The organism is Peribacillus aracenensis (assembly GCF_025175645.1).
Lineage (GTDB): Bacteria > Bacillota > Bacilli > Bacillales > DSM-1321 > Peribacillus > Peribacillus aracenensis.
In genome coordinates, this window is record NZ_JANZMJ010000002.1 from 230685 (window position 1) to 288355 (window position 57671).

61 protein-coding genes, 1 pseudogene and 2 riboswitches (2 of these 64 cut by a window edge) are annotated in these 57671 nt (G+C 41.1%); of the genes and pseudogenes, 31 read left to right on the forward strand and 31 right to left on the reverse strand.

The features are described 5' to 3' along the window. Nucleotides 1-11, forward strand: partial view of an SDR family NAD(P)-dependent oxidoreductase gene (locus tag N0M92_RS03755; protein WP_260284517.1) — the 3' end only. It extends 739 nt beyond the left edge of the window; the window shows 11 of its 750 coding nt (coding positions 740-750); the start codon falls outside the window, past its left edge; it ends in the stop codon at nt 9-11. 1 nt (nt 12) lies between these two features. Here N0M92_RS03755 and N0M92_RS03760 read toward each other — a convergent pair whose 3' ends face one another. Beyond that, a complete protein-coding gene (locus N0M92_RS03760; protein WP_260284518.1) occupies nt 13-243 on the reverse strand; it encodes a hypothetical protein in 231 nt (76 codons plus the stop codon). 63 nt (nt 244-306) lie between these two features. After that, the gene (locus N0M92_RS03765) at nt 307-1098 is read right to left on the reverse strand and encodes a TIGR00266 family protein (protein WP_076367363.1); all 792 of its coding nucleotides are present in this window, start codon (nt 1096-1098) and stop codon (nt 307-309) included. Nucleotides 1099-1290: 192 nt separating this feature from the next. Here N0M92_RS03765 and glpK point away from each other — a divergent pair, with 192 nt between their 5' ends. Both glpK and N0M92_RS03775 read left to right on the forward strand, forming a co-directional pair. Beyond that, nucleotides 1291-2781 carry a glycerol kinase GlpK gene (gene glpK / locus N0M92_RS03770; protein WP_260284519.1) on the forward strand — a complete coding sequence of 497 codons (1491 nt, stop codon included), beginning with the start codon at nt 1291-1293 and terminating at the stop codon, nt 2779-2781. A gap of 69 nt (nt 2782-2850) precedes the next feature. After that, nucleotides 2851-3318: a CBS domain-containing protein gene (locus tag N0M92_RS03775; protein ID WP_192203595.1), complete on the forward strand. Its 468-nt coding sequence runs from the start codon at nt 2851-2853 to the stop codon at nt 3316-3318. Between the two features lie 52 nt (nt 3319-3370). Here the strand turns inward: N0M92_RS03775 and N0M92_RS03780 are convergent, their stop codons facing one another. From N0M92_RS03780 to N0M92_RS03790, 3 genes are all read right to left on the reverse strand, one after another. Beyond that, complete coding sequence (locus tag N0M92_RS03780) at nt 3371-5485, reverse strand: peptidoglycan D,D-transpeptidase FtsI family protein (protein ID WP_260284520.1); 2115 nt, start codon at nt 5483-5485, stop codon at nt 3371-3373. A 360-nt stretch (nt 5486-5845) separates the two neighbouring features. After that, on the reverse strand, nt 5846-6199 hold the full coding sequence (locus N0M92_RS03785; RefSeq protein ID WP_260284521.1) for a hypothetical protein: 354 nt from the start codon (nt 6197-6199) through the stop codon (nt 5846-5848). Nucleotides 6200-6541: 342 nt separating this feature from the next. After that, nucleotides 6542-6709, reverse strand: a complete 168-nt coding sequence (locus N0M92_RS03790) for a hypothetical protein (protein ID WP_157831094.1) — start codon at nt 6707-6709, stop codon at nt 6542-6544. A gap of 509 nt (nt 6710-7218) precedes the next feature. Here N0M92_RS03790 and N0M92_RS03795 point away from each other — a divergent pair. From N0M92_RS03795 to N0M92_RS03805, 3 genes are all read left to right on the forward strand, one after another. Further along, nucleotides 7219-8970 (forward strand): ABC transporter ATP-binding protein, encoded by a 1752-nt coding sequence (locus N0M92_RS03795; RefSeq protein ID WP_260284522.1) that lies wholly within the window; start codon nt 7219-7221, stop codon nt 8968-8970. Beyond that, nucleotides 8967-10985 (forward strand): ABC transporter ATP-binding protein, encoded by a 2019-nt coding sequence (locus N0M92_RS03800; protein WP_260284523.1) that lies wholly within the window; start codon nt 8967-8969, stop codon nt 10983-10985. The genes N0M92_RS03795 and N0M92_RS03800 overlap by 4 nt, the downstream gene beginning before the upstream one ends. 132 nt (nt 10986-11117) lie before the next feature. After that, complete coding sequence (locus tag N0M92_RS03805) at nt 11118-11366, forward strand: type B 50S ribosomal protein L31 (RefSeq protein ID WP_061461980.1); 249 nt, start codon at nt 11118-11120, stop codon at nt 11364-11366. A 112-nt stretch (nt 11367-11478) separates the two neighbouring features. Here the strand turns inward: N0M92_RS03805 and metC are convergent, their stop codons facing one another. After that, nucleotides 11479-12660, reverse strand: a complete 1182-nt coding sequence (metC, locus tag N0M92_RS03810; protein WP_260284524.1) for a cystathionine beta-lyase — start codon at nt 12658-12660, stop codon at nt 11479-11481. Next, nucleotides 12657-13769 (reverse strand): methionine biosynthesis PLP-dependent protein, encoded by a 1113-nt coding sequence (locus tag N0M92_RS03815; protein WP_260284525.1) that lies wholly within the window; start codon nt 13767-13769, stop codon nt 12657-12659. The genes metC and N0M92_RS03815 overlap by 4 nt, the downstream gene beginning before the upstream one ends. Nucleotides 13770-13853: 84 nt before the next feature. Continuing rightward, nucleotides 13854-13967: riboswitch (SAM riboswitch) on the reverse strand. Nucleotides 13968-14293: 326 nt separating this feature from the next. Here N0M92_RS03815 and fumC point away from each other — a divergent pair. Further along, the gene (fumC, locus tag N0M92_RS03820; RefSeq protein ID WP_260284526.1) at nt 14294-15676 is read left to right on the forward strand and encodes a class II fumarate hydratase; all 1383 of its coding nucleotides are present in this window, start codon (nt 14294-14296) and stop codon (nt 15674-15676) included. A 108-nt stretch (nt 15677-15784) separates the two neighbouring features. Further along, nucleotides 15785-16027, forward strand: a complete 243-nt coding sequence (locus N0M92_RS03825; RefSeq protein WP_260284527.1) for a hypothetical protein — start codon at nt 15785-15787, stop codon at nt 16025-16027. 109 nt (nt 16028-16136) lie between these two features. On the opposite strand, the pseudogene N0M92_RS03830 reads toward N0M92_RS03825, so the two are convergent. The 3 genes and pseudogenes from N0M92_RS03830 to N0M92_RS03840 form a co-directional block, all read right to left on the reverse strand. Then, a pseudogene (locus N0M92_RS03830) lies at nt 16137-16439 on the reverse strand (IS5/IS1182 family transposase); the annotation flags it as partial. 191 nt (nt 16440-16630) lie between these two features. After that, a complete protein-coding gene (locus tag N0M92_RS03835; RefSeq protein WP_260284528.1) occupies nt 16631-17776 on the reverse strand; it encodes an ABC transporter ATP-binding protein in 1146 nt (381 codons plus the stop codon). Nucleotides 17777-17900: 124 nt separating this feature from the next. Then, nucleotides 17901-18788 (reverse strand): PucR family transcriptional regulator, encoded by an 888-nt coding sequence (locus N0M92_RS03840; RefSeq protein WP_260284598.1) that lies wholly within the window; start codon nt 18786-18788, stop codon nt 17901-17903. Nucleotides 18789-18968: 180 nt separating this feature from the next. Here N0M92_RS03840 and N0M92_RS03845 point away from each other — a divergent pair, with 180 nt between their 5' ends. Further along, on the forward strand, nt 18969-20006 hold the full coding sequence (locus N0M92_RS03845; protein WP_260284529.1) for an NAD-dependent epimerase/dehydratase family protein: 1038 nt from the start codon (nt 18969-18971) through the stop codon (nt 20004-20006). Nucleotides 20007-20235: 229 nt separating this feature from the next. On the opposite strand, the gene N0M92_RS03850 is transcribed toward N0M92_RS03845, so the two are convergent. Genes N0M92_RS03850 through N0M92_RS03860 form a run of 3 tightly spaced genes read right to left on the reverse strand, consistent with a single transcriptional unit; the run spans nt 20236 to nt 22784 of the window. Continuing rightward, nucleotides 20236-21057 carry a MetQ/NlpA family ABC transporter substrate-binding protein gene (locus tag N0M92_RS03850; RefSeq protein ID WP_260284530.1) on the reverse strand — a complete coding sequence of 274 codons (822 nt, stop codon included), beginning with the start codon at nt 21055-21057 and terminating at the stop codon, nt 20236-20238. 55 nt (nt 21058-21112) lie between these two features. Then, nucleotides 21113-21781 carry a methionine ABC transporter permease gene (locus N0M92_RS03855; RefSeq protein WP_260284531.1) on the reverse strand — a complete coding sequence of 223 codons (669 nt, stop codon included), beginning with the start codon at nt 21779-21781 and terminating at the stop codon, nt 21113-21115. Further along, the gene (locus N0M92_RS03860) at nt 21768-22784 is read right to left on the reverse strand and encodes a methionine ABC transporter ATP-binding protein (RefSeq protein WP_260284532.1); all 1017 of its coding nucleotides are present in this window, start codon (nt 22782-22784) and stop codon (nt 21768-21770) included. Before N0M92_RS03860 ends, N0M92_RS03855 begins: the two co-directional genes overlap by 14 nt. Before the next feature lie 68 nt (nt 22785-22852). Then, a riboswitch (SAM riboswitch) is annotated at nt 22853-22957 on the reverse strand. A 281-nt stretch (nt 22958-23238) separates the two neighbouring features. On the opposite strand from N0M92_RS03860, the gene N0M92_RS03865 reads away from it, so the two are divergent. Beyond that, complete coding sequence (locus tag N0M92_RS03865; protein WP_260284533.1) at nt 23239-24063, forward strand: MBL fold metallo-hydrolase; 825 nt, start codon at nt 23239-23241, stop codon at nt 24061-24063. 174 nt (nt 24064-24237) lie between these two features. Here N0M92_RS03865 and N0M92_RS03870 read toward each other — a convergent pair whose 3' ends face one another. From N0M92_RS03870 to N0M92_RS03895, 6 genes are all read right to left on the reverse strand, one after another. Beyond that, entirely contained in the window at nt 24238-24426 is a 189-nt protein-coding gene (locus tag N0M92_RS03870) for a hypothetical protein (protein WP_076367325.1), read from the reverse strand. 85 nt (nt 24427-24511) lie between these two features. Next, complete coding sequence (locus N0M92_RS03875; RefSeq protein ID WP_260284534.1) at nt 24512-24715, reverse strand: YheE family protein; 204 nt, start codon at nt 24713-24715, stop codon at nt 24512-24514. Between the two features lie 63 nt (nt 24716-24778). Next, entirely contained in the window at nt 24779-25975 is a 1197-nt protein-coding gene (locus N0M92_RS03880; RefSeq protein WP_260284535.1) for a YheC/YheD family endospore coat-associated protein, read from the reverse strand. Then, complete coding sequence (locus N0M92_RS03885; RefSeq protein ID WP_260284536.1) at nt 25972-27339, reverse strand: YheC/YheD family endospore coat-associated protein; 1368 nt, start codon at nt 27337-27339, stop codon at nt 25972-25974. Before N0M92_RS03885 ends, N0M92_RS03880 begins: the two co-directional genes overlap by 4 nt. A gap of 3 nt (nt 27340-27342) precedes the next feature. Further along, nucleotides 27343-28413, reverse strand: coding sequence for a YheC/YheD family endospore coat-associated protein (locus N0M92_RS03890; RefSeq protein WP_260284537.1), 1071 nt, complete (start codon nt 28411-28413; stop codon nt 27343-27345). Nucleotides 28414-28430: 17 nt separating this feature from the next. Beyond that, nucleotides 28431-29792, reverse strand: coding sequence for a YheC/YheD family endospore coat-associated protein (locus N0M92_RS03895; protein ID WP_260284538.1), 1362 nt, complete (start codon nt 29790-29792; stop codon nt 28431-28433). 342 nt (nt 29793-30134) lie between these two features. Here N0M92_RS03895 and N0M92_RS03905 point away from each other — a divergent pair, with 342 nt between their 5' ends. The 4 genes from N0M92_RS03905 to N0M92_RS03920 all read left to right on the forward strand — a co-directional run bounded on the left by N0M92_RS03905 (nt 30135) and on the right by N0M92_RS03920 (nt 32252). Continuing rightward, complete coding sequence (locus N0M92_RS03905) at nt 30135-30362, forward strand: hypothetical protein (protein ID WP_260284539.1); 228 nt, start codon at nt 30135-30137, stop codon at nt 30360-30362. Nucleotides 30363-30494: 132 nt separating this feature from the next. Beyond that, the gene (locus N0M92_RS03910) at nt 30495-30848 is read left to right on the forward strand and encodes a YlbF family regulator (RefSeq protein WP_260284540.1); all 354 of its coding nucleotides are present in this window, start codon (nt 30495-30497) and stop codon (nt 30846-30848) included. Nucleotides 30849-30997: 149 nt separating this feature from the next. Continuing rightward, nucleotides 30998-31864 (forward strand): Cof-type HAD-IIB family hydrolase, encoded by an 867-nt coding sequence (locus tag N0M92_RS03915; protein WP_260284541.1) that lies wholly within the window; start codon nt 30998-31000, stop codon nt 31862-31864. 115 nt (nt 31865-31979) lie between these two features. Beyond that, on the forward strand, nt 31980-32252 hold the full coding sequence (locus N0M92_RS03920; RefSeq protein WP_228467335.1) for a transcriptional regulator SplA domain-containing protein: 273 nt from the start codon (nt 31980-31982) through the stop codon (nt 32250-32252). On the opposite strand, the gene N0M92_RS03925 is transcribed toward N0M92_RS03920, so the two are convergent. Next, nucleotides 32185-32601, reverse strand: a complete 417-nt coding sequence (locus N0M92_RS03925; protein ID WP_260284542.1) for a hypothetical protein — start codon at nt 32599-32601, stop codon at nt 32185-32187. The two genes, N0M92_RS03920 and N0M92_RS03925, sit on opposite strands and share 68 nt — an antisense overlap. A gap of 104 nt (nt 32602-32705) precedes the next feature. Further along, complete coding sequence (locus N0M92_RS03930; protein WP_260284543.1) at nt 32706-33155, reverse strand: DinB family protein; 450 nt, start codon at nt 33153-33155, stop codon at nt 32706-32708. Between the two features lie 347 nt (nt 33156-33502). On the opposite strand from N0M92_RS03930, the gene N0M92_RS03935 reads away from it, so the two are divergent. Together N0M92_RS03935 and N0M92_RS03940 are read left to right on the forward strand one after the other, a co-directional pair. After that, nucleotides 33503-33901 carry a hypothetical protein gene (locus N0M92_RS03935; RefSeq protein WP_260284544.1) on the forward strand — a complete coding sequence of 133 codons (399 nt, stop codon included), beginning with the start codon at nt 33503-33505 and terminating at the stop codon, nt 33899-33901. A gap of 126 nt (nt 33902-34027) precedes the next feature. Further along, on the forward strand, nt 34028-34522 hold the full coding sequence (locus tag N0M92_RS03940) for an HIT family protein (RefSeq protein WP_260284545.1): 495 nt from the start codon (nt 34028-34030) through the stop codon (nt 34520-34522). Nucleotides 34523-34588: 66 nt separating this feature from the next. Here the strand turns inward: N0M92_RS03940 and N0M92_RS03945 are convergent, their stop codons facing one another. Beyond that, entirely contained in the window at nt 34589-35455 is an 867-nt protein-coding gene (locus tag N0M92_RS03945) for a dimethylarginine dimethylaminohydrolase family protein (RefSeq protein ID WP_260284600.1), read from the reverse strand. 384 nt (nt 35456-35839) lie between these two features. Between N0M92_RS03945 and N0M92_RS03950 the strand changes: the two genes are divergently transcribed. Together N0M92_RS03950 and N0M92_RS03955 are read left to right on the forward strand one after the other, a co-directional pair. Further along, nucleotides 35840-37456 carry a long-chain fatty acid--CoA ligase gene (locus N0M92_RS03950; protein ID WP_260284546.1) on the forward strand — a complete coding sequence of 539 codons (1617 nt, stop codon included), beginning with the start codon at nt 35840-35842 and terminating at the stop codon, nt 37454-37456. A 93-nt stretch (nt 37457-37549) separates the two neighbouring features. Continuing rightward, nucleotides 37550-38347 carry an enoyl-CoA hydratase gene (locus N0M92_RS03955; RefSeq protein ID WP_260284547.1) on the forward strand — a complete coding sequence of 266 codons (798 nt, stop codon included), beginning with the start codon at nt 37550-37552 and terminating at the stop codon, nt 38345-38347. A gap of 337 nt (nt 38348-38684) precedes the next feature. On the opposite strand, the gene N0M92_RS03960 is transcribed toward N0M92_RS03955, so the two are convergent. After that, entirely contained in the window at nt 38685-38873 is a 189-nt protein-coding gene (locus N0M92_RS03960) for a YhzD family protein (RefSeq protein WP_260284548.1), read from the reverse strand. A gap of 333 nt (nt 38874-39206) precedes the next feature. Here N0M92_RS03960 and cysK point away from each other — a divergent pair, with 333 nt between their 5' ends. The 8 genes from cysK to N0M92_RS04000 all read left to right on the forward strand — a co-directional run bounded on the left by cysK (nt 39207) and on the right by N0M92_RS04000 (nt 48245). Next, entirely contained in the window at nt 39207-40130 is a 924-nt protein-coding gene (cysK, locus tag N0M92_RS03965; protein WP_089364653.1) for a cysteine synthase A, read from the forward strand. 178 nt (nt 40131-40308) lie between these two features. After that, complete coding sequence (locus N0M92_RS03970) at nt 40309-41520, forward strand: metallophosphoesterase family protein (protein WP_260284549.1); 1212 nt, start codon at nt 40309-40311, stop codon at nt 41518-41520. 21 nt (nt 41521-41541) lie between these two features. Beyond that, nucleotides 41542-44571: an ATP-binding protein gene (locus tag N0M92_RS03975; protein WP_260284551.1), complete on the forward strand. Its 3030-nt coding sequence runs from the start codon at nt 41542-41544 to the stop codon at nt 44569-44571. Nucleotides 44572-44602: 31 nt separating this feature from the next. Beyond that, on the forward strand, nt 44603-45010 hold the full coding sequence (locus tag N0M92_RS03980; protein WP_260284552.1) for a hypothetical protein: 408 nt from the start codon (nt 44603-44605) through the stop codon (nt 45008-45010). A 320-nt stretch (nt 45011-45330) separates the two neighbouring features. Then, nucleotides 45331-46155 carry an ABC transporter ATP-binding protein gene (locus tag N0M92_RS03985; protein ID WP_260284553.1) on the forward strand — a complete coding sequence of 275 codons (825 nt, stop codon included), beginning with the start codon at nt 45331-45333 and terminating at the stop codon, nt 46153-46155. After that, nucleotides 46148-46846, forward strand: a complete 699-nt coding sequence (locus tag N0M92_RS03990; RefSeq protein ID WP_260284555.1) for a (2Fe-2S)-binding protein — start codon at nt 46148-46150, stop codon at nt 46844-46846. Before N0M92_RS03985 ends, N0M92_RS03990 begins: the two co-directional genes overlap by 8 nt. A gap of 178 nt (nt 46847-47024) precedes the next feature. Beyond that, on the forward strand, nt 47025-47963 hold the full coding sequence (yhaM, locus tag N0M92_RS03995; protein ID WP_260284557.1) for a 3'-5' exoribonuclease YhaM: 939 nt from the start codon (nt 47025-47027) through the stop codon (nt 47961-47963). A gap of 99 nt (nt 47964-48062) precedes the next feature. After that, nucleotides 48063-48245, forward strand: coding sequence for a sporulation YhaL family protein (locus N0M92_RS04000; RefSeq protein ID WP_370662518.1), 183 nt, complete (start codon nt 48063-48065; stop codon nt 48243-48245). 56 nt (nt 48246-48301) lie between these two features. Here the strand turns inward: N0M92_RS04000 and N0M92_RS04005 are convergent, their stop codons facing one another. After that, nucleotides 48302-49168 carry a peptidylprolyl isomerase gene (locus N0M92_RS04005; protein ID WP_192203636.1) on the reverse strand — a complete coding sequence of 289 codons (867 nt, stop codon included), beginning with the start codon at nt 49166-49168 and terminating at the stop codon, nt 48302-48304. A 198-nt stretch (nt 49169-49366) separates the two neighbouring features. Here N0M92_RS04005 and N0M92_RS04010 point away from each other — a divergent pair, with 198 nt between their 5' ends. Both N0M92_RS04010 and N0M92_RS04015 read left to right on the forward strand, forming a co-directional pair. Further along, nucleotides 49367-49450 carry a YjcZ family sporulation protein gene (locus N0M92_RS04010; RefSeq protein WP_141242671.1) on the forward strand — a complete coding sequence of 28 codons (84 nt, stop codon included), beginning with the start codon at nt 49367-49369 and terminating at the stop codon, nt 49448-49450. A gap of 184 nt (nt 49451-49634) precedes the next feature. Then, nucleotides 49635-49718, forward strand: coding sequence for a YjcZ family sporulation protein (locus tag N0M92_RS04015; RefSeq protein ID WP_034314699.1), 84 nt, complete (start codon nt 49635-49637; stop codon nt 49716-49718). 111 nt (nt 49719-49829) lie between these two features. Here the strand turns inward: N0M92_RS04015 and N0M92_RS04020 are convergent, their stop codons facing one another. Together N0M92_RS04020 and N0M92_RS29405 are read right to left on the reverse strand one after the other, a co-directional pair. Next, entirely contained in the window at nt 49830-50012 is a 183-nt protein-coding gene (locus N0M92_RS04020) for a hypothetical protein (protein ID WP_034314696.1), read from the reverse strand. Nucleotides 50013-50120: 108 nt separating this feature from the next. Continuing rightward, entirely contained in the window at nt 50121-50705 is a 585-nt protein-coding gene (locus N0M92_RS29405) for a DUF3267 domain-containing protein (RefSeq protein ID WP_353618248.1), read from the reverse strand. 189 nt (nt 50706-50894) lie between these two features. Between N0M92_RS29405 and N0M92_RS04025 the strand changes: the two genes are divergently transcribed. Beyond that, the gene (locus N0M92_RS04025) at nt 50895-51221 is read left to right on the forward strand and encodes a YhaI family protein (RefSeq protein ID WP_260284559.1); all 327 of its coding nucleotides are present in this window, start codon (nt 50895-50897) and stop codon (nt 51219-51221) included. A 2-nt stretch (nt 51222-51223) separates the two neighbouring features. On the opposite strand, the gene N0M92_RS04030 is transcribed toward N0M92_RS04025, so the two are convergent. The 5 genes from N0M92_RS04030 to N0M92_RS04050 form a co-directional block, all read right to left on the reverse strand. After that, entirely contained in the window at nt 51224-51802 is a 579-nt protein-coding gene (locus N0M92_RS04030) for an HTH-type transcriptional regulator Hpr (RefSeq protein ID WP_034314691.1), read from the reverse strand. Nucleotides 51803-51991: 189 nt separating this feature from the next. Then, nucleotides 51992-52354 (reverse strand): YtxH domain-containing protein, encoded by a 363-nt coding sequence (locus N0M92_RS04035; protein ID WP_260284560.1) that lies wholly within the window; start codon nt 52352-52354, stop codon nt 51992-51994. 596 nt (nt 52355-52950) lie between these two features. Continuing rightward, nucleotides 52951-53469 carry a tryptophan transporter gene (locus tag N0M92_RS04040; protein ID WP_076367276.1) on the reverse strand — a complete coding sequence of 173 codons (519 nt, stop codon included), beginning with the start codon at nt 53467-53469 and terminating at the stop codon, nt 52951-52953. Between the two features lie 126 nt (nt 53470-53595). Next, complete coding sequence (serC, locus tag N0M92_RS04045) at nt 53596-54699, reverse strand: 3-phosphoserine/phosphohydroxythreonine transaminase (protein ID WP_260284561.1); 1104 nt, start codon at nt 54697-54699, stop codon at nt 53596-53598. Between the two features lie 269 nt (nt 54700-54968). After that, entirely contained in the window at nt 54969-55391 is a 423-nt protein-coding gene (locus tag N0M92_RS04050; RefSeq protein WP_260284562.1) for an HIT family protein, read from the reverse strand. Nucleotides 55392-56049: 658 nt separating this feature from the next. Between N0M92_RS04050 and N0M92_RS04055 the strand changes: the two genes are divergently transcribed. After that, nucleotides 56050-56793 carry an ABC transporter ATP-binding protein gene (locus N0M92_RS04055; RefSeq protein WP_260284563.1) on the forward strand — a complete coding sequence of 248 codons (744 nt, stop codon included), beginning with the start codon at nt 56050-56052 and terminating at the stop codon, nt 56791-56793. Beyond that, nucleotides 56786-57671, forward strand: partial view of an ABC transporter permease gene (locus N0M92_RS04060; RefSeq protein ID WP_260284564.1) — the 5' portion only. It continues 323 nt past the right edge of the window; 886 of the gene's 1209 nt are visible here — the first part of the coding sequence; its start codon is at nt 56786-56788; the stop codon falls past the right edge of the window. Before N0M92_RS04055 ends, N0M92_RS04060 begins: the two co-directional genes overlap by 8 nt.

Here is a 57671-nt window from a genome sequence, read left to right on the forward strand (position 1 = left end):
ACGAGGAGTAACTCATTTTTTCCGATAGAGATATTGCAGTTCAGTTCCGAGCTCACGGTTGAGCAGCTGTTCCATTTCTTCAAGCTCCTTTATGCCGATAGGGGCATCGGCAGCTGTCCAGTGAACAGTATAAACAAAATAGTAATCTCTTATTTTTCGGAAAATAACAGGCGAATTCGGGAATTCATCAAAAATTGCCCTGATATTATAGCGTCTCATGTAGGACCACTTAACAAGCTGCATGTAGCTACCCATCCTTTTCAAAAGAGATCAATGACTGCCAGGGTGGCAGCCATTGGTCGGTTCTTATTTATCGTTGAATAAATTGAATAAGCCTCTAGCTACGCTGCCTTCTTCGGATGATCCCCCATTTTGCGGCGCTGCAGCAAATACACGGCTGGCAAGCCGGCTGAATGGCAATGATTGCACCCACACGGTTCCGGGCCCTTTTAATGTTGCAAAGAATAAACCTTCGCCTCCGAATAAAGCGGTTTTCACGCCTTTTACAGTTTCAATATTATAATCTACCCCGCTAGTCATTGCCACTAAACATCCTGTATCGACGCGTAAAATCTCTCCTGCTGCCAATTCCTTTTTATGGATCGTGCCGCCGGCATGAACGAAGGTCATCCCATCTCCTTCAAGTTTTTGCATGATGAAGCCTTCACCGCCAAAGAAGCCTGCCCCTATTTTTCTCTGAAACTCAATTCCGACCGAAACGCCTTTTGCTGCCGCCAGGAAAGCGTCTTTTTGACATATGATTTTCCCGCCTAGCTCGCTTAAATCCATCGGGATGATTTTACCTGGATAAGGCGAGGCGAATGATACGTGTTTTTTATCTCGTCCTTCATTCGTAAAAGCCGTCATGAAAAGACTCTCACCAGTAAGGAGCCGTTTCCCGGCACCGAATAGCTTACCCATCATTCCGCTGTCACCATTTGAAGACCCATCGCCAAAGATGGTTTCCATCTTGATTCGATCTTCCATCATCATTAAACTTCCAGCTTCGGCAATCACCGTTTCCTGAGGGTCCAATTCCACTTCAACAAACTGCATGTCATCACCATATATTTTAAAATCTATTTCATGGTTATTCATTTTCCATTCCTCCTATCCGCCTTATTTTCATTGTAAAAGATAAACTCTTAACCTGCCAATATTTTTCAGCTTCCCGCCGTGATTTATATATTTTTTGTTTTCAAGGGTATATCTAGTAAAATGAAGAAAGAAAAAACAGCATGACACTTAAGTTGAAATGAAACGTAATCTTAAGTGTGGGGGGAGACAACCATGGAGACTTACATATTATCATTGGACCAGGGAACGACAAGTTCGCGGGCCATTTTATTTAATAAAAGCGGGGAAGTCTTGCATATTGCGCAAAAGGAATTCACACAATATTTCCCGAATCCTGGATGGGTGGAGCATAACGCCAATGAAATTTGGGGTTCCATCCTATCGGTAATCGCTTCCTGTCTATCGGAAATGAATGTAAAACCGGAACAGATCGCTGGAATTGGCATAACGAATCAACGGGAGACGACCGTGGTATGGGATAAGGAAACAGGTCAGCCGATCCATCATGCCATCGTCTGGCAATCCCGGCAGACAAGTGAAATTTGCACTCAATTGAAGGATGAGGGTCTCGATGACTTATTTTTGCAGAAAACCGGTTTGTTGATTGATGCTTATTTTTCCGGTACGAAGGTGAAATGGATTCTCGATCATGTAGATGGGGCACGGGAAAAGGCAGAAAACGGAGACTTATTGTTTGGTACGATCGATACGTGGCTCATATGGAAACTTTCGGGTGGTAAGGCACATATAACCGATTATTCGAATGCTTCAAGGACGCTGATGTATAACATTCATGACCTGAAGTGGGATGAAGAGCTGTTGGCAATCCTGCAAGTGCCGCAATCGATGCTCCCGGATGTTCGCTCTTCATCAGAGATATACGGGAAAACAGCGCCACACCATTTCTTTGGACACGAAATCCCGATTGCCGGAGCAGCTGGAGATCAACAGGCAGCTTTGTTCGGTCAAGAATGCTTCGAAAAAGGAATGGCCAAGAATACGTATGGCACCGGATGCTTTATGCTGATGAATACAGGAGAAAAGGCAGTGAAATCAGAGCATGGCCTGTTGACCACGATTGCATGGGGGCTGAATGGAAAAGTCGAATATGCCTTGGAAGGCAGTATTTTTGTCGCAGGTTCGGCCATACAATGGTTAAGGGATGGGCTGAAATTCTTGCATGATCCGAAAGACAGTGAAAAATATGCTTTGCGGGTCACTTCAGCGGATGGAGTTTATGTAGTTCCCGCATTTGTTGGATTAGGCACCCCATATTGGGATAGTGATGTCAGGGGAGCTATATTCGGACTGACAAGGGGGACAGCGAAGGAGCATTTCGTCCGGGCAACATTGGAAGCGTTGGCCTATCAGACAAAAGATGTCCTTAGCGCCATGGAAGTCGATTCAGGGATTAACCTAAAGTCATTGAGGGTCGATGGAGGGGTTGTCAAAAACAACTTCTTGATGGAATTTCAAAGCGGTCTCCTGAATGTCCCTGTCGAAAGACCGGTAATTAGTGAAACGACAGCGTTAGGAGCGGCATATTTGGCTGGACTCGCTGTCGGGTATTGGGAAAATCAGGAAGAGATATCAAAGCTATGGGCAGTCGATAAGAAATTCGAACCAGGGATGGAAGAACAGGAAAGAAAGGATTTATATAATGGCTGGAAAAAGGCAGTTCAGGCGGCAACGGTTTTTAAATAGAGTAAGTAAGGGTATTATTAGAGGAGAGAGATGAATACAGAACGTACAAACATAAAAAGGGGTGGTAATATGTTAGTCAAGGATTTCATGATAAGGGAAGTCTATGTAGCCCGTCCTGATTTTACATTAAAGGAAATTCTGCGAATCTTAATCGAAAATAAAGTGGGCGGGGTACCGGTCGTGGATGAACATGATAAGCTCTTGGGAATGGTGACGGACGGGGATATCCTTCGTTATTTGACACCTGCTGAGGAAGCCATCATGGGCTATTTCACCTATATTACGGTTCTTCCCGGTGAAGAATTGGATGAAAAGGTTACATCCAAAATGAATGATAAAGTTGCACGAATCATTAAAAATAAAAGGATTACTAAGCTATCCCCCGAAGATCCGTTAGATGAATTGATAAAGGTCCTTTCCAAGCATCATTTCAAGAAAATCCCTGTCGTGGACAAAAATGATAAAGTCGTCGGCATCATCAGCAGGGGAGATGCACTAAGGGCCCTATATAAGGAATTCGTACAAAATCTTGAATAAGGGATTAAAAAAAAGGCCCGCTCGTAATCGCGCGGGCCTTTTTTTGTAATTATCATTGAGTGCTTTCTAATGCTTTATCTGCATCAGATTCACCTTTTGCTCTTTTTTCCTTCAATTTAAAGTAGGCGTCCATTACGTCCCGCCCGATCCGTTTGTTAATATCATCAGAGGGCTTGCCTTGATACACCCATGGCACGACGACAGAGAATGCCACTTCCGGATTATTGTGAGGTGCATAACCTACAAGTGTCAGATTGATAGTCGGGACTGGCTCGCTATATTGATTCCTCCGCGGTCCGTCGTAAAAGGCCTCGGCAGTCCCCGTTTTTGCTGCCGCATGGTAGGATTTCCCGCCAAAATATTTATATGCTGTCCCGCCTGGCTCCTGGGCGACCTGCCTGAATCCTTCCTGGACACGCTGCATCCAAACGTCTTTCCCGCCTAAATCGTTTAACACTTTGGGACTCATTGTTTTAAAGACGCTGCCCAATTCATTGTGTTCGTTGGATGGATTCCTGATTTCCCTGACCATATGTGGCTCAAGCCTTTTTCCGCCATTTGCAATCGTCGAAACATACTGTGCCAATTGCATTGGTGTATATGTATCATACTGCCCAATCGATAAATCCAGCAGCAATCCATCTGTAGACATGTCGACGCCTTTAAATCCGACTGATTCATTAGGCAGGTCGATGCCGGTACGGACACCCAAGCCGAATTGGGCATAATGATTCCGCATGATTGAATAAGCTTCCCGGTTGATTCCTAACGGCCGGTTAGGGATATAATGACCGCCGGCTATTTTGATTGCCGTCATGAACATATAGACATTCGACGATTTCTTTAACGCGGAGACATCGGTTACATAACCTAAATCACTATAAGATCCTTTGGGATTAGCCCCTGCTAATTGGAGTTTTCTGTCAAAAAAAGCCGACCCTGGTGCGATGGCTCCTGTCTGAAAGCCTGTGTAGACAGTGGCTCCTTTAACAGATGACCCCATCGTATAGGAGGTCGTAATGTTTCCAAGGGCAAAATCGTTCATTTCGGTCAATCCGGTTTTACTGTTGCGGCCGTATTGCCTGCCGGCCATCGTAAGCACCTCGCCTGTATTCGGGTCCATTAAAACGACGAAGGCCCGATCCAATAAGTAGGTATTTCCCCTAGCCTTAGTTTTGCGCAATTCGCTCTCGATGATTTTTTCAACCTGTTGCTGCAGCTCCATATCAATTGTCAGGACCAAGTCTTTTCCGCTTTGCCCTTCAGTCAGGGTATTCGTATTGATGACTTCCCCTTTGCTCAGCACATTTTCAATCCGCGTCTTTTGACCGCGCAGGACATCTTCATATTGCTTTTCGATATAACTTTTTCCGACCCGGTCATTCCTGGTATAGTCTCGTGCCAGATAATAGTCGATATTTTCACTGGGAATGCCTTCTTCGGAAGAAGAGACCTTGCCAAGAACCGAGCGGAGGGTCTCGTCATACTTATAGGTCCTTTCCCAATCCGTCGTTACATCCACGCCTGGCATTTCATCCAAATGTTCGCTGACCCTGGCGAATTCCTTAGTGGTGACATCTTTATTCTTCACGATTGACGGTGCGAGTGCATAGCCGCTATTGAATTCCCGGAAGATGGCGATCACTTCCAATTCATCCTTGGTGAATTCCTTGATATTCTCTTCGGTCACCCGTTCCATTTGAAGTTTGTATAAATCTTTTTGCTCCAATTTCTTTTCGATTACTTTCTTCTTCTCGGCCTTGGTGATCAAGGCATCGGCTTCTTTCGGATGTTTTAAAATCCAAAAATCCTTTTTATCCGGCAGGGTCACCTTTTTGGTATCTTTTTCTATCAAGGTGGCAAGGACCTCTGCCGTCTTCACCATATCTGCCGTTTTCGTATTCGGGTATTTCGTATAAGTGATGGCATTACGCGGCTCATTATCAACGACCGGATTCAAGTTGCGGTCATACATCTTGCCACGGGGAACGGGGGTATTGGCCACATCATTTTCCGTACGGTCCACTTCCCGAAGGTAATCATCCCCATACACGATTTGGACGATGCCAAGCCGGATTATTAAGCTTGAAAATAAAATGAATATTAAAAAGAACATGAAGTTCAGCCGGAAAGGAATTGGGGTTTTTTTCTTTTTTTCTTTGGCCATCAGTAACATTCCTTTCTAGTAAAAGTAAAAAATAAGAAAATTCCTATCTCCAATGATATATAAAATTAACTTATTTTTCTATGCTTTATCCGTAAAATTATCTATATTTCCAAAAGAATGTTTTGAAGCTATATAATTCCTAGTAATCTTATAATTAGGAAAATTGCTATAAAGGCAATGAGTCCGAAGTTGTTTTAATAGATAAAGAGAGGGCGAAGCGGCACAGCGACAATCATGGGGGGAGATCCATAAATGAGTCGCTTCTGTGAAAAAGGGGAGCTCACAAAGTAAATGAATGAACAATGAATGACTTTAATCTTTGGAATCCATTCACAACGACTTAAGTACCATGAGTAAGCATTAATTTGCTTCATATTTCCTAACGGGAGCTTGACTCGTGACGCTGATAATCTCTTTGAAATATCCGCATAGCTCAAGCCATTTTTCAGGGTAAATATAGTTGAATCGTTCGATCGTTTCTAGGGAGTGAAGCACCAGGCAATCGATTTGACCCGTGTTTTTACTTTGTAAATTGAATAGGAGCTCATGCGGGATTGTGTAATAAGGGTGAATTTGATACGGATTGAGTATGACCGGGGAAATATTCTTCCCTTCCATATACTTGTCCGTCACGATCTTTTGGATTGCAAAGCTTTCATCCGTATGTAAATCCCCGATTTTGTAATGTGGATTCAATAGTACAATGCCTCTCATTTGCTTCACCCATCCTTTTTGATAACCATTCTTGCCAAATGGGGGATGGGATATTCAAAGTAAGAGGCTTGATGCTAGAAAATGGCTTTCATTCCGTTAAGTGAGATGATTGACATTTTTCGCTTTTGACTCATCAAAAGGCTGGTAGAGCTCTTTGTGTAAAAGGGATTTTAGCGTGTCATATCTTTTGGCATCGATGATGGGTTTTGTTTTGACAGGTTGTTTGCCCATCAGCTTCTGCAAATATCGGGAGAGCATGCAATCACCACGAATGTTTTTCGACCATTATATGCAGAGCCGTCAAGAAAGGGGCGTTGCATTTGCAACGCCCCCAAGGTGATGTCACCTTTTCTTCTTCTTTTCCAGGTACAATAAAATATAATAGACTATCCAGAAAAGAAACACAGGAATGAAGGATAAAAATCTATATTGGACCGGTACGGCAAATAAGATGAAAATGGATGATAATAAAAAGGGAACCGCCAGGAGTATATATTTTCTCCATTGCATATGCTGAACCTCCTTAGGTTACGTCATTCTTATAAGAATAAAGGATTATCCAGCAATAATCTAGAAAAGTCGCAATTGACAAAAATATGCAAACGTAGTAATCTTTAAATATAAGTTAAAAATTACCATTGATAATGAAAAAGGAGGCGAACGTCATGACTAAATCAGTTAAGCACAGTGATGTCATAATCGAATATCATACGTCCGCCTGCCCTGGGACCTTGTCTTTCTAGACAAGGGATCCGACGTGTTCATTGATCATTTTATAGCGCAGGTTGTGGAATTTTCGCGGCCTGCGCTTTTATATGTGTTATAACGCATCTAAAAAAGCTTCCGCTAATTGGCGGAGGCTTTTTGACATTTGGAATACAGGTGCATTAGCATCCTTTCCATATAAAAGATAGGAGGAATTTTAAAATGAGACGAAAGACATTGGAAATTTTATTGCATCCGGGAGATCCAGAAAGCGGTTAGCGAGTGAAAGGTTTGACCAAAAGGGAGGGGAATCCATGTTTGCGATTTTTAAAAAGCTGTCCTGGTTCTTTAAAGAACAGTGGAAGCGTTACACCTTGGCGATTTTATTTCTATGTCTAGTGAATATCTTGGAGGTCATCCCGCCAAAACTTGTCGGGAATGCCATCGATGATATGAACAATGGCAGCATGACACAGGAAGGGGTCATGAAATACGTTATTTATTTGCTCGTGGTACTGATCGGCAGTTACCTATTTGGTTACTTATGGAGTTTTCTGTTATTCGGCGGCGGAAACTTGGTCGAACGAAAGCTAAGGTCCGGATTCATGGGCCATTTGCTGAAAATGACGCCGAGTTTTTATGAAAAAAACCGCACAGGGGATTTAATGGCAAGGGCAACCAATGATTTAAAGGCAATATCCCTCACAGCTGGTTTCGGGATATTGACGCTCGTTGACGCGGTGCTGTTCACCATTACAGTAGTGGTCATGATGGGAGCCACGATCAGCTGGCAGTTGACGATTGCGGCGGTGCTGCCGCTTCCGATCATGGCAGTGATGATGCAAATTTACGTGAAGAAAATTTACAAACGTTTTACGGATGCACAAGCAGCCTTTGGTACTTTAAATGACAAGGTCCTGGAATCCATTTCAGGTGTCCGTGTTATCCGGGCCTATGTCCAGGAACGGGAAGATGAAAAGCGATTTGATGAAATGACAGAGGATGTATATCGTAAAAACCTAGCCGTGGCAAGAATCGACGCCCTCTTTGATCCGACAATCAGCATTATCATCGGCATCAGTTATTTAATCGGGTTGGGCTACGGGGCTTATCTTGTGTTTCAGCAGGCCATAACACTTGGCGGACTTGTTTCGTTCAATGTGTATCTAGGCATGTTAATCTGGCCGATGATAGCGGTGGGTGAACTGATCAATGTCATGCAAAGGGGAAATGCTTCGCTAGATCGTGTTCAGGATACCCTTTCATATGAAGCGGACGTGAAAGATTCATTGGGTCTGAAGAGTATTCAAAAACCTGGAAATATCCAATTCAATTCAGTGCATTTTACATACCCTTCTTCAACGGTTGTGAATCTATCCAATATTTCCGTTCAGCTTGAGCGTGGTCAAACATTGGGGATAGTGGGGAAAACGGGAAGTGGAAAAACGACATTCGTGAAGCAATTGCTGCGGGAATATCCTTTAGGAACAGGTGAAATCGCTTTTGCTGGCATGCCGTTGGAGCAATTGAACCTTGAAGATATTCGTAAGTGGATCGGGTACGTTCCACAGGACCATTTTTTATTCTCGAAATCTGTTAGGGAAAACATCTTGTTCGGTAAAATGGATGCAACGGAAGAGGAACTGGATGATGCTATCCGGCTTGCGGATTTTGAGAAGGACTTAATGATGCTGCCCAACCGTCTTGAGACACTCGTCGGTGAGAAGGGTGTCGCCCTATCTGGAGGGCAAAAGCAGAGGATCTCGATTGCCAGGGCACTGATCAAAAATCCAGAAATCCTTATATTGGATGATTCCTTATCCGCTGTAGATGCAAAAACGGAAACGACAATCATCGAAAATATCCAAAATGAACGTGCAGGGAAAACGACGATCATCACAACCCATCGCTTATCAGCCGTTCAGCACGCGGACAGAATTATCGTGTTGGACAGCGGAGAGATCATCGAAGAGGGGACTCATGCGGATTTACTGCAGAGGGATGGCTGGTATAGAGAACAATATGAACGACAGCAGGTTGACGAAGGGACGGGGGTGAAGTCATGAAGGTCGTAAAGAGACTTTTTAATTATGCTGCCCTTTATAAAAAATTGATCATTGGCGCCCTGATCATGCTGGCACTTTCGGTAGCGGCAGATTTAACGGGTCCTTTCGTTGCCAAGAGAATCATCGATTCACATATACTTGGCATTGAATCTACCTGGTATGAAGCGAGTAAAGGAAAAGATGCTGTCAAGTATGATGGAAATTGGTATAAACGGGCTGATTACTTTGCAAAAGGTGAGAAGAAAGGCAGGGAAGTCCATGTTCTGCAGGTGGGCAATCAATTTGTCTTCGTAAATGAAGCTGTCCCTATCGAGGGGCGCAGAACCTTGGAGAACCAATCGTTGATCATCAAGAAAGATGGGAAAGAGCAACATGCGCAAGCTGTGAAATTGACGAGTCAGGAAGTTATGCGGTTTTACCAACCGGAAATCCCGCGGATCATTAAGCTTGTGGCTTTTTATTTTAGTCTTGTCATCCTTTCCTCCATTTTTCAATATGGCCAAAGTTTTTATTTACAGAAAGCGGCGAACCGAATCATACAGAAGATGCGAAATGATATTTTCACTCATATTTCCCGTCTGCCGATACGTTATTTCGATAATATGCCAGCGGGTAAAGTTGTAGCCAGGGTCACAAATGATACGGAAGCGATTCGGGAATTATATGTAACCGTGCTCGCCAACTTCTTCTCGAGTACGATTAATATCTTCGGGGTACTGATTGCTTTGTATATTCTGGATCCACGAGTTGGTACCATTGGACTTTTACTTATTCCGATCATCGTTATCTGGACGATGGTATACCGCAAATTCGCCTCGAAATATAATCACATCATTCGGGAACGGGTCAGCGATATTAATGGGATGATCAATGAATCCATTTCTGGAATGAGCATCATCCAGGCATTTGGACGTGAAAAGGAGACAAAGCAATCTTTTGAAAATCTGAACCGGGAGCATTATTCCTATCAAAATAAAATGCTCCATTTGAATTCGTTGACGGGTGGAAACTTGATCGGGGTCATTAAGGTTTTGGCGCTAATGGCATTTGTCTGGTATTTCGGCGGGATTTCCCTTACAGCGAGTTCAGCCATTTCTTTAGGGATGATGTATGCAATTGTTGATTTGATCAGCCGCCTGCTTCATCCGCTTCACGGAATCGTCAATCAGTTCGCTAACCTTGAACAGGCACTTGTTGCAGGGGAGCGGGCATTCAGTTTATTGGATGAGCAGGGATTGGCAGTCAGTGATGAAAACATGTCCAGATACAAAGGAAATGTGCAATTCGAAAATGTTTCTTTTGGTTATAAAGATAATGAATATGTGTTAAGGGATATTTCCTTCTCCGCTAAACAAGGGGAAACGGTCGCTTTAGTTGGCCATACTGGGTCAGGAAAAAGTTCCATAATGAATTTATTGTTCCGTTTTTATGACAGTAGTGAAGGTCAAATCAAAATCGATGGCACGAATATATTGGATATCCCCCATCAGACACTTAGGGAGCATATGGGAATCGTCCTTCAGGATCCCTATTTGTTCACTGGCACCATCGCTTCTAATATCAGTCTGAATCATAAAGGCATCACAAGGGAAATGGTTGAAAAATCATTAAGAGATGTAGGGGGGGACAAAGTGCTGAAGCATCTTCCTTTAGGGTTGGATGAACCTGTGATCGAAAAAGGGGGAACATTGTCTTCCGGACAGCGGCAGCTAATCTCCTTTGCACGTGCTCTTGCATTCAATCCGGCGATATTGATTTTGGATGAAGCGACAGCAAGCATCGATACTGAAACCGAGGCAATTATCCAGGAGGGAATGGAAGTGCTGAAAAAAGGGAGAACGACCTTCATCATTGCCCATAGACTATCCACGATAAAAAATGCCGACCAAATTCTTGTACTGGATAAAGGGCGGATTGCTGAGCAAGGTACACATGAAGAATTAATGGAGTTAAAAGGGAAGTATTATCAAATGTATGAACTGCAGGCTGGTCCGCATAAAGGCATGGCTGGCTGAACACAGAATAAGGATGGATAATCAAGACCAAACTATAATGAGGGTGTCGTAATCGGCATCCTCAAGCAAAAATGTTGATAATAGTAATCATTACGTTTAAGATATACCTATACAGATGATGAGGTGATTATAGTGAAACAAGAAATTCATCCAGATTATCGACAAGTGGTATTCATGGATACCAACAGTGGGTATAAATTTTTGACGGGCTCCACGAAAACGTCAAATGAAACGATCGAGTGGGAAGACGGCCAAACGTATCCATTATTAAAAGTGGAAATCAGTTCAGATACGCACCCTTTTTATACCGGAAAGCAGAAGTTTGCTGAAAAAGGCGGACGGGTGGATCGCTTCCTGGATAAATATAATATGAAGAAATGAGAGTCAGGCCATCGGGAAATCGATGGTCTTTTTTTATGACTGGGTTTGGAAAAGAGTTAATAATGTTGCTAAGGAAAAGGGTGCCCATAATCATGAGGCACCCATCCTGAAATCATTTTGCAGCAATTGCTTCCCCTTTGGCAATATTAACGAGGGCTGCATCGAAGTCCTTTATTAAATCGTCCGGATTTTCAAGTCCGACAGAGAGGCGGAGCAAGCTGTTCGTGATGCCTCGCTTTTCCCTTTCATCATCAGGCATGGCAGCATGGGACATTTTGGCTGGGTAAGATAATATAGATTCGACCGCTCCAAGGCTTACGGCAAAAACAGGGAGCTCGACAGTGTTCACGAAAGAACGGAAGACTTCCTCACTTTCCAATTCAAATGATAGGACCGCCCCCGCTCCAAGTGACTGGCCTTTCTGGATGGTGTGCTGTGGATGATCGGGAAGGCCGGGATAATACACTTTTTTCACCAATGGCTGTTCCTTTAAGTAGGCTGCAATCTTTTCTGCCCCTTTTTGTGAATGTTCCATTCTAACTGATAAGGTTTTCAAACCTCTCATTACAAGCCAGGCATCCTGGACACCAAGGACCGCTCCAAAGGAGTTTTGGAGCGAACCGAGTCTTGCGGCCAATTCCGGATCTTTCACTACCGCAAGCCCAGCTACCACATCACTATGTCCGGATAAAAACTTCGTCGCGCTATGAAGGACAACATCAGCGCCCAGTTTCAACGGTTTTTGCAATGCCGGGGTCAAGAATGTGTTATCAACAAAACTTAAGGCACCAGCTTTTTTGGCGATATCACATACGGCTTGAATATCGGTCACTTTAAGTAACGGATTTGAAGGCGTTTCGATATATATGGCCCTGGTATTTGGCTGAACGGCGGCTTTGACGCTTTCAAGGTCCGTCATGTCAACGAAGGTATGCTCAATATTGAAACGAGTCAATACGCTTGTGACCATCCTGAATGTTCCGCCGTACACATCTTCGGAAATGACGATATGATCCCCGGCAGACAATAGCAGGAAGGCTGTTGAAATGGCAGCCATACCTGATGAAAAAGCAAAGCCGTGAGTGCCTTCCTCAAGTTCGGCAATGATGTCTTCAAGTGCTTCGCGAGTCGGGTTCCCGCTTCTGCTGTAATCATATTTGCCAAATTGATCGATATCGGATTGATGGAAAGTCGATGCATGCTGAATGGGGACGCTCACACCGCCCGTTGCCGGATCGAATTTATGCTGATTATGAAGTAATTTCGTTTCAAAGCTAAAATCATGACCTGTCATCGTAGCGCCTCCCTTTTCACATGTGCGAATGCTTGCTGCAAGTCCTGAATCAAATCATCGCTATCCTCGATGCCAACGGAGAAGCGGAGCAGGCGATTACAAACTCCATTTGCCGTTCTGACTTCAAGCGGTATATCGGCATGCGTTTGTGTGGCAGGATAGGTGATAAAGCTTTCAACCCCTCCAAGGCTTTCTGCAAAGGAAATTAATGAGAGCGATTGTAAAAAGGGGTTGACCGCCGATTCATCAATGATACGGAATGAAATCATGCCGCCTTTCCCGGGATACAATACGTCCGTGACACAATCATGTTCCGACAAGTAATCTACAAGTATTTTGGCATTCTTTTCATGACGCTCCATCCGCAATGCCAAGGTTTTCATTCCACGCATCAACAGCCAAGAATCAAAGGGGCTCAAGACAGCTCCGGTACCATTATGATGGAAGGCAAGTGCATCACATAATTCAGCGCCGCTAGCAACGATCAGTCCGGCGAGCACATCATTATGACCACCGAGATACTTGGTGGCACTGTGAATCACGATATCCGCTCCAAGCAGGATGGGTTGTTGAATAAGAGGCGTGTAAAAAGTATTATCAACGATCAATAGTAAATTATATTGTTTGGCCAATGCGGCAACAGCGCTAATGTCCGTTTGCTGCATAAGAGGGTTAGTGGGAGTTTCGATGAAGATGGCTTTCGTGTGAGGAGTGATGGCTTTTTCTATATCCTCCAAACAACAAGTGTTTACATAGTCACACTGCAACCCCCATTTTTTAAAACCTTGTTCTAACAGACGATATGTACCGCCATAAAGATCCTCGCTGACAATCCAGGCATCACCTGATTTAAAAAGGGCAAGGATAGTGGAAATGGCGGCCATTCCTGAACTGCAGGCATAACCTTGGTCACCTTTTTCCAGATCGGCGATGGAACGCTCCAATAATTGGCGTGTAGGATTACCTGTCCTTGTGTAGTCGAATCCCGTCGATTGGCCAATTCCTTCATGGCGAAAAGCTGTTGAAAAGTATACTGGCGGATTGACTGTTCCTGTCGCCGTTTCGCTGCGGTTTCCTAATTGAGCAAGATATGTTTCAGTTTTGTACATGGTTTTCACTGCTCCTTTGAGTTATATAAAATAAAAAAAAGTCTTCTTTAAGAAGAAGACTTTGATTATAAGGACGAGTCATTCTTCTTATCTTCCAAGTTCACAAACTTGTGGAATTAGCACCTTTTCATTGGTTTGAAACAAATGAAGGTTGCTGAGGTGTCATCGGGCCATTCCCTCTACCTCTCTCGATAAGAGTTTAGATTATTCAATTTCTTTTGAATTTACTATATATACAAAATACTGTCAAGGACATTTTGGGATGGATAATGCTTGGATGTTCATGACCAGGTTAATTGGTGCCTAGTGCGTCAACACTTTATGTATCTAAAAAAAGAATATCCGAATCTTCATATAAACACGAAGGGTCATGGAATTTTCGGCAAAAGTGAAAGGTCAGCGGATATTTTTGCTTTAAAATAATAAAGTTTGTACAATGTATGGAGAGGAAGAATAATACGACATTATTCATTTCATATGCAAATTGGTCTTCAATGAATAGTGCAAACATAGGAGGAGAACACATGGAATACAGAATCGAACGAGATACGATGGGTGAAGTGAAAGTTCCTGCTGATAAATATTGGGGAGCACAAACCGAGAGAAGTCGTAACAATTTCAAAATCGGTAACGAAAAAATGCCGATTGAATTAGTTCGTGCATTTGCATACGTTAAACAAGCTGCGGCAAAGGTGAACTATGATCTTGGTGATCTTTCGGAAGTTAAAAAGAATGCCATCGTCAAGATTTGCGGCGAAATCCTTGAAGGAACGCTAGATGAACATTTCCCGCTTGTAGTTTGGCAAACGGGAAGCGGTACGCAAAGTAACATGAACGTGAATGAAGTGGTCGCAAACAAAGGAAATGAATGGTTAAAAGAAAATGGTGAATCGGAAACCCTTCATCCGAATGATGATGTTAACAAGGCACAGAGCTCCAATGATACTTTCCCGACAGCCATGCATATTGCTGCCTTTATGGAAGTCGCTGAAAAATTGGTTCCTGCCATTAAAGCTCTTCGTGATACATTCGATACAAAGGAAAAAGAATTTTGGGATGTCGTGAAAATTGGCCGGACACATCTTCAAGATGCTACACCATTAACATTGGGACAAGAGATTTCCGGTTGGAAAGCGATGCTTGACAAAGATCTAGCGATGATTGAAGAAAGCAGCCAAAAATTATTGAACCTTGCACTAGGAGGAACGGCTGTAGGAACCGGAATCAATACAAAAAAAGAATTCCCGGGACTTTCCGCCAAACAAATTGCAGCTGATACTGGATATCCTTTTGTCACATCTGATAATAAGTTCCATGCATTGACAAGCCATAACGAAATCGTCTACGCACACGGTGCTTTAAAAGCATTGGCAGCGGATTTAATGAAAATTGCGAACGATGTCAGATGGCTGGCAAGTGGTCCAAGAAGCGGAATCGGTGAAATAGCCATTCCGGAAAACGAGCCAGGCAGCTCCATCATGCCAGGTAAAGTCAATCCAACACAAAGTGAAGCGCTTACCATGATTGCAACACAAATCGTGGGTAACGATGCTACAATTGGCTTTGCAGCAAGCCAAGGTAATTTTGAGTTGAATGTATTCAAGCCTGTCATCATCTATAACTTCCTGCAAACGGTAAAATTATTGACGGAAGGCATTCATTCATTCAACGATAATTGTGCGGTGGGCATCACTGCAAATGAAGATAAAATCAAAGAAAATGTAGAACGTTCCCTTATGTTGGTAACAGCATTGAACCCCCATATCGGTTATGAAAAAGCAGCCAAAATCGCCAAAACTGCATTCAAGGACAACTCAACATTGAAAGAAGCTGCGTTGAAATTGGAGTTCCTGACGGAAGGTGAATTCAATGCATGGGTCGATCCTGCTAACATGGTTAATAAATAATTGAATGGATGTGCCCTCCCTTGGTATTAGGGAGGGTGTTTCCATGGGTTAAAATAATGGAATGAACAAATACTGAGATCATAGGTATCGTGAACAGGAGGAAAAACAATGTCTTTATGCCCGCTTTGCAACGGTCTAAGAAAAATTCATGTGAATTGCCCGAAATGCGGCAGTGAACTTGATGACAAAGGGAAATTCATGGACTACGCTGATGATTACAGTGCTTATATGGATATCGACATACTTAAAGAAAACGACGGATACCCTAAATCCCTTCAAAAAGGCCAATGCCCGCATCTCATGAAATGCTCTGAATGCGGACATGATGAAGTGGTATTGGTCCAGGAATGAATCTACCCCTTTTATTTGAATAAACGTAAAAAGACCCATAATGAACGGGTCTCAGTTTGTAGACAAAAGGGGTTCGATTCAAAAAAATTCGACCCCTTTTGAAATTCCATTTATAGCCTAAGTGATCAGACAGGTCTGTATCTTTAAAGCGACGTTCATAATTTTTCCCAAATGTTGAGAAACGAGCACTTTATCATGGATACCAATGCCTAAGAATCAACGGAAAGCCATATTTGTTCAACTTTTTCAATTGCATGAAAGTCAGTATGACTAATATGACTGGATCAATACTTGGGCGTCCTATTTCTGAATACATATCCTTCACCAAATCATAAATGAAAGTGAAGTCAAAGGGAGCCTCAATTTTACGAACCAAATGGTTCGCGGGCACCAGTTGATCTAAAGTAGTCATTTCAAGTTGATCATAAAGGGTTCATCCAAAGTTAATTGGAACAGAAGCTGCGAGACTCCTGCGGGAAAAGCGAGTGCCTGGAGTGGGAATTAAGGTTCAAGTTGCATAAACCCCTAAAAAAACTGTAGACAAACTCGATTTTCATCGTTTGTCTACAGTCTGAGACCCACTACGAATGGGTCTTTTTACGTTTAATTGGCAGATAACTTCATGCTTTCCTGCATCTGTTCATCTTCTTCCACTAAAATGCGATGTTCAGTCCCTTTGTCAAAAAAGTGTGCTTTATTCATATCGAGGGCAAGTTCGATATTTTCGCCTGCCTGGATCATATTCTTGGCATCGACGCGTGCGACGAAGTGCTGTCCCTCTAATGTGGAGTAGAGCATGATCTCCGCGCCCATCAGTTCGGCTACATCAATTTGGGTTGTGAATGCAGTGTTAGGGGACTTCGTGAAGTAAGCACCTTCATTATGGAAATCCTCCGGACGGATGCCAAGGATTATATCTTTTCCGACATATCCTTGATCACGCAGCATTTTCATCTTCAATTCAGGTATTTCAAGTGTTTGTTCGCCTATTTTAATAGTGCCTTCTTTTAAGGTTCCCGTAAAGAAGTTCATGGCAGGCGATCCGATAAAGCCGCCGACGAAAACGTTTATCGGTTTCTCATAAACGTCCTTTGGTGCACCGACCTGTTGGATGATACCATCCTTCATTACAACAAGACGTGTCGCCATCGTCATTGCCTCTGTTTGGTCATGCGTGACATATATCGTTGTGGTGTCGAGCCGTTTATGTAGTTTAGCGATTTCCGCACGCATTTGAACCCGTAGCTTTGCGTCGAGATTGGATAATGGCTCATCCATCAAGAAAACTTTTGCGTCCCTTACAATGGCCCGGCCAAGTGCGACACGCTGGCGCTGACCACCTGAAAGGGCTTTAGGTTTCCTGTTTAGCAGCTCTTCAAGTCCGAGAATCCTTGCCGCTTCATTGACTCTTTGCTTGATTTCCGCTTTTGGCGTTTTCCTGAGTTTTAATCCGAATGCCATATTATCATATACGGACATATGAGGATATAAGGCATAGTTCTGGAAAACCATCGCAATATCACGATCTTTAGGGGGGACATCATTGACTCGCTTGCCGTCTATATATAAATCCCCTTCGGAAATGTCTTCAAGTCCGGCAATCATCCTTAATGTCGTCGATTTGCCGCAACCCGAAGGTCCCACAAAAACTATGAATTCCTTATCGGCAACACGAAGGTTGAAGTCTTTAACAGCCGTCACCTTTTTATCATAAATCTTGAATATATGATCCAACACTAGCTCTGCCATGAATAATCCCCCTTTTAAACTCCTGATTACTTGTACCAATTAACTATAGTCTAAGCTATCGGATTTGAAAAAAGTATGGGCACATTGCACAAAAAAGGGTGATATTACCTGTTTGCATTGAAAATTAATCATTCAGTAAAAGTATCAAGTATGCAGTAAGGGCATGACGGAAGTTTCTAATATCGAGACCAGTTCTTTCAGAGAATTTATCGATTCGGTATTGTAAGCTGTTCCGATGTATATAAAGCTGTTTGGAGGCATAGGTGGCATTTGAATTACATTCGATATACGTTTTAATCGTTTTGATCAGTTCTGTATCCTGCTTGGTCTTGCCAAGAATCTCATTGATAAACCACTTTGCATCCTTAAAGGATGGATCCTTTATTAATGAGTGAGGGATGATGTCTGCCAAATCAGCCACCTTTAGGCCCGGCAGATGCATCTGTGCCAAATCAAAACACTTTTTCTCCTGAGTCCAGTGCTGATGAAGGTCTTGGTTTATAGGGTGAAAGCGCCCGGTGAACATACGGGTCTTTACATAAAAGTCACTTTCAAGCGTGGAAGAAATGGCGATTAATTGTTTAGTTGATAAAGGTTCTTCTTCGTCCGTTTCAATTAAGACTCCTGCCGTTTCACTTTCCCAGACAATAGCTGCGTCAGATGGAACGAAAGCTAGGAAGGCTTCTTCAAAATCAGAGTTGGAAAAATCAGCATGAGTCAGCTTGAAATGAAGAAATCGAACATTCTCCCAGCTCGTTAAAGGCAATGGTGCATTCGGTTCGGATAAAAAAGTTTTCCATGATGAGTCTGGATGTACATTGAGGTTATTCGGGTTTATAGAAGGAGCAAAAAGCAGTTCCAATAAACGGATTTCTTCGTCTGTGATATCTGAACGGGGAATGCCAAGTAAACTTCTTGAGTCTTCGAACCAAACAAAGTCAGAAATTTCATCAGCATCCATTTTGTTGGTAAGGGCATTAGGGAATTTTTGTTTAAGATTTTCAAGCATCATTTCCACCTTCTTTCTCCCTTTCCCTATCATTATAGCGAAAAAGAATAAAGTTCAAAAGAACAGGATATTGCTAGTTTTTCCGAGAAGGGATAATCAAAGAAAAGTTGCAAGTTTTATTAATGTTAGGAAAGGGTATTGCGTATGCTTTATGGAATATCGTTAAAAAGAGGAGGGAATCTTATGAACATATTATTATTGGGCGGTACACGGTTTTTAGGCAGGTATTTAGCAAGAGCTGCGATAGAGAAAGGGCATGAAGTCACACTTTTTAATCGTGGAAGCGATCCTTATGTCTTTCCCGAAATAGAACAGTTAAAAGGGGACCGCGACGGGGATCTGGAAATGTTGAAAGGGAGACAATGGGATGCAGTCATTGATACATCAGGATTTATCCCTCGAACTGTATCTAAATCTTGCAGATTGCTTCATCAAGTTAAACATTATACATATATCTCAAGCATCTCAGTTTATAGTGATCCAACCGAGCCAGGAATTGATGAAAATGGAGAGGTTCATACACTAAATGATGATAAAGCGGAAGAGATCACCCGCGGAACTGCTGGACCGATATACGGTGAATATTATGGACCGTTAAAATCATTAAGCGAAAAAGCAGCTGAAAAAGAACTGCCGGGGAAAGTTTTGTCCATTCGTGCGGGTCAAATAGTAGGTCCATATGATTACACTGACCGATTGCCGTACTGGCTTAAAAGAATAGCGGAAGGGGGAGAAATTTTGTCTCCTGGACGCCCTGGACGTCCAATCCAAGTCATCGATGCAAGGGACTTGGCTCAATGGATCATCCAAATGATAGAAAAAGGTATGACGGGTACATATAATGCCGTTGGACCGGATTACACACTAACTATGGGGCAATTACTTGAAGGCTGCAAACAGGTAACAGGAAGTAATGCTGACTTTACATGGGTATCTGAAAAGTTTTTGGATGACAATAAAGTGGAGCCATGGGGAGAGATGCCTTTATGGATACCAGAAGAATTCCCTTTTCCGGGAGCTAAGGAACCTCTGAATGGGTTTTTGGCTGTCGATAACAATAAAGCCATCAATAATGGACTAACATTCCGTCCCCTATCAGAAACCCTTGAAGAAATATGGAATTGGGAAAAGGGCCGTCAGGAATCTGTTGTTAGAAAAGCGGGTATCCACAGACAACATGAAAGTGATCTCCTTGGATTATGGAAACAGACAATAGGCTGAAACCTTCTTTTATTTTATTCAAGTACTGAAGGCACATTAAGTGTGCTTGGTGAAAAGGATGATGTAAACAAACAATGTGAAGGAATTAAAAAAACGATGGGGTAAAAACCCCATCGTTTTTTAGTACATGGATCTGCTTGCATGGTTCGTGAGGATTTCAAGGTTTTCCATGGCGGCCCTTAATGAAAGGCCTGCTCCCAATAAGGGGAAGCAGGCCTCGATTATTTGATCAATTCATCCAGTCTGGTTTTCCGAATCCGGCAAATTTGTCATCGATGACTTTTTCGAACTGGTCGGATTCCACTACTGATTTAATATCCTTTGCAAATTGGGAGTCTACATCTTTTGTATTCACTGTAACAACGTTTCGATACATATCCGGCATTTTTTCTAAAACAAGGGCATCCTGGAGGTCCATTTTCGCTGCAAGAGCGAAGTTGCCAGGGACCGCTGATAGGTCAACACTGTCTGTTGCCCGGGGCAATTGAGCGGATTCCAATGGTTTGAGTTGGATGTTTTTTGGATTTTTCGTTACATTCTTTTCAGATATTTTTAAGGGGTCGACATCTGGATCGACTTCAATCAACCCTTCATCCACCAGCACTTTAAGTGCACGTGCGAGGTTAACCGGATCATTGGGCACTGCAAGGGATGTACCATCTTTAATTTCCTTTAATGATTTATACTTGTTCGAATATATGCCCATTGGTGCTGTTGGAACTATGATAAGGTCGGAAAGCTTTAAATCATTTTCTTTAGCGAAGTTATCCATGTACACCTTATGCTGGAAAAGGTTGGCATCGATCGAATGGTTGCCAAGGGACTTATTCGGCTGGATATAGTCGGTGAATTCGACGATCTCTACATTGTAACCGAGATCTTCCAGACCTGGTTTGATGGCCTCTTTAACCATATCGGCATAGGGCCCGGTAGTCGCCCCGATCTTCAATTCTTTTTTGTCTTCAGTTTTTGGGGATGCATCATCACTCCCGCATGCTGCCAAGCCAAGGGCAAGTGCACAGACTGATAATAACGAAGCTATTTTCTTCATTTGAAATTCCTCCTGTTTAATGAAAGTATTGAATCATTGAAAAAATGACTGATCCCTATCGTTTGTTAACTATGTATGAGGCCTTGTCACCAACCATTTGAATGATTTGCACAAGGCAGATCAGCACGACGATCGTCGTGATCATGACTGTGTTGTCATAACGGTAATAACCGTACCGGATGGCCAGGTCGCCAATTCCGCCCCCGCCGATTGTCCCTGCCATCGCTGAGTAACCGATAAGCGAAATGGTCGTTAATGTCAGTCCTTGAATGATACCCGGTTTTGCCTCTGGAAGAAGTACATCCTTAATGATCATCCATGGAGTGGCTCCTACGGCAATTGCAGCTTCAATCACTCCTCTGTCTATTTCACGTAATGCCGTTTCAACGATTCTTGAAAAAAAAGGTATTGCGGACACCGACAGGGATACAGAAGCAGCTCTCGGTCCTATCGTCGATCCAGTTAGAAGATCCGTTAAAGGAAGGAGGGCGACCAAGAGAATGATGAAAGGGATTGAACGGACAATATTGACTGCGAATCCTAGAGATCGATTCACGATACTATTTTCAAAAAATAAATTCCTTGTTGTCGTAAACAGCAATACTCCAAGCGGTAGACCGATCAACAGGGCTACTGCAAGGGAAACACCGACCATATAAATCGTTTCAAGAAAGGCTTTATTAAGATCAGGTAAAATATTGACGATGGAATCAAGTAGTGACATGTTTTAGCACCTCCACAGAACTGGAACGATTTTTTATATATTGCAATGCCGAATGAACTTGAGCGGCATCGCCTATTAACTCGATGATTAAAATGCCTAAAGGGACATCCTGGATATACTCAATTTTACCGTGTAAAATATTCCCCTTTACTGAATGGGATTGGAGAGCATCCGAAAGGATCGACTCACCAGCGGTTTGCCCTTCGAATTGAATTTTAATGATCGTACCTTTACTTTCTTCAATCAAGTGCGGAGGGAGTGCGAAATCCAGAACACTGCTAATGAATTGCTTCGTTAACTCCTGCTTAGGCTGTGAAAATATTTCATAAACGGGACCTTCTTCAATTACACGGCCATCCTGCATGACGGCGACACGGTGGCATAGTTCTTTGACCACTTCCATTTCATGTGTAATCAACACGATGGTGATGCCAAGCTTACTGCTTATCTTTTTCAATAATTGTAAAATCGCTTTTGTAGTTGTTGGATCAAGTGCTGAAGTTGCTTCATCACATAATAGGACAGTGGGGTCATTTGCTAAGGCACGGGCTATGCCTACCCGTTGCTTCTGTCCACCGCTAAGCTGCGCAGGATAGACATCTTTCTTATCGCTGAGCCCTACGATTTCCAACAATTCCAATACACGTAACCTGATGGCATCCTTCGATCGATGCGCGGCCTTTAAGGCGAAAGCGACATTTTCATAAACGGTTTTTGAACTGACCAGTGAAAAATGTTGGAATATCATTCCGATTTTTTGCCGTTGTTTACGAAGCTCTTTACTTGATAAAGAGGTTAAATCAATGCCGTCAATGATGATATTTCCACCTGTCGGACGTTCAAGCAAATTCAAGCAGCGGAGTAATGAGCTTTTTCCAGCTCCACTGTAGCCGACAATTCCATACACTTCGCCAGTTTGAATGGTTAAAGATACGTTATCCACTCCGATAACTCGGTTTTTCTTCGAGACGTATTCCTTTCGGACTGAACGGATTTCAATCATGAGCTTTCCCCCTTAAACATTAAAAAACTGCCCCTATCATTCAGAAAGAGGCAGCGAAATTATATCTCGTCTTATCTTTCAGAATGCAATCATTCTGCAGGAAGTGGCACCGTTCCCTAAGGGCGGTTGCCGGACATCACAGGGCCTGATCCCTCCGTCACTCTTGATAAGTAAATTATTATTTTAGAATATTTCAAGTTTTTCAATATAATCTATATTATTTGTAAAATTCGACAATGTCAATCGTTTCTGAAATTTTCGGGGTGATTTTTTCTTATTAAAGTTTAGTAAGGTCCGTTAAAAAGGGCTATCATGCTATAATCCAGCATTTATGTCCAGGTTAATTATTCCAAAATTTCCTTGTCAAAAGGGTAAAGTGGTAATACATTTATTATAGTAAAGTTAAAAAAAGGAAGATGAAACTATATTTGTGTAATGATGGGGAGGCAACGGAATGTTAGAGATTAACACGATAAATGATGTGGTTTGTGTGAACGGGACTCCTGGCGGGAACAAATCGGGGATGAGTGTTTATGTCTTTTTAACGGATGGTCTATTGATAGATACTGGCGCACAGATTTTATTGGAAGAGCTCATTCCATTCTATGAGTCCGCTGACTTCGACTCAGTGGCCCTGACTCACTATCATGAAGACCATACCGGGTGTGCTGCATGGATACAGGAAAATAAAAAGGTCCCGCTTTTCATTCACCCGATGTCGGTTGAGGTTTGTGCAAAGGATGCCGTATATCCTGAATATCGTGAAATTTTCTGGGGAAAGAGAGACGCCTTTAAAGCTGAGCCGGTAGGGAAGGCCATTCATTCCCGCACCCAAACGTGGGAGCCGATTTTTACCCCTGGTCATGCAAAGGACCATATGGTGTATTTGAATCACAGTAATGGCATGCTCTTTTCAGGTGACCTTTTCGTAACACCAAAAACAAAGCTTGTCTTACGGGAAGAGTCTGTCCCGGTCATCATCGATTCCATTAAAAGATTACTTCAATATGACTTCGGGGAAGTGTTTTGCTGCCATGCTGGGCATGTCCCTGATGGGAAGGTCATGTTTCGGAAAAAGCTCGATTATTTGGAAAACCTACAAGGTGAAATTTTACGCTTGCATTCTCAAGGGCTGACCGTTCATGAAATCCAGCAGGCCGTTTTACCGAATCGCTATCCCCTTATCGAGATTTCTGGGCATGAATGGGATTCAGAGCATATCATTACATCGATATTAAACGAAAATATTTTAAGTGCGAGGGAGAATGGAACTATTTGAATGCTATTTCAGGCTGATGTTTTCTATTTGTCACTCAAACAACTTCCATCCAGGATGTTGTTTTACTTGATAACTTAAAAAAAGACGGACTTTTTATAGGGGGAATGCAGTGCAAGCGGGAGATGAACGGGATAAGTAAAAAAGGGGAGCCCTCTATAAGAGGGCCCACATAAATTATTTATTTTCGTTGGGATCTGTTTCATCATAAAAATCATGTGCTTCTTCGATGTTCTGAAGGTTAGCGACTTCATACACATTTCCGCCCGCCATTCCTTCATTGATGATACGGTCGATATCCAGGTAAACGGAGTCTTTGCCATCATATTCGGTATCCTTCAAAAATGTCATTTTTTCTTTATCCAAAATTAATCCCTCCTAGCCTTTTCTTTAGTTTAGGCAAAGGAGTTTTTTTTATTCTGTTTAAGGATTTCATGAGTGTAAAGAGGGTTCATTCATATACATGGAAGATCATTAAATCATGTACCATGCTTTTGAGTTTGGTTTCATCTGTTTCGGAAGGCGGGTTAGCTGTCCACTCGATGGATCCATCTTTATGATACAAGGCTTGGACTGCCTTCTTGTTGAAATAAAAGGAAATTTTCCATCCCGGAAGATCTTTATGCAATGGTGCCCATTGAAAGTGAGTGATCATATGTATTACCTCCATTTATACAGTTTCTCATTTAATTATAATGGAAAACGGCAGCTGGAGGTGTTATTTTATTGTCAGGTTAGGAAAAGTTAATTCAATGAAAAGATTTTTTAAATGCAAAAGCCTGTTTGTTTCAATTTCCACTTCATCGAATTGCATGGGCTTTGAGTTCACTTCATATATGAAGAGCGAGCCCGATTCGTCTTCCCCTATATCAATGGAAAACTCTCCGAGAAACCCGATTTTTTTCGATAGAATCTCTCCACATTTTTGGGCGATATTCGCTAATTTTTGATTCAGGCTTCTTGATTGCAGGTCCTGATAAGGAAAAAGCTTACCCCCTCGGGGAGTGTGGGTGGTGATTTCCTGAGTTTGTGACATCCTTACCGCTTTGCCGGTCACTTTATAAAAACCTTTTTCATAATGGACGAGAATCCGGTAATCATAACGATGTCCAAAAAGTTTTTTTGGTCTGATCGCCTGTTGAGCAAGATAGCTCCTTTTTAATAAATCCCTTTTTTTTGTTTCCCAGAATGATGCGAAATCCGGGAAGGACTCACTATGCTTCAGGCTATTGAACAATAGTGTATCATCATCATTTTTGATTATGGTATAAATGCCCTTCCCTTGGCTTCCTTTGCAGGGTTTAAGGTATATATGCCTGTAGGTCTCCAGGAATGAATAAAGGCAATCGCTGTTTCGTAAGACCGTTGTGGGCGGAAGGTGTTTTGTGAGGAATCCATCTTCATTTAATGCTTCGAACATTACATATTTATCTATAAAACAGGGGTTGAATAGATTCATTCGGGAATCTTTAAAGTGTGTAATAAGATGTTGAAATTCCTCTGACGCCTCATAGCTCCTCGAAGGGATACGGTTATAGACGATGTCAGGGAAGGGTACTTTACATTCGATCCACTTGTTTGAAATGGAGGAAAAAACATACCCTCTCAACGAATCGGGATGAAGGGCATTTCCTGTGAATACATACGCCAATATTCCATGTTTTAATAAATATAAAGATAGGTCCCGAAAAAGGGTCAGGTTTCCACCCAAACCTGATTCCTTTTTGGGATTGGAAACAGTTAAAATTCCGACGGCGAGCATCCGGTTACCGGGATATATCGTGATTGGAATCAGGGGTTGATTCGAATGGTCCTTTTTATAGCTGATTTCCTCTTTGGCAGAGCCCGCGAAAAGTTCAGCATTCTCATGATTGTGGTACCAATTTTCAGTGGGGCTATCGTAAAAAATGTTCATCGCGGTACACTGATTGATTTCGTAATCGTCTGTTCCGTAAGATAAATGGCATAATCAAGGCTTAGCTTTCTGGTCAGCAATTCGAAATCCTTGAGTTTTGGATGGGCGAATATGGAACGTCCAGGTTTGGAATTGGCTTCAAACATCCAAACCTGCCCTTTTTTATCCAATCCAAAATCAAATCCTATTTCTGCAATGATGCCGTCCAAGTTCTTTTCAATACTGTCACTTAAAATCAGCGCGGCTTCCGATAGCTTTCGTTCGACTTCTTTCGCCTCATCGTCATCTCCAAACAGTTCGGCAACCGTTTTGATGACACCCCCGCTTTTAATATGGGTAGTGACGCTGCCGGCACCGGCGATTTTTGCGGCAATCGCGGTTACCTGCCATTTTCCATTACTGTCCTTGTTCGTATGGACCCGGAAATCCACTGGACGTTTTTCAGATCGAATTAATGGGATGCCCTGCTGTACAATAAGGTTCTCAAGCGGTCGGTCGTGAAAAATATGTTTAACGATGGATTCCAATGTAGGGAATTTTTGCAGTTTATTTTCTTTTGCTTCATTTGTATAGCGACAATAGTAAACATCCTCATGCTTATCATAAAGAATTTGGTGAATCCCTAGACCGAGGCTGCCGTGAATGGGTTTTATATAAACTTGCCGGTAATGGGAAAGAAGGGTTTCCACCACGGACATGGATTGAAATGGATATGTTTCCGGCAAATAAGGCAATGCCCGCTCATCTGCGCATAGCCTTTCATTTACATCCCATTTATTGAAAAATCCAGGATTATACCATGGTATTGTATATTTTTTTTGGAATTTCCGCTTCACTTCTTTAGGTCCATCGCGGTTTTCCGTCAACCGATTTGGGAGACGGTCATAGATGACATTAGGGAAAGGAAATTCATTTATGTGCCAGTGATCGTTAGCAAACACATAGCCTTTGATTGTCTCCTCATCCCAATTGATTACATTCTCTCCAAAAACAAAGGGGATACATCCGGTGGTCCTGCTAAGCGAAAGGAGTTTTGCGAAAAATTCCGATCTCTCCCCTAATGGTTTGTTTGAAACACCAGTGAACCCTGAGGAAAATATTCCGACAAGCGGTCCGATATGGATGCTCTTGCCGTAAATGAATAAATGAAGGGGAATATCGGTATGATCGAATAGTAGGGATTCCGCAAGGCTTTCCGATAGGACGATTGACTGATTGACGGCTGGGTTTTGTTTGACGATGGCAGGACATGAATGCCGTCCGAAATAAATTAATTCAATCTCTGCCAAATCTCCAAGCTCTGAAGGATAGTAGAGAACATTGCCAGGGATAGAGGCAATTTCGGCAGGATAAGTCTTTCTCACTTTCTATTCACCTGCTTTCTGAAGATGTTCGGCTAAATACTGGCTATATTGAAACGGTGCGCGATGGATATCCTTCATGGTCTCCGGCTGTAGTGCCTGAATGATTTTCCTTCCGGGCTTAGAGTTTATGTCCATGATCCATAATTGGCCTTTTTTATCGATGCCTAAATCAATCCCCAATTCGAATAATCTTTCAAAGACAACTTCGGTTTCTACGGGCAGGGTGCGAAGGATATGCTGAATCTTTTGTTCGACAGCAATCGAAATCGTTTCCGGGTTTCTTTTGTTGAAAGTCTCTAATGAAATGGCTTCCCCGCCTGTGGCAAGATTCGAAGTAATTCCGTCTTTTTGTCCCGTACGAATTCCGCGGCCCCGTTCCATCCATTGATTCTTCTCGTTTTTTTGAAGGAAAATCCGTAAATCGAATGGCTCATTATTTTGGTTGCAAAGTTCTAAATATGGCTGGCAAAGGTAACGGTATCGATTTAATAAATGCTGCAGCCATTTGTTAAGCTGAGATTTGGAGGAGAATGGGCGGTCATATTTGGTGCCCTTTTTCGTCATGGATACCAAAGTGCCGCCTTCGGTTTTTGTTAGGAGATAAATTCCTGTACCGCCTGCACCAAATTCAGGCTTGATGATGATTTTATCCAGGCGTTCCAAATGACCGGTAATATCTTCAGGTGTCGCCACTTGTACGGTCTCTGGAAAAAATGCCTGCAGGTGTGGATGGTTTTTTAGGATTTGGTACACTTCCCACTTACCAGGAAGGCCCAGCCCTAAGAAATTCGAGTTATCTTTTAACCAATTGATTTTGTGTCGGGTTTCCGTTGACTCACGGACTAATCCGTGAAAACAGCGATCATATACAAAATCAGGTAAATCAAAAGATGTGGCGATCCAATTTTCATTCTCGGCATCAAAACGCTCGCCACGCACTTTTTTTAGATCCATATCAATATTTTCAGGTGAGAATTTACAAACTTTCATATTAAATGATTTAGCGGTTTTGGCTATTTCGGTGAAGTAGTTGTTTTCATGTGTATCCGACGCGGCCATTAATCCTATTAACACGAGCTAGCAACTCCTTTTTATGGATGGTTTTCGCGATTAAGGGCAAGCATGAAATCTATGATGGATTTTACTGATGGACGAAAGGTTTCATAGCTGCCTTGAAATTTTTTCGAAGGTTTTGAGTTCACTTCGATGATCCATGGATGTGTATCTGTATCCAGTGCTAAATCGATCCCTAGCTCACCGAATGAATCGTCATGGTTTTCGACCAAGGCCTGGGCAGTATTTTTAGCCAGTCGTAGGAGCTTTTGATATATGCGGCTGGCATCCTGAAGGTCAAATGCTTCCTTTAGAAAGTCCGGCCCATTTTTCATCAATCCGCCTTGTGCAAGATTGGAAACGATTGTACCAGGGTCCCCAATCCGGGCAACCATTGATGAAACTTTCCATTCAAGCTGATCGTTCCGGTGAAGAAGTATGCGGAAATCAACTTTTCTCTGATCGATTTCGAAAAGGGAAATCCCTTTTTGAAGAATGAAGGATCGTCTTCTGGAAAATCTTTTTAACGTTTCATACAACTTTTCATCCGTATCAGCAAAATGTACATTCTGGAGATGTCCGGATTGCTCGATTTTCCATTTTTCAGCTACTTGCGTTAATCTGCAAATATTCTTGCCTTGGCTGCCTGCTGAAGGTTTAAAGTAGATTACCGGATGCCTTTCTATAAAAGACAAGAAAGTTTCCTTTTCGTTAAAAAGGATCGTCTCTGGCAAATTTGGCAACAGCTCATCTTCTAAGATTAGCAGCTCATGTACATGATGTTTGGAGAGGAACCTTCCATTGAACATCGGTATCGACCGTTCCTCCAGTTCAGTTTTAAACAGCTTGAAAGAATGCGATTCCTCAAGTTTACGTGAGTGTATCCGGTTATAAAATACATCAGGAATGGGGAGGGGAAAGGTTTGCCAGCCATTTTGCCCAGGCAGGTAGCCTTCCACAACTCCATCTTGAAGAGACTGCAGTTTTACTAAATAGAAGGGGATGCCCTGCTGATTACAATATGATTTCATTTCCTGATAAAATTTTTCCATCTCGCCGAATGTTCCGTCTTGCAACGGGGTCTGGTTCATGAGTGAAGCGAAGAATGGGCCTATTTTTATTGACCTTCCTTCCTCATCGTATGAGACGGAGATTGGATCGGAAAAAACGGGTAAGGATAAAATTTGATTCATATCATATGAAAGTTTCAATGTAGGCTGGGATGACGGGAATGGCTGGACAAGTACCGGGACGGAACGGCATCCAGCCATGATTGTTAAGGATTCTCCAAATTGAAGGCCCCATTCCTCAAATAGTTTTTCTTCGATAAACAGTAGCGCCTTCTTTCTAGTCTCTGCGGAATTTACCGTAATGAAAACTTTCTGATGGTTAAGGTTCATAATAATTCCCCGTTTGCACTAAGTTTGATATCCTTTAATAAGTAAATGATGGGCAAATGTGGATAACACATTCTATGTTTTTTTTATTAGAAGGTGTCATCAAGCCTTTATTTCAAGGGTAGTTTTGGGTGAAGATTCTATTTATGGTCTTTATAGGTACTGTAATAGGTGCTTCACTAATTTATTAGCTATCAGAATGCTGTTCAAACCTTATAAACCAATCTATTCTTGCGGGAAACAGCTGCCGTTGACACCCGGGGTGATTCCAGAGCGGCAGGAAGAGTTAGGCAAATAATTAGGCAAATTGTTAATGATGCCTCTATACAGAATATGAAAATTTTCGTGAAGGCAGAAGTAAAGAAAGCATTGTTCACGGAAAAAAGTACTGCACAATTGCTTGATCAATTGGGAATGAAGAAAGCCGGTTCGAGAATTGACGCCGATTTCCCGGAAACCATTGTCGAAAAAGGTGCCAAGTACTTATTACTCATTTTCAGCCGCTATTCCAGAAACTGCATATCGAGATATCGTGGAAGAACAGGTTTCTTCATTTTCGGTGTCCCGACTTAAGGGAATGGGGTGGAATCATCAGTTTATTTCATGGTTTCGTAACTGTTTTAATAGGATGACGTGTAATTCTTAATCGGATTTGTTATAGTGGAAAAGGTGTATGAATACAATGATTACCGGGAGGGGAAATAAATGAATAACGTATATGATGCAGCGTATGAAATGGAAAAGGCGATTAGGGCAAGTAATGAATATGCCGATTTACAACGCTTATATGATCTTGTCAATTCTGATGAAGCAACAAAAGGAATGTTTGAAAACTTCCGTAATCTGCAAATAACATTGCAGCAAAAGCAAATGATGGGACAGGAGATTGCACCGGAAGAAGTTGAGCAAGCACAAAAGACGGTACAGCTTGTCCAACAAAACCCAACCATTTCACAATTGATGGAAGCTGAACAACGGATGAGCATGGTCATTGCAGACCTCAATAAAATTATCATGAAGCCGCTTGAAGATTTATATGGCTTGCCTGAACAACAGTAATAAGCAGTTGGAGACTCCCTTCTATAATGGTTGGGGGTTTTTTTGTTCCCTGAATGCACCGGTACAAGGGTCGTGAACCACTATATGTTCTATTCCCGAAATTTTAGTCATAAATTTGAAAGAGGATACTACAGATGGGGGAGATCAGCATGGTATATCGACTACTTGCGGTCAATATTGACGGGACATTGCTCCAGTCGAATGGCCGTTTAAATAAATCGACTAAAGAAGCAATAGATTATGTTCACCAAAAAGGTGTCCATGTTGCACTTGTGACGTCAAGAAACTATCACTCAGCAAAAAAAGTGGCCAAAGCCCTAAAAATAAATCCGATGATGGTTGCTCAGCAAGGAGCCTTTGTCGGAGCTTCCGTAGAAAAGCCGATAATGGTAAAAAGAATATCGGAAGAACTAACTGTAGAGCTCGTGCAAATGCTTGAAAAGACCACATGCCAAATATTGCTCATTCATGAAAAATACTCGCTGGGCAATCGGGTGAACCTTCCGGACAATTTGCTAGGTAAATCGGTTATGTATTTGAATGATCAAAATATTTATGCTCAAAATTATGTGGACGATATCAGTGAAGAGCTTATTGACCAACCGATGGCCCCGACGAAGATGGACGTAATATTCTCAGAGAAAAGTGATCAAAATGATATGTTGAAATTGATGAAGAAAATGTTTCCTGAAGTGGATGCAATATTACATCCAGGAAATAAAATGACAATTGTTCCGAAGGGGGTTTCTAAATGGAGTGGTGTATTGTATTTAGCCGACCATTTAGAGGTGAGAAGAACGGAAATCGTCTCGATTGGCGATGGATTGGATGATATGGAGATGATTGCCGGTTCTGGTCTGGGAGTTGCCATGGGCAATGCGGATGAGGAAGTAAGGAAAGTGGCAAAATGGGTGACGCGCTCCAATGATCAAGATGGTGTTGCCTATATGCTGAGGGAATTTTTCCGGAAACAGCATCCAATCGAATTTTTACAAAAGATGAATATGCTTAAGTGAATGGCGGGGCTCCTTCATATAGAAGGGGCTCCATTCAGATAATGCAGCTTGCGATGCCTGTTTCATTTCATAAATAATTATAAGCTTCTTTCCATAAACTAAAGGAAAATCAGTAATGGAAAGGAAGAATTCAATGGGTGTAATCAATGCAAAAGAAGTGCAAGTCGGTGATGAGGTGTTTGTGATTTATAATAATCCCCATGTTCCCACCGTTTCGAATATAAGGGCAGCGGAAATTGTTCCGCATCCCAAAGACCCCAATGCAGTTGCCTTGTTCCTGAACGATACATTTCATACGATTGAGGATGATGATGCATTGTTCACTTCGGAAGCCGCAGCGGAAAAAGCCTACAGTGATTATATGTATAATCAGGACCAGATGACTTGAAAAGGCGTTTACTTCGCTTTACTAAAAAGAGAATGAACAGAAGAAAGCCCTCGCTTATTAGCGGGGGCTCCTTTTGAGCATATTCACGAGTATTTGCTCGAAATTCACGAGTAAAAGCTCTGAATTCACGAGTAAAAGCTCCAAATTCACGAGTAAAAGCTCTGAATTCACGAGTATTTGCTCCAAATTCACGAGTAAAAGCTCGAAATTCACGAGTAACGCTCGAATTCACGAGTATTTGCTCCAAATTCACGAGTAAAAGCTCGAATTCACGAGTAAAAGCTCGAAACTCACGAGAAACTTCAAATTCACGAGTGTTTGTTCCAAACTTATGTGTAAACGCACCCACACTTACATGTCAGAAGCCAGTAGTGTTAAAACAGCATATTTTGCGTGAATTAAAAAAACTGCCACTCATTTTTTCAGGAAAACAGAGTGACAGTTATGGCTTAATCAGTTATTGGATTGTATAAAGAGTTTCATTGCATGAATTTGCCCAATATGGTTAGTTTCGTGGAGCACTACAAAATTAATAAATTCCCCCACTGTTTCCATTCCGTTGAAAGGCTGTGCTGTTTTTTCTGTCAATCGTTCTTCCGGAATTTCAAGAAGTCGATCAAGTTGCTCATGCAGCTGTTGCTTTAATAATTCAACGGTAGGTACGTCCCCGCTCCAGTTCGCTGGTTTTGAACCATATCCGAATAGTTGGCTGTAATTCGCTGGCAATTCACTGTTGGATTTCAATAAAAAATTTTCGGCTGCAGTAAGGACATGTCCAAGATGCCAATGGATTGTATTATTAAAACCTTCAGGCTGCACATCCATAAACTCTGGATTGATTCCCTCGATTTCTTTTAAAAGATTGCTGCGCATGACCGTTAGCTGATTTTTTATATAATTCATTTTACATTCCCCTTTCAATCTTGTTTTTCTAAATGCTATCTCATGAAATTATAGCAAGGATAATTCAATATTATCAAATTTTAGATAAGTCTTTTCACGAAGGAATGGAATATCGATTCCTAATTTCTTTTTTAGGGTTTTAATTGTCAGTTAATAATCGCTCTGTTTGCTTTGGTTGAGTGCCAGACATATGCCCAAGGGATACTGGGTTCATGAACTCTTAAGCCAAAAGTTGGAGTTTTTTTTGCTGTTAATTAATTGACAAATATTCCTATTGCTCTTTTATGTGGACTAGTATAATGAAATAGATTGGATAATTAATCCATAAGGGTGTGAGGAGATGACATATGATGAAAAGGAAACAGCTGCTTGTTGCACTTAGTCTATTATCAATTACGGTAGCTTCAGGTTGTACAACAGAGCAAGAACGTATTTCCGTCCAAAAAAGTGAAGGTAAAAACTACAAATTCGAGGCATATAAACAAAAGGTAGAAGTGGCGAAAACAGAAAAAATAAAAGAAATAATAAAGAATGCCGATTGGGAAGAATTCGTATTGGAGAAGGATCATCCTAAGGCGGACTTCATCTTTTATTTTAATGATGAAAAAAGCGAAGGTAAAATGGCTGTATATTATGTTTGGATTAATACTGATGAAAATATTGTAGAATTGACCAAGGATGAACATAGCCAGTATGCACAGTTAAATAGAAAGGATTCTGAAACTATATTAAGACTTCTGCATTAATGAAAAGGAGGAGTAGGCAAGACCTGCACTTTCTAAAAACTTCCAGACAAGCATTTTTTCATTCCGTTTAGAATTCACATGTGACCGAGTGGCCAGTTATTTATGGGTAATCTTTTGGAGGGGCTTATGAGGAAAATTACTTTATCTAATGGAAAAATGGTGGAAGTTGAATGTTTAAGCTGTGCTTTGACAAGTGGGGAAGTAGAAGCAGAGGGTGGTGTAATAGTCGAATCTGAATATTTTCATGCTCACCAAGACGTTGCATACCCCATTGAAGGTTTAGTGATATTAGCATCTAAACGCCATATTAAGTGCTTTGATGAATTAAATGAACCAGAAAAGGCCGATTACATAAACTTATTAACCAAGATTAGAAAAGCTCAAAGGAAAGTATTAGGGATAGAAAATGTTTATTATTTTTACAATGAGGATACTACCCACCATTTTCATACTTGGATGGTTCCTCGATATGAATGGATGTACGAGTTTGGGCGTTCGGTGGAATCAGTTAGGCCGGTTTTGCTGCATGCAAGAAACAGCCTGAATGATGTTGGAAATTTAAAAACTGTAATGGATGGAAAAGAGGCATTAAAAAAAGAACTGAACCCTTCATCTATTTGATAACACGTTGTTTAAAAAAGGCGAAAGAACCCGGTTTCCATACAAGTCCGGGTTCTTTCATTCTGCTCAGGCTGAATCAGTCTTCTTATTCGTTGTCCTCAATAGTGGCATTGTGCAACAACGGAAAGAGCCACCGGACTTGATGATTTCGCTTATATCGATTTCAATGACTTCGTATCCGCGTTCACGAAGCTGACTATTTACCTGTTTATTACATGGCAGACTGAATAACCTTTTATTGCCAATCGAAAGCACGTTGGTTCCCAATGTGAATTGTTCTTCTTTAGTCACTTCTATCATGTCATAACGTGAAGCTAATAAATCCATCTCTTTTTTTGTAAAGGACTCAGGAAAAATAAGCGCTTCAGTCGGTGATATGATATTGAAAACACAATCTAAATGAAGGAATGTTTCAATGAAAGGAACCGCGATGACATCGTATTCCGGTAATAGGGTTTGAAGATGCTTGACGGATGTTTCATCCGTTCTTTCACTAATCCCAATATAGATGGTCTTTCCGTCAATAATGACATCCCCGCCCTCAATATAATTTTTGAGGAGGTTGAAATATGAGATACCATTCGTTTCGAGCCAGGATTTCAATATTTGTTCTTCACCCTGCCTTATACCTGTTGCCAATTCAGCAACGTATACGGTATTGCCAAGAGTAAAACCGATATCCCTCGTGAAAACTTGTTCTGGATATGTAAATTGTGGCGGAAGTTTTATGACCTCAATCCCTTCATGTTCAAGAGCGTTAATAAATTGGGCATGCTGCTTCATGGCAAGTGCCTGATCGATATTTTCTTCTTGAAACTCTTTTTGAGTTTCGTTAATGATCTCGCGGATTTCCATATAACGTGGTTCACAGACGATCACCCGTGATAGCTTTGAATATTCACTCGCACAATAAGCTTCCAGTTCTTCGTTTATTTTGTTCACGATAAATGAGCTCCCTCTAAATAGAATTGTATCTTTACTATTTCCTCTTTTTTCTAGAAAGAAACATAAAATTATATCATCGAACTGCACCGCTAAATTTGGATGGGTTAAAACTAACTTCTCTGACCGCCCCTAATAAATGATTCCGTATAAACGGGTTAGAGCCTTTCAATTCGAAAGAAGTTCTGTTTGAAAAATACATTCCAGTTGTTTTCAGAAATCCGCTCCCTTTCATAAATGTCAAACTGATTTAAAAATTTCATCCAGATAAAGCCGGATTCAAAATAATCGTAAACGGCACCTAGGGAAAAAGGATTATTTTTGTTCGGGTCGAATATATAATGAGCATGCTTTTAATATAAGGGGGAGATTGTAATGATGGATACTCCATTGATCATGACTCAAATCATTGAGAGAGCTGAAAAATATTTTCCGAAGAAAGAGGTAGTTTCGCGTACGGATGGTGGAATTCACACATTTACATACGCTGAGATTACTGAGCGTACAAGAAGGCTGACCAGTAGTCTTGAAAAATTCGGTATTCAAACAGGTGACCGTATTGGAACACTTGCCTGGAACCATCATCGGCATTTAGAAGCTTATTTTGCGATTCCTTGTCATGGTGCTGTCCTACATACAATCAATATGCGTCTGTCTCCTCAACATGTATCTTATATCGTCAATAGTGCGGAGGATCGATTATTATTGATAGACCCGGATGTCATCCCCCTTTTGGAAGCAATTAAAGATGAGTTAACGTCAGTTGAAGGTTATATCATAATGACGGATAAAGATGAGTTGCCTGAAACGACCCTTTCACCTATTTATCATTATGAAAAATTATTAGCAGAAGGGAATCCGAAACAGCCATTCATTCAAACCTTGGATGAAAATGCACCTGCCGGAATATGTTATACTTCCGCCACGACCGGGAATCCAAAAGGTGTGGTTTATTCACATCGCGGAATTTTGTTGCATGCGATTGCACTGGGGCTTGCCGATTCTACAGCATTAAGCGAACGTGATGTGGCACTTCCTGTCGTGCCCATGTTTCATGTGAATGCCTGGGGCATGCCTTTTGCCAGTGTTTGGTTTGGAACAAAGATGGTTTTGCCGGGACCTTATTTCACCCCAAAGATTTTGGCTGAGCTTATAGAAACAGAGAAGGTTACAATCGCAGCAGGGGTTCCGACGATATGGCTGGGCTTATTGAAGGAGCTAGAAGAAGGCAGCCATGATACGAGCAGCATTCGTGCTGTTTTATGCGGAGGGTCGGCTGCTCCGAAAAGCATGATTAAAACCTTTGAACAAATGTATGGGATACCATTCCTGCATGCTTATGGAATGACTGAAACAAGCCCGCTCGTATTTGTATCCAAACCAAAAAGCTATCAGGAAGATCTCCCTGAAGAAGAACTTTATGAGTTGAAGGCCAAGCAGGGCCTTGTTTCACCAATGATAGAAATTAAAGTGATCGGTCAGGGTGGCGAAGTGAAACCTGATGGAAAAGAAATGGGCGAATTGCTGATCAGGGGCCCTTGGATAGCGAATGAGTATTTTAAGGATGAGCGGTCAGAGGATACGTTTAAAGATGGCTGGCTGTATACGGGGGATGTTGTCACGATTGATGAAGAAGGATTCGTGAAAATCGTCGACCGGACCAAGGACTTGATAAAAAGCGGCGGTGAGTGGATTTCTTCCGTAGATATAGAGAATGCATTAATGGCCCATGATGCGATCTTTGAGGCGGCGGTGATTGCAGTGCCTCACGAAAAATGGCAGGAACGGCCGATTGCCTGTGTTGTTTTGAAGGACGCATACAAGGGGCAAGTGTCCCAGGAGAACATCATTGAATTTTTAATGCCGCAGTTTGCAAAATGGTGGCTGCCCGATGAAGTGGTCTTTTTGGATGAAATCCCTAAAACGGGTGTTGGGAAGTTCTTGAAAAGGGCATTGCGTGATCAGCTTCAGGATAAATATATCAATAAATAATACTATATTTGTTTAATTATGACTTTTCTGCCTATTCCGTTAATGGTAGAAAAATATATAATAGAGTAATAGAACGAAAGAGGAGGAAATAAATTGAATATTGAATCGACATCACCTGCTGGTACTGTTTTAATAACATATTCGGACAGGACGGCTACTGTTGCAATGAACCGTCCAGAGGCCATGAATGCCTTAAATCCGAAAATGCTGTATGATTTCATAAATGCCCTTAAGGAAGTAAGTGAGAATGAAGAAGTGGACGTCGTCATTATAAAAGGGAATGGCAAAGCATTTTCCGCAGGTGGTGACATTAAGATGATGCTCTCGCCTGGAAAAGAAAACGCCTTCGATGAACTGATGGATGGAATCAGTGAATTGGTGACCACTCTATACTTCATGCCTAAATTGACTATCAGTGCCATTCATGGTGCAGCTGCAGGACTTGGGTTGAGTATAGCGCTTGCAACCGATCACCTTATTGCCGATTCGGGCAGTAAGGTCGCGATGAATTTTATCGGGATTGGATTAATCCCTGATGGCGGCGGACACTTTTTCCTTGAACGCCGTCTTGGTGAAGTGGGTGCGAAAGAATTGATCTGGGAAGGTAAAGTGCTTACAGCTCTTGAAGCAAAAGAAAAGGGCATCATTCATGAAGTGGCAGAAGGAACCTTGGAACATGCGGTAGAGAAGAAAGTGCAATCCTGGCTGCAAAGCCCGGTTCAGGCCATGATTAAAACGAAAAAAATCCTTAGTGAAAAAAATCGCCCACTATTAATCAAGATCCTTGAGATTGAAAAAGCTGCTCAGATGAAAATGCGCCAAACGGCGGACCACCAAGAGGGAATAAAGGCTTTCGTGGAAAAAAGAAAACCGAACTTCATCGGAAAATGAATGAGAAAGGCCGTCACTTTTTAGTGACGGCCTCTGTTTGTGGACAAAAGGGATTCATCAACGATGTTCCTGAACCAACTGAGCCAAAGTAAAACCTTCAACTCCTCGAGTATGGTTTCTATCTAAAGTTTATTACAAAGTTGATTGGAGCGAGTGCCTGGAGCAGAAATCAACGTCCAAATGGTATAAGCCATAAAAAAAAAACGTAGGCAAACTTGAGTTTCATTGAGTTGATCTACAGTCTGGGTGGCGGCCATGATATGTGACCGCCTTTTTTTTATAAGGAATGTGTGGAAAACTTGATCATATTTTTCAGTGATTGTGCTTCCGTTTCCAATCAACGATGAAAAAGCAATAAAGTGCCTGAAGGTGATGTACAGCGATGTGTTCGATCTTGATAGTTTTTTTCCTTTAATAGATTTTGTCCCAATTCTTTTGCTTGTTCATCATTCTCGGCTGTAAATGGTTCATCCAATAGTTTTTCCCCTGACGGTTCAAAAACGGTCAATTTGTATATTCTGCTCATTTCCAAAAACTCCCTTATCAATAATGATGCTGTCTTTTTTCTAAAGATATGTACTGTTATAAAAATTTTATCATTATCTGTCAATTTTGACTATTGTTATGTAAAGGAAAGTAATAAGACAGGGAATATTGATAAGTAGCTGAATAACTAGAAAAATGATGGTAACTAACTAAATCGAACTAATTTCATGGTTTCTTCCTTTACCTTTGGAAACAATGAAAACAAAACCTATTTATACAAGAGGAATTCTCTCCTTAAAATGAAAAATCATAAATGATATAATAAAACTGAGTAAAAGGTAGGAAGTGTATGGATCGAAAGGGGATTTTTTGAATGACGGTAAAAATCGTTAATAATATCACTGAATTGATAGGAGATACACCTGTTGTAAGGATTAATCATTTAACAGCGGAGGGTGACGCTGAAGTATTTGTGAAACTTGAATATTTCAATCCGAGCCGCAGCGTAAAAGATCGGGCTGCCTTCAATTTGATTAGGCAGGCTGAATTGGATGGTATCATTCAATCCGGGGCCACGATTATAGAACCAACATCAGGAAATACAGGAATTGGGCTTGCTATGAATGCCGCGGCAAAGGGGTATCGGGCCATTATGGTCATGCCGGATAATATGTCGAAAGAAAGAATCAATATCTTAAAGGCATACGGAGCGGAAGTTGTCCTAACCCCAGCATCAGAGCGGATGCCTGGAGCCATTCGTAAAGCTGAGGAACTTGCCGCAGAGATTCCGAATAGCTTTATTCCGCAGCAATTCGAAAACCAAGCCAATCCTGATATTCACAGAGTGACGACAGCAGTCGAGATTCTGGATCAGATGGATGGAAACCTGGATGTGTTTGTCGCTACTGCTGGAACGGGAGGGACGATAACCGGTACAGGTGAAGCCTTAAAAGAACATCTGCCGGAGTTAAAGGTTGTCGTTGTCGAGCCTAAGGGTTCCCCAGTTCTTTCCGGCGGAAAGCCTGGTCCTCATAAATTAGTGGGTACGAGCCCTGGTTTTATCCCCAACATTTTAAATACAGAGGTATTTGATGAAATCGTTCAAGCGGCAGATGAAGATGCGATTTCCACCATGAAGGATTTGGCTTCGAAGGAAGGTATATTGATTGGACCTTCAGGAGGTGCTTCTGTCTGGACTGCCCTGCAAGAAGCCCGTCGTCTTGGAAGTGGCAAACGAGTATTATGCATTGCACCGGATAATGGTGAACGATATTTAAGTATGGATATTTTTAAATGAAGAAAAAGACCGAATGCCGTGCATGAAACTATGTTCACGCCATTCGGTCTTTTTCCTGTTGGAATTGCCCATACTGGAATAACCAGGTACCATGATGCCGTATTAAAATAATAATATATGGGAAAGTATGTTCTGTTTATGTTAGAATTAAATGTTGAAAGAAATCGAGGTGATACTTTTGAGCGGTTTGAAGTTCATTCATGCGGCGGATCTCCATTTGGATAGCCCCTTTTCAGGGTTGAAGGATATGCCGTCAGCTATATTAAAGGAATTAAGGGACAGTCCGTTTAAAGCTTTTAAAACGATCATTAATGAAGCAATTTCACATCAGGTTGACTTTATCGTGTTATCGGGGGATCTATTTGATGGGGAAAATCGGAGTCTCCGGACACAGGTCCGCTTTCGAGCCGAAATGGAAAAACTCCAGCAGCATCAGATCCCTGCTTATATCATTCATGGTAACCATGATCATCTTGGCGGCTCATGGATTACAGTGGGGCTGCCGGATAATGTCCACGTATTTTCAGGGAAAACCGAAGTGAAACGGTTTGAAAAAATCGATGGGACGACTGTCCACCTTTATGGATTCAGTTATCCACGCCGTCACGTAAGAGAGAGAATGATCGAAACCTACATAAAAGCTGAAGGGGCCGATTATCATATAGGTCTGCTTCATGGGAATTTGGAAGGCAATTCCGAACATAGCCCATACGCCCCTTTTTCATTGAAGGAACTAGCTTCTAAAGATTTCGATTATTGGGCATTAGGCCATATTCATAAACATCAGGTAGTATCAGAAGATCCGCTAGTGATATACCCAGGAAATATTCAAGGCAGGAACAGAAAGGAGTCCGGCATTAAAGGGTGCTTGCTGGTCGAATTCGACGGAGACATGAAGCGTCACTCTTTTATTGAAACCTCTGAGGTGATATGGGAAAGCGAAACAATTGAAATATCCGCGGAAGGTGGATTTGATGCCCTGTTCAAGCAATGTAAGGAAGTAATTGAACAGAAGCGTTTCGATGGGAGAAACTTTCTTTTGGAATTGAAGCTGGATGCAGGTGGCGCAGCAGGCCCTTCCGGGGATTATCTTGAAGAATTGACCCGGATCTTGCAGGAAGAGGACCAAGGGGAACCATTTATCTGGGTGTATAAAATCAAAGTCATCCAGTCCATGCCGATGATTAGGTCAAATGAAAGAATATCGCCCTTTATGTCTGAGGTATCGATGCTTGCATCTGAATTTGATGAAACGGATGCTGCTCTGGCCCCGCTTTATATTCATCCGGGTGCAAGACGGTTTCTTGATTCAATAGGGCCGGAAGAGCAGAGGGAACTTTTGGATGAAGCGGAAAGATGGCTTTTGCAAGTTTTTGAAGCGAATCAATGAATGTAGGAAGGAGGAACGGATTTGATTATTAAAGACCTCCATGTTTATGGTTACGGCAAACTGGAAAATCAGCGTTTTCCTGAATTGGGACAGCTGCAGGTTTTCTTTGGGGAAAATGAATCGGGCAAGTCAACCATCATGTCCTTCATTCATAGTATTCTGTTTGGTTTTCCGACAAAGGTTCAAAACGAACCGCGTTACGAGCCCAAAATGCATGCTAAATATGGGGGGAGGCTCAGTCTCATAACAAAAAGTGATGGGGAAATCGTCATCGAGCGTGTGAAGGGAAAGGCTGCTGGTGATGTAAAGTTGACCTTCGAGGATGGAAGGGTCGGCGGCGAGGAAGAATTGAATGAGATTCTCCATGGCGTTGATAAAAACTATTACCAGGCCATTTTTTCTTTCGACCTTCAAGGTCTGCAGGGATTACATACATTAAGTGAAGGGACCATGAGCAAATATCTGCTTTCAGCTGGGCTGATTGGGAATGATAAACTTCTTGAAGCCGAAACGAAATTGCAAAAGGAGCTCGATTTAAGGTTCAAGCCTTCAGGCCAAAAACCTTTACTGAATGTGAGATTGAAAGAACTTAAGGAATTGCAGAAAAAGGTGAAAGCATCGGAAGAAGAGCAGCAGTCATATACGGCATTACTTCAGGAAGAAGCGAAACTTAAGGAGGAGCTTTCTAAAGTCACGTTAGATATTCAAGAGATTGAAGAAAACCTTGTTAACTTGAGCACTTTTTTGCGAATTAAACCCTTGGTTGAAGAACAGCGGGAACTTGAAACAGAAATAAGTGAAATTCCGGATGTAAGTTTTCCTGTTGATGGCTTAAAAAGACTTGAACAGTTTCAGGCAGTTGGAATGCCCATGAAAGCCCAACTTGCGGCATTGACTGAGAAAATGGAAAAACTTGAGGTGAAACTAACGGAACTGGAAATCAATCCGTTCATCAAGGAGCATAAAGAGCAAATTGAACATGCAATCGATCAAGGAACATTGCTGGAGAAGCTTGAGCTGGATATAAGAAAAGCGGAACACGAAAGGCTGCTGGAAGAAAAGAATATTGAAAAGGTGAAGCAGGAATTATTCTTGGATGTTTCTGATGGTGAAATAAGAAAACTGGATATCAGTACATTCATGAAGGAAAAGGTGAAAAGGGCTGAGAGGGAAAAGCATCAACTCCAAAATGATAAAAAACAGCTTGACGAGAAATATGGACTGCAAAAGGATAGTCTGGAAACTACAGAATCCCGCTTGAAGGAGATAAAGGCCCAGTTACTGCCAGATGAAAAAAGAATCGAGCTGGAGTCCTTATACAACAAGCAGAATAACATTGAATTTGAAGCGGCACAATCCCTTATCCTTGATGAACAAATACTCGAGCTTGAAAAGCAATTGGCTTTACAGAGGAAGAAGGAAGCGCATAATCGCAAGCGTTCACTTATCATGAATGGCAGTTTAATAGTACTTCTTTGTTTAGGTGCAATCGGAAGTTATTTCAGTGAACAGATTTTGTTGGGGATTATACTTCTAGCCATGGCTGTTCTGTTTGCGGTTTCCAGGCATCTCTTTAAAGGTGATGATATATTGTCCGGATATATCAGGCAATTGGATGAGATGAAAAGGAAAAGGGCTGCAATTGGCAGTGAAACCAATCGAGTGAGTGATGGAGAGTCGATGGGTAGGTTGCTTGAAATGGACCAACGTCTTCAAAGGCGGTTTGAAAGTGAAATGTTTAAATATGAAGAAAGGGAGGAAGCTTTTGAATCGACCATTCAGGAATATGCTACTTGGGAAGCTAGCAGGGACCGATTGGATAAAGAAGTAAGAAGCATCTTAAGCGGTTGGGGCCTGTCTTATCCGGGAATGGAAATCAATCTTGAATCTGTATTTGAACTTCTTGAGAAATGGAAGGAAGCCGTTGATAGGAAATATGAAGCCATCAAGATGCACAATTTTCTGCATGCAGAATTTGAGGGTAAATCGAAGGCTTTATTTCATTTTGCACACTGCCTTGATCTTGAACCATCCACATGGCGGGAAGCGATTGGCCTATTGAAACGAGAAATGAATAAAGCGGTTGAATTCTCCGTTCAACTAATACAATGGATGCAGGAACGGAGTCATTTGACGAACGAAATCGAGCAGTTGACGATGGAAAAAGGCTATCTTGATTCAGAAATGGAAATGCTTTTTAAGTTAGCGAAGGTCAAGGACGAGGAACAGTTCAGGCAAGACGCTGCATTGTCCGAAAAGAAAATTGCTTTACGAAAACAGCTTGATTTGATCACCATTCAAATTGGGCAATCCAGAATGCTTCCTGAACAAATCCAAACTTACTTAAAACAGGGGATCAACACGTATACATTTGAAAATTTAGAAGAAAAACGTAAGGATTCTGTAAAGGTGAAATCACATTTATTAGAGAAACAGGCGGATGCGAAGCATAAGATAAAACAGCTTGAAGTTTCAGGGATTTACGATGACTTACTTCATCGTTTTTATGAAGAAAAAGCTGCATTTAACGAAGAGGCGAAGGAATGGGCGAAATTGGCAATAGCCAAAAGCTTATTGAATAAAACCTTGGACCGATATAAAAGGGAACGCCTGCCGAAGGTCATCGCTGATGCAGAGCGGCATTTTTCCTTTTTAACGAATGGAAGCTATCATAAAATCATCCTTGATCAGTCGGGAGAAGGCATTTGGGTACAGCGCAGTGATGGTTTGAGTTTCAGGGTTGAAGAGGTCAGCCGCGGGACAGCAGAGCAAATTTATGTTTCCCTAAGGCTCGCACTTGCTGATCATACTTTTGAAAATGATTCATTCCCTCTCATCATTGATGATAGTTTCGTCAATTTTGATGCGGAAAGGACAAAACGGATGCTCAAGTTATTGGAAAAGGTTTCGGAAAAACGGCAAATTTTATTTTTTACTTGTCACCGATATATAATGGAGTACTTTAGCGAAAACCAAGTGATTCGTCTATCCAGCCCCGTATTGCGCCAAGATATGAATGATTTGTTCATCCCGAAATATAATGGGTTATAAACTATAAATAAAGAGAGTGAAGTCATTGAAAATGAATGAGTTTGTAAGCCTCCATGATTCTTCTTTGGAGCTAATAATCGAAAAGGAGTTTCCTGGTGAACGATGTGTTGGGGGAAAATATTCTGCCAAAGGACATAGCATCACTTTATATGAGAGAGATATCGAAATTCAGTGTGAACGCTCCTTAGGCTCGCTTGCAAGGCTTGAGGAATATTCATGGGTGATCCTCACACATGAGTTGGGCCACGCATTGGATCCCGACCTTGCTGTGCTTAGTGAGGAGCTATACACTACAGGAAAATCAGAAATCCTTTATCAAATAGAGGTCAATGCATGGAATATTGCAGAAGGATTAATTCCTTTCGCATTTCAGGATTTATTTACCTTCATTAGGGATGAATCTCTGGAACATTGTACAAATCGCCTGCGGGTCGGTTAAAAGGCTCTCCATATGGAGGGCTTTTTTGTTTTCCGCTAAATGGAAATTCCGATAGGGTTTGCGCCGAGGGGGAGAATGGACTATTGATTAGTTCGGAAGCTGCAGAAAGTGGTAAATGATATGGAAAGTTAATATAATGTGCTTTTTTACATTAATGTTTCCAAAGGAAACTTCATATCTTTAAAGGGGTATTCACTGTAATGAATCGTTTAAGAGGAATGGGACATGGATGGATTTTTTGGTTTATATTTTTTAAAAGATTGACATTGAGAATCATTTTCATTAAACTAGTATTATTAGACTAAAAGGGGAGTATTTTAATGCGACCAGCTATTAACACACAGTCTTTATCGCTCGGTTATGGTGAAAAATTAATTATAAATGATATGAATATAGAAATACCCAAAGGGGAGATCACCGTATTCATCGGTGCTAATGGATGTGGGAAATCAACACTGCTAAGGTCGGTTGCCCGATTGTTAAAACCTCAATCCGGCTCAGTTTTGCTCGAAGGCAAAGCGATTTCGACCATGTCATCGAAGGATGTAGCAAGAAAGATGGCGATTCTTCCACAATCCCCGGTTGCTCCTGAGGGACTTACAGTCTATCAACTTGTTAAACAAGGAAGGTATCCTTATCAAAGCTGGTTGAAACAGTGGAGTTCCGTGGATGAAGAAAAAGTTCAAAAGGCGATTGAAGCGACGAACCTGACCGATTTAAAGGATCAGGCAGTCGATGAATTATCGGGAGGCCAGAAGCAACGGGCATGGATAGCAATGACGCTGGCTCAGGATACGGACGTCATTTTGTTGGATGAACCGACTACATATCTTGATATGACCCATCAAATCGAGATTTTGGACTTATTGTTCGACTTAAATGAGTCTGAGAACCGAACGATCGTGATGGTGCTTCATGATTTGAATTTAGCTTGCCGTTATGCGGATAATCTGGTGGCACTTAAAGATGGGGCGATACATGCTCAAGGCCGGCCAGAGGATATCATCACGCCTGAATTGGTACAGCATGTATTCTGCATGGAATGTCAAATTTCTTTTGATCCGATTTTCGGCAGTCCCATGTGTGTCCCATTTGGTAAAGGCCGCTACGCCCGAAGTCAGGTAAAAGCGCTGGCCCATGCATAACCTACCACCTGCTATTGAAAAAGAGCTGCAGGGATATCGCATTTCCTTTCGAGATGAAGCAAAAGTTTCCAAGACCTTCAATCATGCTGATGAGCTTATTCAGTATGCACAAGCCCGGACTGGTGCTGAAACATCAAGGATAGCCATTTCAATGTGGTTCAGACGCTATGCTTTTTTTGTCACTGCACAATTTTACATGTTCAGCAAACATCGGCTTATCTGGAAAGGCTCACTTCAGGAAATTGGAGTTTTGGATGATCCAGAAGATGAACATTGGCTCCCGAGTTTTTTGATGAAAACTAACAGGTGGAGCAATGTCACGGAAAAAGAAAGCCCATCTGCCCTCCATTCCATATTAAGAAGCTTTGGTGCCGATGCCATTCGCTTCTTTTCCGGAACTGCTAAAATATCGAAGCTAGTACTCTGGGAAAATATTTGGAGTTATACGGTATGGATGTATAGTGAGTTATTGAAGCAGGCAGATATAAAGATGCGGGTTGAAAAGGACATTGAAATACTGCTTGAAGATGAAGTATGGCTGAATATTGAAACGCATTCGCCCTTTAAACGGTTCATTGGGGAAAAAAGTGTTCCTGCGTCCATGAATCCTTATAAACGGGTGACATGCTGTTTATATTACCGAATTGAAGGCCAGGAAAAATGTGCGTATTGTCCGAATAATAACTGTTGAAATAGATTTGATTGGAGAGCCAGGCTTGGGGTCAAGCCTGGTTTTCTTGTGGAGTGATAAGAGACGGTCAGCTTAGGCTTTTTCTTGTCCATTGTCTATCACTTATTAACGAAAACTAAACGCACTAACGAGATTGGTATGTTATAATGTTGATATTTAATTGAACGGAGGCAGTCGCATGGGAAATGGGATCATACACTACGGAATTGGTGAAGTAGTAGATATATATATGTACATTAAAACGAGTACAAAAGCGGTGGCAAGTAACGGAAAGCCATTTTTAACATTGATTTTGTGCGATAAAACCGGGGAGATCGAGGCAAAGTTATGGGATGTTTCCGAGGCTGACGAGAAAACATACAGTGCGGAAGCTACGGTGAAAGTTCAAGGGGAAGTCCAGAATTATCGAGGACGCAGCCAATTGAAAATCCGTAATATCAGAATTACTTCAGACGCTGATGGGGTAACAAAAGCCGATTTAATTCAAACGGCCCCTATAAGTCAGGAAGAAATGATGGAAACCATCACTCAATTCATTTTTGAAATGAGGAACCCGAATATCCAAAGGGTGACTAGGCATCTTATAAAAAAATATCAGAATGAATTCCTGACGTTTCCTGCTGCCACCAAGAACCATCATGAGTATATGTCGGGTCTGGCCTATCACGTTGTATCGATGCTAGGGCTGGCTAAGGCCATTTCAACCCTATATCCTTCCCTCAATAAGGATCTATTATACGCCGGAGTCATTCTCCATGACCTTGGAAAGGTACATGAGCTATCTGGACCTGTTTCGACTGTTTATACAGTGGAGGGGAACTTGTTGGGGCATATCACCATCATGGTAAATGAAGTCGGTAAAGCTGCAGAGGAATTGGGCATTGAAGCGGAAGAAATCATGATTCTCAAGCACTTGATATTAAGTCACCATGGTAAAGCGGAATGGGGCAGTCCAAAACCGCCAATGGTGAGGGAAGCGGAAGTGCTGCATTATATTGATAATATGGATGCCAAGATAAATATGATGGACCGGGCATTAGAAAAAGTGAAACCGGGTGAATTTACGGAAAGAGTCTTTGCGCTCGATAATCGTTCATTCTATAAACCAACATTTTAATGAAATATGTTTCTTTCTCGATGGAGAAAGAAGCATATTTTTTTTGTTCACGCATATTCTCTAGTAAATGAATAGTAGATTTTTTGGGAGGGAATGGACATGCCAATTTGGATCTGGTTCGTGTTTATTGGAATAATCGTCAGTGCAGTCATGGCAATTTGGACAGCCAGGCAGGAACGCCTGATAGATGATGCATGGATTGAGAAGGAAGGTCAGAAGTACATTGAACGTATGGAAGAAGAGCGTGAGAGGCGTAAAAAGGATATAAATCAGGGAGCATAGCTTGAGTGATGAGAAAAAAGCGACAGGCCAAAGGCCTGTCGCTTTTTATTATCCAATTATTTTTCAGCCTTGGTTGCGTCACCAGAAGTGATGGCATCTTTCAGATCTTTATCTTTAATCTTCACGTCCGCTTTTTTGACTTCTGAATTCAAAATATCCTGAACTTTAGTTTGGTCAATTTGAGCGACTTTCAAATCATATTCAAGATCTTTTTTCATATCTTTGTATGGTTTCTTTTCTTTTGTATCAAGAAGTTGGATGATGTGGTAGCCATAATCGGATTTAATCGGCTTGCTGATTTCATCTTTCTTCATTTTGTAAGCTTGTTCTTCAAATGCAGGAACCATTTCACCTTGTCCGAACCAGCCTAGCTCGCCGCCTTTTTCAGCTGTGCCTGTGTCTGTTGAATATTCTTTTGCAAGTTTAGCGAAATCTTCGCCTTTGTCCAATTTAGCTTTAACTTCGTTGGCTGTTTTTTGGTCTTTCACTAGAATATGTCTCGCTTTGATTTGTGGTTTATAATCTTCATAAGCTTTTTTCACATCAGCTTCTTTAACTTTTATATCGGCAACGGCTGCTTTTTCTTGAAGCATGCCGATTTTAAGTGCGCGTTTAAGATCATCTTCGCTCTTATATCCGGAAGAGGCCAGGGCCGTTTCGAAATTTTCACCCATTTGCTCTTTAAGTTCGTCCGTTTTAGCTTTAACTTCTTTATCAGTTACTGTATATTTTTCAGAGAGAACTTTTTCATAAACAAGTTCCTGAAGAACGGTTTCACCATAACGGTCTTTCATTACATTGTAAAATTCCTCTTTAGTTATATCCCCCGCTTTAGTTTCCACGACTGCTTCCTTGTCGCTGTTGCATGCTGTAAGTCCGATCAGCCCTGCAGTTACAGCAATCGATAATGCCCACTTCTTCATAAAAACAACTCCTAGTTTTAAGTTTCTGATTTGCTATTTTTCGTATTTCCACAAAATTAACTATAACATATTCTGGTTACTTTACAAAAAATAATATATTGGTGTATGAATAAGATTTTTTCGCAAATGGGTGAACGCCTACCCACATAATAAACCATTACATATGATAAATCGAGGACAACAAAAGGGGGTAGGAAAATGGGTAATGGATTTAACGGAGGATTCGCTTTGTTAGTGGTGTTATTCATATTATTAATAATTGTAGGATCAGCCTGTTTCTAATCGGCTGCATAATTAATAATGGAAAGAGCCCACTCCTTTTGTCATGGAGTTGAATAGGATATGGTAGCCGCTCAACATAAAGACGAAGTGAATATCAAGCTTAGAAAGGAATGGATTCCTTTTGGCGGATTTTAAGGGTGTGCATGAAATTACAATTACTTAAGAATGGAAAGGAGGAAGATCAATGTCTGGAGGAATAGGTGGAGGCTTTGCTCTAATTGTCGTTCTTTTCATCCTGTTAGTCATCATTGGGGCTTCTTGGTTATAAACTCATAAACAAAAGGCGAAGCTGTTGCTTCGCCCTTTTTCTTTATGTGGATAATGCCCCGGATATCACCAATGTATGTAACAAATGATGGCCATCATTTGTTGCTCATCTCTACGTATACAAAATTTCAATATAGGAGGATAATAACATAATAGTAATTAATACATTAATGGTCCTGAATACTTTAGGCTGCCGGTCTTCAGCAATTTCCTTTTGAATGCATAAAGAGTTTGTCATTCTATTAATATTATAAAGGATCAAAATAGCAAAAATAATAAACCAGAACGAGATCAAAACCTAAAATCCCTCCTTGCAAAACTTCATGTATAAATACGATACCAAATTATAATGAAAAAAGATACATAAAAATCTTATTGGACATCATTATGAATGAATAAGAAATCACTTTTGAATAAGTATATCGTATCCTTCGAGATGTTCCTCGATAAAAGAATGTCTTGGGGAACCAATCAGGTTTTTTATATAAATAAAATCCGATACGCATAATCCGGTGTGCAGGGATAATAAAATAGTGAAATAATGAATGTAATGTGGAAAACTAAGGGCACAACCAATCAATATGACAGACATAATGACGAAAGGCAGCACAAGGGTCAAAAGATAAAGATGCTTTCGAATCGGAACATGTACATTGACTTTGCATGTAAGCACAAGGTTCCACTTCAAGGACCAAGAAGTTTTTACTTTTTTACATAATAATCGTAAAGGTAAATAGTGTAATAGTTTGTGAACAGGATATAATAAGAGCAATAGGCTAAAAAATACCATTGTTTGATCGCCATACAAAATAACATGAGTTAAAAAGACACTTAATAATGTATAGATCAGAACAAAAGACAACAATATAGTAAAAACTGCAAAAAAGATCAGACGGCAACTGCCATATTGTTTTGCCACGTCAATTGTTTTCCACGAATTCATTTCGAAATCAGCCCTCCAAAGCTGTTTTAATATACTTACATACATTACGATGAATGGATGGAAAAAGCAATGAAATTCTTGGATTAACTTTAAGATAGTGTGTTGGCAAGCTAAGGGCGTTAAAGGCTAGGTTTTGAACCAGGGATCTGACGGATTCCTGAGTATGAAAAATCAATAATTGGGTCATATGCCTTTTTATAATAAATTGAATGATCGATTGGGGATAAGTGGTGTATGAATAATATAAATGAAGAAATAGAAATACTCCGTTTTCATCAACGGCTTTTATTAAACCTGATACGCAATCCGGAGGCCAAGTTGGACTATCTATTTGTGGAAAAAAATTTCACGATGAAGGAAGCGGAAGAATTATTGGAAACATGTGATACCTTGAGCAAACGCTATGAAATAGAAAAAGCGGAAGGGTATATGAACTTTCGACCGCTTTTTAATCAATTTGAAAGAAATGTCAATTCAAAAATAACCATAAAGGAATGCGTTGATGCATGCCTCTCACAAGGTTTATATGTATCATTCATGAGGGAAATGGATAGAGTATGAGATTAAACTGGTTCAGTTTCTTTCTCTATCTTTTTTTTTGTGATTTTACCCTCCACGTCAGTAAACTCCTGATCAATATTATCGAAGGACCGTTCAAAGATTTGCATGAAATCTTCACCGTAGATATTACGGATAATGGCCATCATTTCAATCATATCGGGAAACTTGCCATAAAGTTCACGCAGTGGAAGTGCACCTGAGAAAGCAGAGTTCTTGCTTGGGTCGTATGTCTCCATTAAATCAAGAAGGATTTTTTCACCTTCTGCTGTGATCTCTATATACGTATTCCTCTTGTCATTTTCTTTTTTGGAAAATGTTAAGTATCCGCGTTCCTCTAATTTTTTTGAAAAGTTAAATGCCGTAGAAACATGCATGACCCCAAATTTTGCAACATCAGAAATGGAAGAGCCATTAAGATGGTAGGCAATCCAAAGAATATGATGCTCATTGATATTTAAATCATAGGGCTTGATCCATTGCTGCCAATCTTTTTCAATCGATTTCCATAATGCTTTGCTTAATTGTGCAATTCGTTGACTAAAAATCATTGCTTCTTTCATAGAATAATTTTTATTCTGCATATTATGGGCTCACCTACTTATAAGATTCTATATATTTATTATGACAATAAAATAAAAATTAATAAAGAAAAATATTTGCGAAATTTTTAGAAAATTTTAGTTTTTTAATGAATTCTCCATTCTTCCTCAATAAACCATGTAATTTATTGGGAAAAATGGAGAATCAAGATTTTGTGACGATGTCAGCTATTAATTTTTTGAAGAAGGGGTGGCCGCTTCCAATTCTTTCAATGAATTCTCAATTTCTTGAACGTTCTTCAATAATTCATTTTTATTGGGTTCGATTTCCCGCTTCCAGTTCTCGATGACGACCTGAACATCCGAAATGAACGTTTTTACCGTTTCTTTGCTGATTTGTGAAGCTTCCATCGTCTCATCTTTAATATTTAGCATTTTTACCTTTAACTCATCAATTGTATTCTTAATATCTTCGGTATTCGTTTTGATGCGGGTCCGTAGGTCTTTACCTGAACTTGGTGTTGAAAGTAAGGTTGCCGCACCAGCTACTACTGTTCCGGTCAAAAAGCCAATTAGTAATGATTTTGCTTTCATTAGGATCACCTCATTTTATATTATGTTTTCGCTTTCCATGGTCTGAATCCCTGCTGAAAAAAGCATCAATTGGAAATTATGATAAATAGGGAGAGAAATACTATTGATATCAAAATACCATAATTTTCATCCTTATGGAAGAGTATCGACCATTTTATCTTTATATCACAAAAATATTTTTTTAAACTTAGAGAGTAAATATATAATATTTAAAAATAACTTGAAGCTTTAATAATAATGCTTCATATAAAGGGAAGAGCAGCATATAGATAATAAAAAACAAGCTGTCGGAACATGGATGGCACTGGTGGGTAAAGAATGAAAATCATTTTTTTATTAGGTCTGGTATGCATGTGCGGAATGGGGTATTTTCTAAGGCGAGCTAAAACTCCTGGCATCTATCCGCCTAAGAGGGTGCTCCAGGCCAGAGCCTTCGCTATGGGCCTCCCCGGGGTTTTACTGCTTTTCATTTGGTTTATGTGGATATTGATTCACTGACCGATGAAGGATGATTCTGACTAGAGTTCCAGATTCATAAGATTGGAAAAAAAGCACCGGATATTCCGGTGCCTTTTTAGGTATGATGATCCTGCTGCTTAAGCATTAATGGGTATATTTGATTTTCTTACGATGCCGTTCACAATTGGATAAATGATGACCATCGCAACTGTATTTAACAGTACGGCAGGAAGTACAACAGCGCCGAAAAGTGCAACGAAAGGCCCTGGAAGGGAAACGATATAATAAGCCGAACCAAGGAAGACAGCGCCGGAAATCATTGTTCCTACGGCAGTCAAGATACTAACGGTGACAACGGATGTTGAAAACTTCTTAAGACTGATGAATAAAAGGTAAAACAGAAAGGCTGTTGCCAATTTGTCTATGATATTTGGAATCTGTCCACCAGGAAATGTAGTCGTCATGGCAGAGATGGCTCCAGCAGCCAGGGCGACAATGAAAACATTCTTCTTCGCGGGAAACAGGGTAATCGCCAAAAACATCATCAACAGCATCATATCCGGTTTCATTCCAAGGAAGAATCCAGGTACGATAAAATGCAGGGCAGCCCCAATCCCGATTAATAGGGACAGTGACACAAGGGTTTTCGTTTTCATTTACTCATCTCTCCTATTCTCATCTCAACTAACATCTTTTCTTCAACAATGCACTATTGCCTGTTGCAAGAAGTTTAAAATAGTATATCATAAGACCTATTTTTTTAGAAGTTATATTTGTTTGAATTAAAGGATTTGAGCTTCCTTCGCTTTATACGATTCCTGGAATTTCTTCATGAAATCCGCAAGGTCCTGGCAATGGGATAGAGGGACAGCATTATAGATGGATGCTCTGCAGCCACCGATGGAACGGTGACCGTTCAGTCCTACGAATCCGGCTTGCTTTGCCTCTTTAAGGAATTGTACTTCCGCTTCTTCTGACGGAAGCGTGAACGTCACATTCATTAATGAACGGCTGTCCGGTAGGGCATGGCCTTTATAAAAACCATCGCTGCCGTCAATGGCATCATAAATGACTTTTGCTTTTTCATCATTGACTTCAGCAATCTTTTCAACGCCGCCCTGTTCTTTTGCCCAATCCAACACAAGGGACAATAAGTAAATGGCCAATGTCGGAGGCGTGTTGTATAAAGAGTTATTTTTCGAATAGATAGAATAGTTCATCATGGATGGGATTTTGTCATTATCCGTAATTAAATCTTTACGGATGATAACGACCGTGATTCCCGATGGCCCCAGATTCTTTTGTGCACCCGCATAGATGATGCCGAATTTACTAACATCAATTTTTTTACTGAGAATATCACTTGACATATCAGCTACTAAAGGAATGCCGCCTGTTTCCGGGAAGTCCTTCCATTGCGTTCCGTAAATCGTATTATTGCTTGTGATATGAAGGTATGCAGCATCATCATTCAATTGGATGTCTTCGACTTTAGGGATGAACGTATATTTTTCATCTTTGGATGAAGCGACAACAGCCGTTTCACCAACCTTTTTGGCCTCTTTTAATGCCTTTTCCGACCAAGAACCAGTTAGGACATAATCTGCCCTTTTCCCATCATTCAAAATGTTCATGGGAATCATGGAAAATTGTAGGCTTGCTCCTCCTTGAAGCAGGAGAACTTCATAATTTTCAGGAATTTCCAAGAGTTCTTTTAATGATTGAATGGCATGGTTATGAATTTTTTCGAATTCCGAACTTCTATGGCTTAATTCCATGACCGACATACCTGAATCCTCAATATTCAACCACTCGTTTTGGGCTCTTTGTAAAACTTCCAAGGGAAGGGCGGCTGGCCCAGCGTTAAAATTGCGTGCACGTTTCAATTTTTTTCCTCCTATGCGACTATGCGATAAAGTATTTGGGACTATTCATATATCCTACCAGAAAACTAAATTCAATAGGAGGAAAATTTAGAATTTTAGGGGACATTTCGTTTTAATGATGGGCCAATGCAAAAAGGTCCTCCACTTTGAGTGAGGACCAAATCGGGATCTTTGTTTTTCATGCAACCAGCGTGAGCTAGCGTTCAATTGCCGATCCTTTTAAAAGCTATAACGAGAGGAAAAAGAAACCTTCATTGACCATCACGGTCTCATTGTAAATGTTGTGCAATGGAGTCGGCGATTTGTTTCAGGTCATCTGGTGTATAGTCGCTCGTATTCGTTTTCCAAACAGCCCCAAAGCCGTCTCCTTCACCATGCCGAGGAATCAAATGCATATGAAAATGGAAAACGGACTGTCCTGCGGCTTCACCGTTATTATTTAGAAGGTTCAGGCCTACAGGTTGGAATTCCTGCTTCATGGCGCGGGCAATTTCCGGCACCACTTCAAAAAGGTTCTTGGCAATCTCAGGTGTCAACTCATAAAGGTTTTCCTTATGTACTTTAGGTATCACCAGCGTATGGCCTTTTGTTACTTGACTGATATCGAGAAAGGCCAATACATGTTCATTTTCGAAAACTTTGGAACTTGGGATATCCCCATTGATTATTTTGCAAAAAATGCAATCACTCATTAAAAACGCCCCTTTAGAAATTAATGTATTTGGTTAATCGTACCATAGCTTGAATCCCTGGGAAAAGGAAAAATCATAAAAACAGGATGCAACATAAGTTGCACCCTGCCTGTTGAAAAAGGGGTTTTTGCTTCAAAATTCGCATTAGCATAAATTCTCTGCGACAAACACCTCATCTACGTTTTAGTAAAATATGGTTATTATCTGATTAGAGATTTTCCATTCAAAGCAACCATCTCCTATATCTTTAAAGTTTCATCAACTTTCAAAGCATAATTGATAATTATTGAATGATTTTTCTGCTTTTACGTGCAAGAGAACCATCTCCTTGCTCGAAACGATTTTTTTAATGAAGCTTCTGGTTTAATTCAGTTATGCGTCTTTAACTGACACCTCATTTACAATATGATGTAAATCATTTGTAATAAAACATTTGGGTATTTCAGTATAATACGTCTTTAACTGACACCTCATTTACAATATGATGTGAATCACACGTAATGACTAACCCCTTCTTCCTTATTTATGATGACCACCAAGCAGGGAAAATATAATTAGTTATTTATGGAAATTCAGTTCCGGGAACACTCGACTATATAAAAGCAGGAGAATTTGATAAAATGGAAATAAGAACCTCTATATAGAAAGGATCGTTTATATGTCCTTATTGGAAATAAAGCAATTAGTGGGTGGATATACGAAAACGCCCGTTTTAAAGGGAATAAGTTTTGACATTCAACCAAATGAGCTAGTGGGGTTAATTGGGCTCAATGGGGCTGGGAAAAGTACGACAATTAAACATATCATCGGACTTATGGAGCCAAAAGGCGGAAGTGTCTCGATTCATGGAAAAACTCTTGCCGAGGACCCGGATACATATCGGAAACAATTCACTTATGTTCCAGAAACGCCAATCTTGTATGATGAGCTTACACTTGAGGAGCATTTAAAGCTTACGGCCATGGCACATGGTTTGGCGGAAGCCACATATAAGGAAAGGATGGGCGTTCTATTAAAGGAATTCCATATGGAAAAAAGGCTTAAATGGTTTCCGGCCCATTTCTCAAAAGGAATGAAGCAAAAGGTCATGATAATGTGCGCCTTTCTAGTACAGCCGTCATTATATATCGTCGACGAACCCTTCGTAGGTCTTGATCCATTAGGCATTCAATCCCTGCTCGATTTGATGAGGAAAATGAAAGAGAGCGGAGCGGGAATTTTAATGTCTACACACATACTGGCGACAGCCGAGAGGTATTGTGATTCTTTCATCATCCTGCATAATGGGGAGATTCGGGCAAAAGGCGATCTTGAGCAGCTTCGCAAACAATTTTCCATGCCGGGGGCAACTCTTGATGATTTATATATTCAATTGACGAAAGAAGAAATCGGTCATGAATAGTCAAAATCTCTGGAAGGAAAGATATTTAGGCTATATAACTGAAACGCAAAAATATCTGCGCTATATTTTTAATGGCCATCTGGTTTTTGTCATGGTATTGGTTCTTGGTGGTTTGGCCTATTATTACAGTGATTGGGTGAAGACATTGGACAGTGATTTCCCTGCTGAATTGATCATGGCCTTTGTTTTATCGATCATTGTGACCAGAAGCCCGATTAATACTTTTTTGAAAGAACCTGATACGGTATTCCTGCTTCCGCTTGAAACGAAGTTGAGTAGCTATTTCAAGAATTCACTGATATTAAGTTGGGTCATGCAGGGGTTTATTCTTCTGGTTGTCCTCATTGCATCCATTCCGATGTATTCGAGGGTCACGGGTGCAGGAGGCACTGACCTTGGAATCATCCTTGTCGTTTTGCTTATTTTGAAGTTCTTGAATTTAACCATGCGCTGGCAGGTGTTGAAATATCAGGATACATCAGTGAGCCATTGGGACTCTTTCATCCGTTTTTTACTTAACGGCGTGATTCTTTATTTCATCTGTTCGAGGGCAAATATACTGTTTGCACTTATAACATTTTTATTATTGTTAGGACTCTACATGTATTACCGAAGCGCAACTAAAGGATTTGTGCTTAAGTGGGAACGGCTGGTGGAGCTGGAAAACAAGAGGATGAATTCTTTCTATCGAATAGCAAACATGTTTACTGATGTTCCCCATTTGAAAGGAAAGGTAGCGAGAAGGAAATGGATGGACTGGCTATTATCATTCATTCCGTATGGTGAAAAATCAACATATACCTATCTTTATGCCCGTACTCTGTTGCGATCGAATGATTATGTGGGACTATGTTTTCGCTTGACTATCATTGGGTCAG

Bases quoted from the DNA above. Each gene is read 5' to 3' on its own strand.
- N0M92_RS03795 (WP_260284522.1), top strand. From the start codon at position 7,219: ATGTTTGCGATTTTTAAAAAGCTGTCCTGGTTCTTTAAAGAACAGTGG.
- N0M92_RS04030 (WP_034314691.1), bottom strand. From the start codon at position 51,802: ATGCAGAATAAAAATTATTCTATGAAAGAAGCAATGATTTTTAGTCAA.
- glpK (WP_260284519.1), top strand. From the start codon at position 1,291: ATGGAGACTTACATATTATCATTGGACCAGGGAACGACAAGTTCGCGG.
- N0M92_RS03840 (WP_260284598.1), bottom strand. From the start codon at position 18,788: ATGATGCTTGAAAATCTTAAACAAAAATTCCCTAATGCCCTTACCAAC.
- N0M92_RS04025 (WP_260284559.1), top strand. From the start codon at position 50,895: ATGAATAATATAAATGAAGAAATAGAAATACTCCGTTTTCATCAACGG.
- N0M92_RS04015 (WP_034314699.1), top strand. From the start codon at position 49,635: ATGTCTGGAGGAATAGGTGGAGGCTTTGCTCTAATTGTCGTTCTTTTC.
- N0M92_RS04010 (WP_141242671.1), top strand. From the start codon at position 49,367: ATGGGTAATGGATTTAACGGAGGATTCGCTTTGTTAGTGGTGTTATTC.
- N0M92_RS03855 (WP_260284531.1), bottom strand. From the start codon at position 21,781: ATGTCACTACTTGATTCCATCGTCAATATTTTACCTGATCTTAATAAA.
- N0M92_RS03815 (WP_260284525.1), bottom strand. From the start codon at position 13,769: ATGTACAAAACTGAAACATATCTTGCTCAATTAGGAAACCGCAGCGAA.
- N0M92_RS03765 (WP_076367363.1), bottom strand. From the start codon at position 1,098: ATGAATAACCATGAAATAGATTTTAAAATATATGGTGATGACATGCAG.
- fumC (WP_260284526.1), top strand. From the start codon at position 14,294: ATGGAATACAGAATCGAACGAGATACGATGGGTGAAGTGAAAGTTCCT.
- N0M92_RS03915 (WP_260284541.1), top strand. From the start codon at position 30,998: ATGGTATATCGACTACTTGCGGTCAATATTGACGGGACATTGCTCCAG.
- N0M92_RS03875 (WP_260284534.1), bottom strand. From the start codon at position 24,715: ATGATCACTCACTTTCAATGGGCACCATTGCATAAAGATCTTCCGGGA.
- N0M92_RS03845 (WP_260284529.1), top strand. From the start codon at position 18,969: ATGAACATATTATTATTGGGCGGTACACGGTTTTTAGGCAGGTATTTA.
- N0M92_RS03825 (WP_260284527.1), top strand. From the start codon at position 15,785: ATGTCTTTATGCCCGCTTTGCAACGGTCTAAGAAAAATTCATGTGAAT.
- N0M92_RS03775 (WP_192203595.1), top strand. From the start codon at position 2,851: ATGTTAGTCAAGGATTTCATGATAAGGGAAGTCTATGTAGCCCGTCCT.
- N0M92_RS03800 (WP_260284523.1), top strand. From the start codon at position 8,967: ATGAAGGTCGTAAAGAGACTTTTTAATTATGCTGCCCTTTATAAAAAA.
- N0M92_RS03865 (WP_260284533.1), top strand. From the start codon at position 23,239: ATGTTAGAGATTAACACGATAAATGATGTGGTTTGTGTGAACGGGACT.
- N0M92_RS03850 (WP_260284530.1), bottom strand. From the start codon at position 21,057: ATGAAGAAAATAGCTTCGTTATTATCAGTCTGTGCACTTGCCCTTGGC.
- N0M92_RS04055 (WP_260284563.1), top strand. From the start codon at position 56,050: ATGTCCTTATTGGAAATAAAGCAATTAGTGGGTGGATATACGAAAACG.
- N0M92_RS03990 (WP_260284555.1), top strand. From the start codon at position 46,148: ATGCATAACCTACCACCTGCTATTGAAAAAGAGCTGCAGGGATATCGC.
- N0M92_RS03880 (WP_260284535.1), bottom strand. From the start codon at position 25,975: ATGAACATTTTTTACGATAGCCCCACTGAAAATTGGTACCACAATCAT.
- N0M92_RS03950 (WP_260284546.1), top strand. From the start codon at position 35,840: ATGATGGATACTCCATTGATCATGACTCAAATCATTGAGAGAGCTGAA.
- yhaM (WP_260284557.1), top strand. From the start codon at position 47,025: ATGGGAAATGGGATCATACACTACGGAATTGGTGAAGTAGTAGATATA.
- N0M92_RS03760 (WP_260284518.1), bottom strand. From the start codon at position 243: ATGCAGCTTGTTAAGTGGTCCTACATGAGACGCTATAATATCAGGGCA.
- N0M92_RS03930 (WP_260284543.1), bottom strand. From the start codon at position 33,155: ATGAATTATATAAAAAATCAGCTAACGGTCATGCGCAGCAATCTTTTA.
- N0M92_RS03980 (WP_260284552.1), top strand. From the start codon at position 44,603: ATGAATGAGTTTGTAAGCCTCCATGATTCTTCTTTGGAGCTAATAATC.
- N0M92_RS03785 (WP_260284521.1), bottom strand. From the start codon at position 6,199: ATGAGAGGCATTGTACTATTGAATCCACATTACAAAATCGGGGATTTA.
- N0M92_RS03790 (WP_157831094.1), bottom strand. From the start codon at position 6,709: ATGCAATGGAGAAAATATATACTCCTGGCGGTTCCCTTTTTATTATCA.
- N0M92_RS04040 (WP_076367276.1), bottom strand. From the start codon at position 53,469: ATGAAAACGAAAACCCTTGTGTCACTGTCCCTATTAATCGGGATTGGG.
- N0M92_RS04005 (WP_192203636.1), bottom strand. From the start codon at position 49,168: ATGAAGAAGTGGGCATTATCGATTGCTGTAACTGCAGGGCTGATCGGA.
- N0M92_RS03910 (WP_260284540.1), top strand. From the start codon at position 30,495: ATGAATAACGTATATGATGCAGCGTATGAAATGGAAAAGGCGATTAGG.
- N0M92_RS03940 (WP_260284545.1), top strand. From the start codon at position 34,028: ATGAGGAAAATTACTTTATCTAATGGAAAAATGGTGGAAGTTGAATGT.
- N0M92_RS03780 (WP_260284520.1), bottom strand. From the start codon at position 5,485: ATGGCCAAAGAAAAAAAGAAAAAAACCCCAATTCCTTTCCGGCTGAAC.
- N0M92_RS03985 (WP_260284553.1), top strand. From the start codon at position 45,331: ATGCGACCAGCTATTAACACACAGTCTTTATCGCTCGGTTATGGTGAA.
- N0M92_RS04000 (WP_370662518.1), top strand. From the start codon at position 48,063: ATGCCAATTTGGATCTGGTTCGTGTTTATTGGAATAATCGTCAGTGCA.
- N0M92_RS29405 (WP_353618248.1), bottom strand. From the start codon at position 50,705: ATGTATGTAAGTATATTAAAACAGCTTTGGAGGGCTGATTTCGAAATG.
- N0M92_RS03860 (WP_260284532.1), bottom strand. From the start codon at position 22,784: ATGATTGAAATCCGTTCAGTCCGAAAGGAATACGTCTCGAAGAAAAAC.
- N0M92_RS04035 (WP_260284560.1), bottom strand. From the start codon at position 52,354: ATGAAAGCAAAATCATTACTAATTGGCTTTTTGACCGGAACAGTAGTA.
- N0M92_RS03835 (WP_260284528.1), bottom strand. From the start codon at position 17,776: ATGGCAGAGCTAGTGTTGGATCATATATTCAAGATTTATGATAAAAAG.
- metC (WP_260284524.1), bottom strand. From the start codon at position 12,660: ATGACAGGTCATGATTTTAGCTTTGAAACGAAATTACTTCATAATCAG.
- N0M92_RS03920 (WP_228467335.1), top strand. From the start codon at position 31,980: ATGGAAAGGAAGAATTCAATGGGTGTAATCAATGCAAAAGAAGTGCAA.
- N0M92_RS03935 (WP_260284544.1), top strand. From the start codon at position 33,503: ATGATGAAAAGGAAACAGCTGCTTGTTGCACTTAGTCTATTATCAATT.
- N0M92_RS04050 (WP_260284562.1), bottom strand. From the start codon at position 55,391: ATGAGTGATTGCATTTTTTGCAAAATAATCAATGGGGATATCCCAAGT.
- N0M92_RS03960 (WP_260284548.1), bottom strand. From the start codon at position 38,873: ATGAGCAGAATATACAAATTGACCGTTTTTGAACCGTCAGGGGAAAAA.
- N0M92_RS03895 (WP_260284538.1), bottom strand. From the start codon at position 29,792: ATGAACCTTAACCATCAGAAAGTTTTCATTACGGTAAATTCCGCAGAG.
- cysK (WP_089364653.1), top strand. From the start codon at position 39,207: ATGACGGTAAAAATCGTTAATAATATCACTGAATTGATAGGAGATACA.